The sequence below is a fragment of the Streptomyces sp. NPDC002619 genome, assembly GCF_042889305.1.
GTDB lineage: Bacteria > Actinomycetota > Actinomycetes > Streptomycetales > Streptomycetaceae > Streptomyces.
Window position 1 is genome coordinate 1 of sequence record NZ_JBIAQV010000052.1, and the last position, 46,023, is coordinate 46,023.

The 46,023-nt window shown below is 69.3% G+C and carries 37 protein-coding genes, 1 tRNA gene and 4 pseudogenes; 23 read left to right on the plus strand and 19 right to left on the minus strand.

Annotated elements, in window-relative coordinates; all coding sequences use genetic code 11:
• Positions 1-285: 285 nt before the first annotated feature.
• The 4 genes and pseudogenes from ACFYXB_RS39280 to ACFYXB_RS39295 all read left to right on the plus strand — a co-directional run.
• Positions 286-690: pseudogene (locus ACFYXB_RS39280) on the plus strand (tyrosine-type recombinase/integrase); the annotation flags it as partial.
• A 324-nt stretch (positions 691-1,014) separates the two neighbouring features.
• Positions 1,015-1,410 carry a hypothetical protein gene (locus ACFYXB_RS39285; protein ID WP_389589782.1) on the plus strand — a complete coding sequence of 132 codons (396 nt, stop codon included), beginning with the start codon at positions 1,015-1,017 and terminating at the stop codon, positions 1,408-1,410.
• Positions 1,411-1,821: 411 nt separating this feature from the next.
• A complete protein-coding gene (locus ACFYXB_RS39290) occupies positions 1,822-2,262 on the plus strand; it encodes a VOC family protein (protein WP_389589784.1) in 441 nt (146 codons plus the stop codon).
• A gap of 295 nt (positions 2,263-2,557) precedes the next feature.
• Positions 2,558-2,899 carry a tyrosine-type recombinase/integrase gene (locus ACFYXB_RS39295; RefSeq protein ID WP_389589785.1) on the plus strand — a complete coding sequence of 114 codons (342 nt, stop codon included), beginning with the start codon at positions 2,558-2,560 and terminating at the stop codon, positions 2,897-2,899.
• Between the two features lie 27 nt (positions 2,900-2,926).
• On the opposite strand, the gene ACFYXB_RS39300 is transcribed toward ACFYXB_RS39295, so the two are convergent.
• Positions 2,927-3,271 (minus strand): hypothetical protein, encoded by a 345-nt coding sequence (locus ACFYXB_RS39300; protein ID WP_389589787.1) that lies wholly within the window; start codon positions 3,269-3,271, stop codon positions 2,927-2,929.
• 185 nt (positions 3,272-3,456) lie between these two features.
• Here ACFYXB_RS39300 and ACFYXB_RS39305 point away from each other — a divergent pair, with 185 nt between their 5' ends.
• Positions 3,457-3,621, plus strand: coding sequence for a hypothetical protein (locus ACFYXB_RS39305; RefSeq protein WP_389589789.1), 165 nt, complete (start codon positions 3,457-3,459; stop codon positions 3,619-3,621).
• A 462-nt stretch (positions 3,622-4,083) separates the two neighbouring features.
• Here ACFYXB_RS39305 and ACFYXB_RS39310 read toward each other — a convergent pair whose 3' ends face one another.
• Positions 4,084-4,311: a hypothetical protein gene (locus tag ACFYXB_RS39310; RefSeq protein WP_389589790.1), complete on the minus strand. Its 228-nt coding sequence runs from the start codon at positions 4,309-4,311 to the stop codon at positions 4,084-4,086.
• Positions 4,312-4,678: 367 nt separating this feature from the next.
• Here ACFYXB_RS39310 and ACFYXB_RS39315 point away from each other — a divergent pair, with 367 nt between their 5' ends.
• Positions 4,679-5,887: a serine/threonine-protein kinase gene (locus ACFYXB_RS39315; protein ID WP_389589792.1), complete on the plus strand. Its 1,209-nt coding sequence runs from the start codon at positions 4,679-4,681 to the stop codon at positions 5,885-5,887.
• Between the two features lie 308 nt (positions 5,888-6,195).
• Here ACFYXB_RS39315 and ACFYXB_RS39320 read toward each other — a convergent pair whose 3' ends face one another.
• From ACFYXB_RS39320 to ACFYXB_RS39340, 5 genes are all read right to left on the minus strand, one after another.
• Positions 6,196-6,801 (minus strand): hypothetical protein, encoded by a 606-nt coding sequence (locus ACFYXB_RS39320; RefSeq protein ID WP_389589794.1) that lies wholly within the window; start codon positions 6,799-6,801, stop codon positions 6,196-6,198.
• 1,077 nt (positions 6,802-7,878) lie between these two features.
• Positions 7,879-8,817 (minus strand): hypothetical protein, encoded by a 939-nt coding sequence (locus ACFYXB_RS39325; protein ID WP_389589796.1) that lies wholly within the window; start codon positions 8,815-8,817, stop codon positions 7,879-7,881.
• Positions 8,817-9,365 carry an RNA polymerase sigma factor gene (locus ACFYXB_RS39330; RefSeq protein ID WP_389589797.1) on the minus strand — a complete coding sequence of 183 codons (549 nt, stop codon included), beginning with the start codon at positions 9,363-9,365 and terminating at the stop codon, positions 8,817-8,819. The genes ACFYXB_RS39325 and ACFYXB_RS39330 overlap by 1 nt, the downstream gene beginning before the upstream one ends.
• Before the next feature lie 439 nt (positions 9,366-9,804).
• Positions 9,805-10,683 (minus strand): carbon-nitrogen hydrolase family protein, encoded by an 879-nt coding sequence (locus ACFYXB_RS39335; protein ID WP_389589799.1) that lies wholly within the window; start codon positions 10,681-10,683, stop codon positions 9,805-9,807.
• 6 nt (positions 10,684-10,689) lie between these two features.
• Complete coding sequence (locus tag ACFYXB_RS39340) at positions 10,690-12,183, minus strand: APC family permease (RefSeq protein ID WP_389589800.1); 1,494 nt, start codon at positions 12,181-12,183, stop codon at positions 10,690-10,692.
• A 115-nt stretch (positions 12,184-12,298) separates the two neighbouring features.
• On the opposite strand from ACFYXB_RS39340, the gene ACFYXB_RS39345 reads away from it, so the two are divergent.
• The 7 genes from ACFYXB_RS39345 (at position 12,299) to ACFYXB_RS39375 (ending at position 16,847) form a co-directional block, all read left to right on the plus strand.
• Complete coding sequence (locus ACFYXB_RS39345) at positions 12,299-12,904, plus strand: TetR/AcrR family transcriptional regulator (protein ID WP_389589801.1); 606 nt, start codon at positions 12,299-12,301, stop codon at positions 12,902-12,904.
• A gap of 1,011 nt (positions 12,905-13,915) precedes the next feature.
• A complete protein-coding gene (locus tag ACFYXB_RS39350) occupies positions 13,916-14,308 on the plus strand; it encodes a hypothetical protein (protein ID WP_389589803.1) in 393 nt (130 codons plus the stop codon).
• 176 nt (positions 14,309-14,484) lie between these two features.
• On the plus strand, positions 14,485-15,039 hold the full coding sequence (locus ACFYXB_RS39355; protein ID WP_389589804.1) for a hypothetical protein: 555 nt from the start codon (positions 14,485-14,487) through the stop codon (positions 15,037-15,039).
• Positions 15,036-15,599 (plus strand): hypothetical protein, encoded by a 564-nt coding sequence (locus tag ACFYXB_RS39360; RefSeq protein WP_389589805.1) that lies wholly within the window; start codon positions 15,036-15,038, stop codon positions 15,597-15,599. Before ACFYXB_RS39355 ends, ACFYXB_RS39360 begins: the two co-directional genes overlap by 4 nt.
• Positions 15,600-15,835: 236 nt before the next feature.
• Positions 15,836-16,108, plus strand: a complete 273-nt coding sequence (locus ACFYXB_RS39365; protein ID WP_389589806.1) for a hypothetical protein — start codon at positions 15,836-15,838, stop codon at positions 16,106-16,108.
• A complete protein-coding gene (locus ACFYXB_RS39370; protein WP_389589807.1) occupies positions 16,069-16,509 on the plus strand; it encodes a hypothetical protein in 441 nt (146 codons plus the stop codon). Before ACFYXB_RS39365 ends, ACFYXB_RS39370 begins: the two co-directional genes overlap by 40 nt.
• 119 nt (positions 16,510-16,628) lie before the next feature.
• Complete coding sequence (locus ACFYXB_RS39375; protein WP_389589808.1) at positions 16,629-16,847, plus strand: hypothetical protein; 219 nt, start codon at positions 16,629-16,631, stop codon at positions 16,845-16,847.
• A 176-nt stretch (positions 16,848-17,023) separates the two neighbouring features.
• Here ACFYXB_RS39375 and ACFYXB_RS39380 read toward each other — a convergent pair whose 3' ends face one another.
• The 3 genes from ACFYXB_RS39380 to ACFYXB_RS39390 form a co-directional block, all read right to left on the minus strand.
• On the minus strand, positions 17,024-17,791 hold the full coding sequence (locus ACFYXB_RS39380) for a hypothetical protein (protein ID WP_389589809.1): 768 nt from the start codon (positions 17,789-17,791) through the stop codon (positions 17,024-17,026).
• 396 nt (positions 17,792-18,187) lie between these two features.
• Positions 18,188-18,916: a hypothetical protein gene (locus ACFYXB_RS39385; RefSeq protein WP_389589811.1), complete on the minus strand. Its 729-nt coding sequence runs from the start codon at positions 18,914-18,916 to the stop codon at positions 18,188-18,190.
• Positions 18,917-18,998: 82 nt separating this feature from the next.
• Positions 18,999-19,682 (minus strand): RDD family protein, encoded by a 684-nt coding sequence (locus ACFYXB_RS39390; protein ID WP_389589812.1) that lies wholly within the window; start codon positions 19,680-19,682, stop codon positions 18,999-19,001.
• Positions 19,683-20,761: 1,079 nt separating this feature from the next.
• Between ACFYXB_RS39390 and ACFYXB_RS39395 the strand changes: the two are divergent.
• Positions 20,762-20,860, plus strand: a pseudogene (locus ACFYXB_RS39395) (GntR family transcriptional regulator); the annotation flags it as partial.
• Between the two features lie 56 nt (positions 20,861-20,916).
• Here ACFYXB_RS39395 and ACFYXB_RS39400 read toward each other — a convergent pair.
• Positions 20,917-22,470: a sensor histidine kinase gene (locus tag ACFYXB_RS39400; RefSeq protein WP_389589832.1), complete on the minus strand. Its 1,554-nt coding sequence runs from the start codon at positions 22,468-22,470 to the stop codon at positions 20,917-20,919.
• A gap of 47 nt (positions 22,471-22,517) precedes the next feature.
• Positions 22,518-23,180: a response regulator transcription factor gene (locus ACFYXB_RS39405; protein WP_389589813.1), complete on the minus strand. Its 663-nt coding sequence runs from the start codon at positions 23,178-23,180 to the stop codon at positions 22,518-22,520.
• A 136-nt stretch (positions 23,181-23,316) separates the two neighbouring features.
• Here ACFYXB_RS39405 and ACFYXB_RS39410 point away from each other — a divergent pair, with 136 nt between their 5' ends.
• Positions 23,317-23,658, plus strand: a complete 342-nt coding sequence (locus ACFYXB_RS39410) for a hypothetical protein (RefSeq protein WP_389589814.1) — start codon at positions 23,317-23,319, stop codon at positions 23,656-23,658.
• Between the two features lie 698 nt (positions 23,659-24,356).
• On the plus strand, positions 24,357-26,981 hold the full coding sequence (locus ACFYXB_RS39415) for an ADP-ribosylglycohydrolase family protein (RefSeq protein ID WP_389589816.1): 2,625 nt from the start codon (positions 24,357-24,359) through the stop codon (positions 26,979-26,981).
• 90 nt (positions 26,982-27,071) lie between these two features.
• On the opposite strand, the pseudogene ACFYXB_RS39420 reads toward ACFYXB_RS39415, so the two are convergent.
• Positions 27,072-27,236, minus strand: a pseudogene (locus ACFYXB_RS39420) (SAM-dependent methyltransferase); the annotation flags it as partial.
• A 162-nt stretch (positions 27,237-27,398) separates the two neighbouring features.
• Here ACFYXB_RS39420 and ACFYXB_RS39425 point away from each other — a divergent pair.
• Positions 27,399-29,144, plus strand: coding sequence for a TerD family protein (locus ACFYXB_RS39425; protein ID WP_389589817.1), 1,746 nt, complete (start codon positions 27,399-27,401; stop codon positions 29,142-29,144).
• A gap of 590 nt (positions 29,145-29,734) precedes the next feature.
• Here ACFYXB_RS39425 and ACFYXB_RS39430 read toward each other — a convergent pair.
• Both ACFYXB_RS39430 and ACFYXB_RS39435 read right to left on the minus strand, forming a co-directional pair.
• Positions 29,735-29,992, minus strand: a pseudogene (locus tag ACFYXB_RS39430) (Hsp70 family protein); the annotation flags it as partial.
• Positions 29,983-30,543 (minus strand): hypothetical protein, encoded by a 561-nt coding sequence (locus ACFYXB_RS39435; protein ID WP_389589833.1) that lies wholly within the window; start codon positions 30,541-30,543, stop codon positions 29,983-29,985. The pseudogene ACFYXB_RS39430 and the gene ACFYXB_RS39435, both read right to left, overlap by 10 nt.
• A 495-nt stretch (positions 30,544-31,038) precedes the next feature.
• On the opposite strand from ACFYXB_RS39435, the gene ACFYXB_RS39440 reads away from it, so the two are divergent.
• Entirely contained in the window at positions 31,039-31,584 is a 546-nt protein-coding gene (locus ACFYXB_RS39440; protein WP_389589818.1) for a DinB family protein, read from the plus strand.
• Between the two features lie 295 nt (positions 31,585-31,879).
• Here the strand turns inward: ACFYXB_RS39440 and ACFYXB_RS39445 are convergent, their stop codons facing one another.
• Positions 31,880-32,149: a hypothetical protein gene (locus ACFYXB_RS39445; protein WP_389589820.1), complete on the minus strand. Its 270-nt coding sequence runs from the start codon at positions 32,147-32,149 to the stop codon at positions 31,880-31,882.
• Between the two features lie 1,046 nt (positions 32,150-33,195).
• On the opposite strand from ACFYXB_RS39445, the gene ACFYXB_RS39450 reads away from it, so the two are divergent.
• Together ACFYXB_RS39450 and ACFYXB_RS39455 are read left to right on the plus strand one after the other, a co-directional pair.
• Positions 33,196-38,760, plus strand: coding sequence for a GH92 family glycosyl hydrolase (locus ACFYXB_RS39450; protein ID WP_389589822.1), 5,565 nt, complete (start codon positions 33,196-33,198; stop codon positions 38,758-38,760).
• Between the two features lie 534 nt (positions 38,761-39,294).
• Complete coding sequence (locus ACFYXB_RS39455; RefSeq protein ID WP_389589824.1) at positions 39,295-40,110, plus strand: site-specific integrase; 816 nt, start codon at positions 39,295-39,297, stop codon at positions 40,108-40,110.
• 96 nt (positions 40,111-40,206) lie between these two features.
• Here ACFYXB_RS39455 and ACFYXB_RS39460 read toward each other — a convergent pair.
• A tRNA-Arg gene (locus ACFYXB_RS39460) sits at positions 40,207-40,279 on the minus strand.
• Between the two features lie 183 nt (positions 40,280-40,462).
• Positions 40,463-41,950 (minus strand): long-chain fatty acid--CoA ligase, encoded by a 1,488-nt coding sequence (locus ACFYXB_RS39465; RefSeq protein ID WP_389589825.1) that lies wholly within the window; start codon positions 41,948-41,950, stop codon positions 40,463-40,465.
• A 159-nt stretch (positions 41,951-42,109) separates the two neighbouring features.
• Here ACFYXB_RS39465 and ACFYXB_RS39470 point away from each other — a divergent pair, with 159 nt between their 5' ends.
• On the plus strand, positions 42,110-43,294 hold the full coding sequence (locus tag ACFYXB_RS39470) for a PucR family transcriptional regulator (RefSeq protein ID WP_389589826.1): 1,185 nt from the start codon (positions 42,110-42,112) through the stop codon (positions 43,292-43,294).
• A gap of 16 nt (positions 43,295-43,310) precedes the next feature.
• Here ACFYXB_RS39470 and ACFYXB_RS39475 read toward each other — a convergent pair whose 3' ends face one another.
• Complete coding sequence (locus ACFYXB_RS39475; protein WP_389589828.1) at positions 43,311-44,600, minus strand: M6 family metalloprotease domain-containing protein; 1,290 nt, start codon at positions 44,598-44,600, stop codon at positions 43,311-43,313.
• A 298-nt stretch (positions 44,601-44,898) separates the two neighbouring features.
• Between ACFYXB_RS39475 and ACFYXB_RS39480 the strand changes: the two genes are divergently transcribed.
• Positions 44,899-45,543 (plus strand): TetR/AcrR family transcriptional regulator, encoded by a 645-nt coding sequence (locus ACFYXB_RS39480; protein WP_351344889.1) that lies wholly within the window; start codon positions 44,899-44,901, stop codon positions 45,541-45,543.
• Between the two features lie 225 nt (positions 45,544-45,768).
• The coding region (locus ACFYXB_RS39485; RefSeq protein ID WP_389589830.1) for an MFS transporter at positions 45,769-46,023 on the plus strand (255 nt) is incomplete at its 3' end.

The following is a 46,023-nucleotide window of genomic DNA, read 5'->3' on the forward strand; positions in this document are numbered from 1 at the left end:
CTACAGGACTACGCAGGCGAGCACGGACTCGTTCAGAAGCACACCACGCGCGGGCATGGCCAGGCCGCCTGAGCCCCGGCGGGGGCCGCCCCCGACTCGATGCCTGTACGCCGCTCCGGGGAACACGAGCTGAGGACTCTCACCCGATGCGGCGGAACTGAGCGGAAGGGCAGGGCGACCGCAACTCGGCCAGGCGGCATGGTCGGACCGCCCGATGGTTCTCGACGGGGCGGGGCTCGCCGCGCGATGAGGAGGGCTCGCCCACCGTGCTGTCTGTGGACCTGCCGTCGTCGTGTCGTTCCGCTGCCCGCGCTCTGTATCGCCCCGCTTCGCTGGCACCGGATGCGGCAGTCGGCCGCACGCGCCAAGGCGGGGGAGCAGTGGCACGAGTCCGGCTACGTCTTCACCACCCGCACCGGGCGCCAGGTCGAGCCGCGGAACGTCTACCGGTCCTTCACCCGCATCGCCGACTCCGCCGGCATCCGAGTCGTCCGGCTGCACGACGCCCGGCACGGCACCGCCACCCTCCTCACAGCGGCCGGAGTCGCGCCCCGCGTCGTGATGGAGATCCTCGGGCACAGCCAGATCAGCATCACCATGGACGTCTATACGCACGTCGTGCAGGACACGCAGCGCGAGGCCATCAGCCACATGGGCCGGCTGCTCAAGAGGCGCCCCGGCAGTGAGTGACCGCCCTCGTTGATGGCAACAACTGATGTCAAAGGCCCCGGACCATGATCGGTCCGGGGCCTTTTCCCTTGTGCCCCCAGCAGGATTCGAACCTGCGACACCCGCTTTAGGAGTTCATTCTTGGCTGCATGCGCGCTGCCGCGTTGCTACTAGAGGGGCACAAGTCTGTCTCCCCGCCACCGTCAAGGTCCCCGTACGTACGGCTCTGTTGCCGTCATCTCCTGCCGTCAGGATCCGCTGCGCAGTCGCTTCTCGCACTCGCTCTTGTCCGGCTGATCGGTTAGGTTCTGGTCGGCTGTTCGACCTGGTCAGTGGAGGCGTCGGGTGCAGATCTCGGGTGTCGAGGTGTACGTGAATCACCCGGTGCTGCACTTGGGCGCGACGGATTGGGTTCCCATCTCCCTGGAGCTGGGCGACGCTGACGCAGCAGGCTGCGACACCCATGTTGCGGTCCGCGTCCGGGCACAGTCGGACCTCATCCGCGTGCGCCTTTTCAAGGACCTCGGCGACTCCGTCAGCGCCAACCCTGCGTTCACTACCGTGTTTGACGGCCAACTCCTCCTGGACAACGGACGCCTGGCTGTCGGCGACGTCGAAGGCCTCACCCGCTTCGTCTATCAGCTGGGGGACCGAGGAGCCTGGAACGTTCGCGTAGCGGTGGACAAGCCGGGTTGGGATGCCCGTGCCATCGATGTGACTGTTGGACGGCCCAGTACGTAGCTTCAGCAGCGTGACGGGGCGCTTGGAAGGCGCCTGGTGTGATCGTCGGCGCATCCCTCCTGACCTGGTGTTCCACGGACGCCGAGCGCGATAGATCGGCGCCTTCGACACGTATTCGACAGGGGGGCGCCAACGTCCACTGGCTACGGCCGCTCCTGCCGGGTATCTGGCTGAGCATGCCTGCTCTGATCTATACCTCGCACAGCGCAGCAACCACGGCGTGGGCCTTCGTGGGAGCCATTCTCATCGTGCTGGCGGTGGGTTGGGGTATATCCGGATGAATCTCACCTGAGGCGCGATCCAGATTTTTCGGAGTTCGGCGGTCTGCGGATGTCGAGAACGTGCCACCGGCTCCGTCCCAGGGACATCAGCGGCCACCACCGGCCGCACGAGGAAGAAGGAGAAACCAGCATGGCGATTCAGCGGATGGACAACGTCGGCATCGTCGTCGAGGACATGGATGCCGCCATCGCGTTCTTCGTGGAACTCGGTATGGAGCTGGAGGGCAGGGCGGAGGTCGAGGGCCTCTTCGCCGACCAGTGCACCGGACTCGACGGCGTCCGCTGTGACATCGCGATGGTCCGGACCCCAGACGGTCACAGCCGGCTCGAGCTGGCGAAGTACCGCAGCCCCGCGGTGATCAGCGCCGGGCCGCGCAACCGGCCGCACAACATTCTGGGCACGCACCGCGTCATGTTCGCCGTCGACGACATCGAGGACACCGTTGCCCGCCTGCGCCCTCACGGCGCCGAACTCGTCGGCGAGATCGCCCGGTTCGAGGACAGCTATCGGCTCTGCTACCTCCGCGGCCCGGAGGGCATCATCATCGGACTGGCCGAGCAACTGCGCTGAGAAGGAGGAACCGAACCATGCAGCCGAACGGAAGCCATGAGATGGACCTCGGAGAGAGGTGGCTCGCCACCTCTGAAGTCGTTTACTAACATGGCGGTAACTTCGCAATTCTGGCTGTATTGGGGCGTATTGATCGCGAGAGTATTGGCCCAAAATCGCCTACGACCCTCAGCTGTGATCGCGGTTGGCTCCGCGGCTTTGGGCGGGAGCTGCCATGGGGCGAGTGATCATGGCCCATTAAGCTGATGGCGAGTCGGGCAGTCTGTGGACCTTCCCGACCGAACTTCTCCCCGACATGACGCAGCACCTCGACGCTTACGCGGGCCCCGGTCGTGACGGTCACGTCTTCCTAGGTCCGCAGGGTGGTCGACTTCGGCGCAGCAACTTCCGGGATGACTGGATCAACGCGCGGAAGAAGGCGGGCATCACCGCAGACGTGCACTTCCACGATCTTCGCCATACAGGCAACACCCTCACCGCGTCCGGCGCGAGCCTGCGGGAGCTGATGACCAGGATGGGCCACAGCACACCCCGTGCCGCCCTGATCTATCAGCACATGGTCAACGGCCGTGACCGTGAGATCGCCGATCGGCTCGGCTCGATGATCCGCAAAGAGCGTGGTGATACGGACTCCTAGTAGGGCTCCGTCGACTCCGACTGCCCACTACCCCTCCCCGTCCTCCCACCAGTCCCAGTCCGGATCCGCGTCCAGGCGGGCCAGGAACTCCTCGCCGCTGCCGAAGAAGGACCAGTCGGTGTCCACCACGCATGGGAAGCGCTCGGCGATGGCGCGGGCGATCCGCTTGGCGAGGTCCATGTCCCGGTAGGGCAGGATCAGGCCGGTGTATGGGCCGAGGAGTTCGGCGATCCTCGCCAGTTCCTCCTGCGTGAACTCGCGGCCCAGCTCGCGGTCCTCGTCCAGCAGCAGCGAGACACCGCCCACGCCCTTGCCGACGGTCAGCGCGTCCGGATGGAGGCCTACCCCTCCGATCGCCGACAGCGGCTCCACCCACGTCCCCGCCGCCCACAAAGAGCAAGAGCTCGTCGGCTGCGCACGCTCACAGCGGACCCGAGGCGGCCAAGCCGAAACCGTCACGGTCGGCCAAGAAATGCTCGCCTACACGGGACGTCATCGTCTGGACGAAGGCCCGCGGTGTACCCGACAACGCGGTGGTCCTGGGAAATTACAACTTGGTGACCTGCGAGACCACGTTCCAGTTGCTGCAGCACACGTCGCCGACTGAAGCCGGGGACTGCGCTGAAGCGGCATGGGCGAGCGATAACCCGGGCTACAACGCCGATGCGATCCCGGCCGCTCGCCTGAAGAAGGTGCAGGTTGCGATCGGCCCTGCCTGTTGATGTTCAGTGCCGTCGCCGACGAGGACCAGCTGCGTCGGCGCGGTTCCGTCGGTGAGGATGTTCGGGACTGCCGGGCCCTCGGACAGGGCCCGGCTCTTCATCCGTAGTCGGAGGGGGACTTGCCGAGTCGCCAGTCGCTGGGCTTGTGGCTGCGCATCGATTCCTCGGCAGCTGCATCTGCGCGGGACTCTTGATCGGCGCGTTTCTCCTCGGCCTGCTGGCGGATACGCCGCTTACAGCCTGAAACACAGGAAAGCTCCGCCGCCCAAGGCAGCGTGGGCTGACTCGTGCGGGTTAGGACTGGCTGTTGAAGCAGAGCCCACACGGCTTCCACTTCGCGGGTACCGCCTTCGCCGAGTAGGTCAGGAGCTTGGCCCCCTGCCAGCCGCGACGGAAGTAGACACTCCGCCCGCCCGCGCGAGGCGGGCGGCGGGGGGGCGAGGGGCTCGGAGGACTCAGCGATCAGGCGAGCCGGTAGACGGCCTGGTCCGGGTCCGATCTCACGATCAAGCCGTCCTCGGCGAGTTCGCGCAGGTTGTGACGGGCCTCCTTGCCCGCGGCTTCATCGCTTGTCGGCTCGTACCCGGCAACGCGCAGAGCCAGCACGGCGCGCTGCGTGTCCCAGGTGCCGCCGAGAGCCTGAATCACCGCGGCGAGCGCCTGCTTGTGCGTCAGCGGTGTATCGGTCATCGCATCCTCCCCTTCGGAAACCGCCACAGCATGACACGGCAAGAGCCCACGCCCGCAAAAGCGTCGGGGCTTTGGGCCGGGATGAATCAGCGTGACAGGACTGGGCTGTGTGACACTGCCGCCTGCCGTTGCGCTGTAGGGAGTGGACCGAGGGGTCCCGTCTTGCTCGCTCCCCCCTTTGAGCGGGTGCGCACGCGCAGGGTCAGGCAGGTGCGTCCCCCCGTCGTCTGCCTGCCCGGTGCGAGCCTTTTCGGGGCGGTCTCCGGTCAGCCGGGAAACCCCGGTAACCTGAGCACGCCGCAACCCAAATGATCACCAATCATGAGAATTCGGGTCTCGCGGTGACCGGACGTTGTCGCGAGTCGGGGTGGGTGCACAGGTGCTGCTGGCGGACCGCTACCAGCTGGACGAACTGCTAGGACGCGGCGCGATGGGCGAGGTGTGGCGGGCCGCCGACCAGGTCCTCGGGCGCCCCGTTGCGGTCAAGCTCCTGCGGGCGGAAGAGACGACGGACACCGAGCGGTTCCGCCTGGAGGCGCAGACCGCGGCCCGCCTCAACCACCCCAACGTGGTGAGCGTGTACGACTTCGGCTCCCACCACGGCCGGCTCTACCTGGTCATGGAACTCGTCGAGGGCTGGAGCCTGGCCCAGGAGCGGTCCTTGCGCGGCGTCCTGGCCCCGCACGAGGCGGCCGCCATCTCAGCACAGGTAGCGGCGGGCCTGTCCGCGGCGCACCGCCAGGGAGTGATCCACCGGGACATCAAGCCCGCCAACGTGATGCTCACCACCGACCGCACCGCAAAGATCACCGACTTCGGGATCGCCCGCTTCGCCGACGACGCCGCCAGCACGCTGACCGCCACCGGCAAGATCCTCGGCACCGCCGACTACCTGGCCCCCGAGCGGGCCCTGGGGCGCCCCGCGCAGCCCGCCTCCGACGTCTACTCCCTCGGCTGCGTGCTGTACGAACTGCTCACCGGCAAGGCTCCGTTCCGCGGCGCGACCTCGCTGTCCGTCGTGCAGCAGCATGTCGACGCTACCCCGCTGCCGCCCGCCCAGCTGCGCCCCGAGATACCCCAGCCGCTCTCCGGATACCTGCTGCACCTGCTCGCCAAGGACCCCACGCATCGACCCACCGCTGAGCAGGCAGCCGACTGGCTCGCCGCGCAGGAGCAGACGCCGCCCCCGGCGGAGCCGAACAGCACCGCCCTCATGCCCGCTCCACCCGTCCCTCCGTCCGTACCACCACCGCCCGCTGCCGCCCCCGCCACGCACTCCCGCCCGCGTGAGCGCCGCAAGGTGTCCTCGAAAACCGCGCTGGGCGTCGCGGGTATCACCCTGTTCGCTGCGGCCGCCGCCGTCGGTGTATCGCTGAACTCTGGTGACGACAGCCCTTCGTCGCCGGTCTCGCCCACGCCGGTAAGTGCCACGTCCGCGCCCGTCAGCGACACGCCTGCCGGCACGCCGCCGAATGCCGTCCCGTCCACCACGGCGCCTCCAGCGGAAGACCATGGAGACGGCGAAAACCACGAGGGGAACGGCAAGCACGGCAAGGGGAAGGGTTCAGACAACTGAGCCGGTGCTCGACACGCCGGAGCCGCCCGCCTGATCCCCCGTGGCGAGCGGCTCGTGTCGAGTGTCCAGAGATCAGAGTCGGCGGCGGCGACGTTGGTGTCCTCGGCCACTAGACGACGCCGGCGAACCGGCGGCGGGATTCGAACCCGCGTCTCCCTCTTGACAGGAGAAGTAGCCGCAACCTGCGCACCTGGACGCGTCCACCGTAGGCAGTCCGCCTCAGGTGAGCATCTGAATTACGGCGCCGCCGGGCAACACGAGCGCGCACGGGCCGCGTTCGACCCCTACATGCGGGGGCTGGCACCGCGCTACGGTCTCGCTGAACGCCTTGGGGGCTCCATGCACATCAGACACGCGGCACTCATCCGCGCCAGGGCCTCGGCGATTTCCACGGTCTCCTCGTCGTCGGGGCCGTAGACCACGCACATGTCGTCGTGGAGCGGTTCGAGCATCCGCCGGGCCTCGACGAGTCGTCCCTCGGACAGTTCCAGGAATCCGATGGCGCGTCGCAGTTCTATCGCCTCGTCGCTGGCGTCGCTGTCCACGGCCCGCACCTGGCGGAGGACGGCATCGAACTCCTGTAGGGCGACCGTCACCTGGCCCAGTTCGGCGCGGCAGTGCGCGGCCTGGGCGCGACAGGAGCGCGCCTTTTCGCTGGTGGGTCCGGCGGTGCGGGAGAAGGCGCCGGCGAGCGCGTCGAACTCGGGCAGGGCCCGGCGGTAGTCGCCGCCGAGGAACCGGATCGCGGCCCTCTCCATGCGCAGGTCTAGCACCTCGCCGTTGTCGAAGCCGAGCGCCAGGGCGGCCGCCTCGACAACCTCGACGAGGCCCTCGGCGGCCTGGGCGAACCGTTCCTGTTTGGCCGGGACCTTGGTGGCGGGCTTGACTGAGGCCTCCTGCTCCGGCGCAACCACTTCGACCTCGGCAGGCGACCGCTACCCTGGCTTGGTCGGATGGGGGGCGTCGTGACAAGTGAAGTACCCGGCAATGGAAGGCGTCGACGACCCTGTCTTCGTCGCTCGCCCAACTGGTCTGCGGCGACGGGCCCGTTCCCTGTGCTGCGGCGAGAAGGCCGCGAACCGCCTCTAGGTCGCCAGTGCGATCCCTCCGGTGCAGTCGGCCCCGACTGTTGGCGTCCAGGTCGGCGGGCCGGATCACCAGCAGGCGCAGGCCGTGAGCGGGGATCTCCGCGTCGCGTCGCCCGTCGTACAGCGCCCGCTGCTCGCCTCGCTCCACTCCACTCACCGTCAGGCGCCCAGGCTTGTCGAAGAACGGCGTGGCCTGGTCGTGCTGCATCTCGCGGTACTCCACGACGAGCTTGTGCCCAGGCCAGTACCCGTCGACCGGCAGCCTGGTCCGCCGCCCCGCGGCTCCTGCATCGCCGAGCAGCCAATCGAACCGGTGCTGCCGAAGGCCCTGCTCGCCGAGGACCTCGTCACACAGATCGAGCACGTACGCCTCGTCGCTGTTCTCTCTCCCACCCATGCGCCGGGATGCTGCCACAGGCCACTGACAGAGGCCGCCGGACGACCAACTCGCCCCGCCGCGAGGGCAATCGGCCGCGTCCCACAGACATCTGACCGCCGGCGCTGCGTCGGTGTGGGGTGCGTTTCTCCTTGAGGGACAGGTTGCTGCTGTCGGCGACATCGCGGTGCAGCTCATCGACCTGCAACCACCCACGAGGCCAGCCGATTCAACCTTGTTGCGCAGACATTTGCGCAGGTCATCGCAGGAAGAAACGCACCTCTGATTTCCGCGGCCCCGGTCTGGATGCGTGCGTCCTTGGTCGGAGCACATGATCAGACCGAGGCTGCCCGTCTGTCCGGCGAATGCCCAGGTGAGCGTCCACGTTCGAGTCGCGTTTCGACCCGGTGGACAAACGACAAGTTCAGGCTGTGCCGGTGCGTTCGCAGAGCCGATCAAGTGCCCTGCCGTACGACCACCCCGCGCGGCCCCGAGATGAATGGGGCGTGGTCGCCCGTTCGGCGGGGTTAGCCGCCGGCTGGTGTCGTCGGGGCTGCGGTCTCCTTGAATCCGGCCGGGATCGGCGGCTTGAGCAGGGCCAGGTTGGCGTCGGTGGCCGGAAGGATGTCGTATACGGTCACCACACTGGAGTTGTATTCGTCGCCCAGGCGGCCGGCCTTGCCGTCGAAGCTGGACTTCAGCGGCAGGTAGGTCTTCGCGTCGACCCACAGGCGGGAGACGGTCTGAGGGGCCGGCGACCAGGTCAACTCGATGGCCGCGCGTCCCTCGAGGGAGACCTTGCCCTTGACGGTGAAGTGGCCGTCGGCGATCTGCTGGCGGATCTCGTCGGGTGTGGTAGGTGCCGGCCACGCGTCGTCGGCCGCGTTGATCTCGGTGTTCTTCTGCCTTGACCAGCTGCGGGTCTGGTATTCGATGTCGATGAGCTCACCCTTGACGAGGACCTTGGTCCGCCCTGCGGCGCTGCCGCCGGGGACGGTGTAGATGGTCTCGACGTCCTGGCTGGGTGAGCCGTTCACCCGCTCCAGCTGCCGGATGCGACGCAACTGGCCAGGCTTGGCCGTCCCGGGGTAGGTCCACCTCTCGAAGGTGATCTTGGGGCTGCCGGGCACCGTCCAGGTCACCACGGCGTGCGACATGCTGCCGGACACGTCCTCGAAGGCGGCGAGGACGGCGGTGCGCAAATCGGTCGGGGACGCCGGAGGCGCGGTATGCGGAGCGGGCTTGCCGGGTGCCCAGACGAGGCCGACGGCCACTGCCGCCGCGGCGGCGACCCCTGCCGGGGCGGCGATCATCCAACGCCGCCTGCGGCGCCGCGGAACCGTCTCCGTACCGAAGATCCTGGTCAGCATGGCCTGGGCCTCGGGCGAGGCAGCGGTGGGTTCCTCCTGCTGGACCGGCCGGGCGGCACTCAGCGCGCTCAGCAGGTCGTCGTCGAGGGGAGTCATCAGGAAACCTCCTTGAGGTCGGTATCGTCACCCTGCTTCTGTCGCGCCGGCCCCGCTTGTTGCACCCGGGGATCCAGACCAAGCCGTTCCGCCAGCCGGTTGCGCGCCCGGTGCAGTCGGCTCCGGGCGGCCACCGGCGTGCAGCCCATGACGGTCGCGACCTGGGCGGGGGTGAGCCCGTCCCAGGCGATCAGGCGCAGCACCTCCTGGTCGTCCTCGCTCAGTGATTCCAGGGCTGCGCGCAGGGCGTCATGAGGCAGGTCCGCGGGATCGCCCGAGGCCGGAGGCGAGGCCGGGAAGCGGGCCAGGATCTCGCTCCTGCGCCGGTCCTTGCGGGTCTGGTTGCGCCACAGATTGTGCGCGACCACATAGAGCCAGGGCAGCGGGTCGTCGACGGGCACATCGTCGATCCGGCGCCAGGCGATCTCCAGTGCTCCGGCGACGAGGTCCTCCCCGTCCACGCCGGCCAGCCCCCGGTTGCGGGCGTAGCGGCGCAGCGCCGGATAGGCGCTGTCAAACAGCGCGCGAAAACGCGTTTCGGCATCCACACCCTTCTCCTGTCGCGTGGGCACCGGGCGTTGCAGACTATGTCGCGTCTTTCCAGACCGGAGAGCGCAGACTCGTGCGGACGTCTTCAGGCGGCCCGGAAGGGCTCCAGCTCCTGGCGTTTAAGGTTCAGCCCGTTGTCATGCGCGTCGTGCCGAGGCCGGACGGCCGGACCACCCTGCGCCACGCACGCGTTGCCTGACCTGTAACCCTCACCTTGCACAGGGGGAACGATCTTCAGTGCCCCGCATCGGCACTGGCCAGGATTCCCACACGGTGATGAGAATCCGCGAAATTCCCCGCCCGTGCTCTCGTTCTCTACTTGATTGAGCTGGTCAACGGTGTGGGGAGAGTGGGGGTCGGGAAGCACGTGCGAGTACCCGGCGACGTGGCGGTCGCCGGGTAGTGACGGTGGGTAGTGTCGGCTTGGCTCGTCCGCGGCTACTGTGAGGTTTCGTCGTTCAGCCAGTGCGGTGTGTGGAATGTGCCGCCGTACATCGGTAGCTCGATCCTGGCGCCGTAGCGGGCGAGCTGGGCCCAGGGCCGGTTGATCCCGGCGGAGCCGAACGCGCGGACGCGGGTGACGGTGTCCAGGTCGAGGACGTCGATGAGGATCTCCTCGCCGGGGCCCGCCTGCTGCCGGAGGATGCCCTCAGGGTCGACGATGGCACTGGTGCCGACGCCGGCCGGGTCGGCGGCGTTGACGTTGACGACGTAAAGCTGGTTGGTCCAAGCGTTGGCGCGTGCGCAGACCAGCTCCATCTCTCGGTCCCGGGTGGTGGTCAAGGTCGGCTGGATCACCACTTCCGCTCCCAGCCAGGCGAGTTGGCGCATGGTCTCCGGGAAGGAGCCGTCGTAGCAGATGGCGAGGCCGACGCGCCCGGCGCCGGGGATGTCGAAGACGGTGAACTCGCTTCCGGGAGAGGCCTGTTCGTAGGGCTGCCAGGGGAAGACCTTGCGGTAGCGGGCGACGATGCCCTCCTCGGGGGATATGGCGAGGGCGGTGTTGTAGATCTTCCCGTCCTCGGCGCGTTCGAAGACCGAGCCGGGCACCAGCCACAGCCCGGTCTCCCGGGCCAGGGCGCACAAGCGGTCGGTGAGCGGCCCGGGTACCGGCACGGCGACCTCCTGCATCCAGCCGTCCCTGCTCTCCAGCAGCGGTGGCTCGGCGGCGAGCAGTAGCTCGGGTACGACGACGAGTTGGACGTGCGGGAAGAGGTCGCGCACGGCGAGGACCTGCTCCCGGAAGCGGTCATGGGTCGCCTCGGGGTCGTGGGCGACCGGTCGGGTCTGGACGGCGGCGATGGCGAGCGTGCGCACAGTGGTTCAGTCCTCCGTGACGATGAGGTCGGTGACGGTACGGCGTCCGTGGCGGAAGAAGTCCGGGAAGCGGAGCCGGATCACAGCGGTGACAAGAAGGCCGAGGACGATCGAGCCGACGCCGAGCAGGAACACGCCGCCGACGCCGCCGATCGAGGTGCTGCCGTAACCGGGCTGGATCATGTCCACGGTGCTGCGGGCGAAGGCGGCGAGCATCATGAGGCCGCCCGCGAACGGGAGCACGCCCTGGAACACCAAGGTTCGTGCGGAGGTGCGCAGTTCGCCGCGGAAGTGCCAGACGCAGGCGAAGGCGGTGGCGCCGTAGTAGGCGCAGACGAGCAGGCCGATGGAGAGCACGGCGTCGCTGAGGAAGGACGGCGCCGCGTAGCTCAGCCCAGCGAGCAGTGCGACCGACAGCACGCCGGTGAAAACGGTGGCGACGGTGGGGGTGTGGAAGCGCGGGTGCACCCGGGCGAAGGTCTTGGGCAGCGCACCGTGCACGGCCACCGAGACGTTGGGGCGCGCGGTGGACACGATGCAGGTGAGCAGGGCGGCGACGGCGGACAGGGTGACGGCGAGCTGCACCACCTTGGCCAGCGGCCCGCCGAGGGCCGCTGGCGCGAGGGTGGTCAGGACGTCCGAGGCGTTGTGCGGGTTGCCGAGCCCGAGGCCCCTGGCTCCGGTCCCGGCGAAGCTGAGCGCGGCGACCGCCGTGAAGAGGTACGTGCTGAGCAGGACGAGGGTGGAGATGACGGCGGCCCGCCCCGGGGCGCGGGTGCGGTCGCGGGACTCTTCGTTGACGGTCAGCGCGGCGTCCCACCCCCAGTAGATGAACAGGCAGAGCAGCACGGACTCGGCGAACGGCCCGCTGCCGTGGAAGCCGAAGGGGTTCAGCCAGGCGGGGCTGGGAGCGCTGGCGCCGTGCCGGGCGACGGCGGCGATGCCGAACCCGATCAGGGCCGCCAGTTGCAGGGCGACCATGGCGGTCTGCACGGCGGCGGAGAGCTGGACGCCCCGGTAGCCGACGGCGGTGACCAGCGCGATGAGCGCGGCACCGAGGCAGGTCACAGGCAGGGTCTGAGCGGCCAGGCCGCTCAGACCGAGGAGTGAGAGCAGGTTGATCGCGCCGACCTGGGCCAGGGCGGTCATCGCGATGACCGTGGCGACCTGCGGGATCCAGTTGCCGAAGATCCAGCCGAGCCAGGGGCCGAAGGATCTGGTGATCCAGACGAAGTTGGTGCCGCAGTCTGGCATCACCCGGTTGAGCTCGCGGAAGGCGTAGGCGGTGCAGAGGATCGGCACGAAGCCGATCAGCAGTGCGGCTGGTGCCAGGTGGCCGACGGAGAGGACCACCAGACCGAGGGTGACGGTGATGCTGTAGGCCGGGGCGACCGAGGCGAGGCCGAGGGAGACCATCGACAGCAGGCCGATCGAATCGGACGCCAGGCCCTTGCTCCGGGGGGAGGGTCTGGCCTCGACGTCGGTGGGGTTGATTGTCACGAGGGCTCCCGGGGGACGGGTCGACAGTTGTTAAACGCGGATTTAAGAACTACCCGTCTCGCCCGTCAATAGATGGGCCGATACGATTGAACGTGAGATGAAAGAAAGGGAGGTCATGGCGGCAGGGAAGAAGGGCAAGGAAGCCCGCCGGGTAGAGCTGAGCGCGGCCGTGCAGCGGGCGCTGCTGGTCCGCGGCCTGGAGGGGCTGCGCCTGCGCGACATCGCCGAGGAGGCCGGGGTGACACCCGCGGCCGTGCTCTACTACGGCGACCTCGACGCGCTCGTCCACGACACCTACCGGCAGGCCATCGAGCGCTACAGCCAGCAAAGGGAGCAGGCGGCCGAACGCTTCACCGACGCCCGCGACCGGCTCCGCGCCTGCATCGACCACGGCCCGGCCACCGGGCCGGACGACACGCTCACGCGGCTGCTCTTCGAGTACTGGCCGCGCTGCCTGCGCGACGCGAAAGCAGCCGCCCTCGACAGCTCACTGACCGAACGTCAGATCGCGGTCTACTACGGCGTGCTAATGCTGGGACAGGCCCAGGGGCACTTCGCCCTGGCGGACCCGCCCCGCCTCCTCGCGGCGAGCTTCGTCGCCATGGAGGACGGCTACCAGATGGAGATCCTGGCCGGCCGCCGCACCCGCACCGAAGTCGTCACCGCCCTGCGGGCCTACGCCCGCGCCGTCACCGGCCACGACCTGGCCAGCCACCCATAACAACGGCCAAGCACCATCGCCGCGATCGAGCCGCGGCCCGGCCCGCTGCCCGGCTCCGGGCCCCCACAGCCGACCGATCTCACCCAGCCCACCGGTGAACCAGCCCAGGCACGCCGCCGGCGGCAAGCCCTCGCATGCCCGACGTGCCTCCAGGCCAACGCCTCGGTGGGTGGGGAGATCGACCGAGCAGGTGTGTCTCCACCCTGAGCAAGGGGTGGGGATTTTCAACGAGCGCCATCAACGGGCGTGAGGCAAAGGGGTGGGAGCCGGACGGCTACGGGCCCTGACCCGGCGACGCTGCCGCAAGCTTGAAGAGCGGCCCCTGCCACCCAGCCCACCGAAGTGGCCTGGGCGCCCTGCCACGTGTTGGGCGCCCAGGCCGGCCCTTGCGAGCCGAGGCAGGCCGGTTACGGGGGGAAACGGGCCTGCCTCGGCCCTTGCGAGCAGCGCCAGGCCCGTCACGGGGGGAGCGGGCCTGCCCCTGCACGTCGGCGCCCGCGTACCTCCCCCAAGAGGGCGGGCCCGTTGACCCTCATGATCGGGTCACTCTCTCCAGCGTGTACTGAGGCGGCAATGTCACAGATGGTGGTGGACCGTTGCGAGGCCAACACCCTTGTAGAAACGCACACTTACCACAGTCGCAAGTCGGATGCGAAACCTCCACATGCCTCGGTCACCAGCGGGGCAGCGCCACGTCGCCCTCGCCAGTCCGCTCGAAGCCGTCGTGCTGTGATCGGCACGCGATATGCCCCGCCGGACCACGTGCGTGACGGGCGACGGCCCATGTGAGCACCGCGTTCCAGGGCAGGCCGGGGCAACAGGAGTTACCGCTGAGACAGAACTGGGTCCGACACAGTGATGCCGCCTCGCCCGGGGACCGGTAGTTCAACGCCTCCGGCGGCCATACAGCCGGGGCCGGTCCGCGCCTGGGCAGGCATCCCTCTCACACCATGGCATCCCACCCCCCACCCGTCTTCTGATGCCTCACCCTCCCGTTGGGGGTCTAGCGGTATGACTCGCACCACCGGACACTCACGGCTGGGCGCCATCGCGGCCACCACAGCCGTGGTCACCTGCGCCACCGCGACGCTCAGCCTCAGCATGACCGGAATAGCCCAAGCCACGCCGATCAGCGTCTCCGGATCGATGGAAGGCGCCCTTCAGATCCACCCCGGGGACTGGATAGCCGCCGGGTACCACTTCCGCGTGCAGGGCGCCAAGAGCGGCGGCAGCTACACCTTCCAGCAGGCCGAAGTGCGGCTCCCTGTCAGCTGCTCGGCAGGTAGCAAGACCATCGCCGGCAACATCACGGTGCCCCTCGCCGTCGGTCTATGGACCGTGCTGCTCTTGTTCCCCACCCATGACATGGCGGAGGTCGATGGGGCGGGTCCGCCCGGCTTTTGAGGGTCCGGTGTCCAATCTTGCTGGATCTGGGGCAGTCTCGGTCTTCGGGAGGCATCCGCTCGCACTTCCCGCTCAATCTCGGTGCCCCCGGGGCAGCTCCGGTGCGCAGTTGGAGGGGGAGCGTCGCGGTGATGGGCCGTCGTTCGGCTGTCGGTGGGGGCACCTAGGGTGCTGGTATGAAGAGTTGGATCGACAGTCGGCTCGGGGAGTCGTATCCGGGTCATGAGGTGAATCTTGTCTTCGTCCGCGGGCTGCCCGCCGACGCCGTCGCCGAAGGGCTCGGCGGGTTGCGGCGTCAGGTGCTGGAGACCGGGTCGGCCGACGGGTGGACCTGGGCGGTGCACGACACCTTCGCCCCGGAGACCAACGACTTTGACCCGGTGGACTATCGGCCGCTGTGCGAGGACGGGGCAGAGGCGGTGGCGTTCGTGGTGGAGCCGTGCAGCGCCAAGGCCCACTCGCCCGACTTCACCTACTACCGGGACGGCCGGTGCGTGCTGCACTTCAGCTTCGAGGATCTGGGCCAGCGGGTGGGGGACAACCCGGACCATCTGTCGGCCGAGCTGCTGGACGCCGGGCTGATAGGCCCGGACGCGTACTGCGAGATGGAGGACGAGGACGGACACGACTGCTTCGACCATCACTATGACGACGACGACCGCTTGGTACGGGCGATAGCGGCCGCCTTCGGCCTGCCGTCGCCGCCGCTGGCTGCGGAGGTGGTGGGGTGAGCTGGCTGCCTTCGGACACGTTCGCCACGTTCTGCCGGGGCATGGATACCGGCCTGCTGCAGCGGATCCTGACGGATTCGGGGCGACCGGCACGGGCCGTGGGTGAGGACGGCGGCTGGGGGTGGGTGCTGCAGGACGCCTATGCGGCGCCGTACGGGCAGGGCGCGGAGGAGTTGGCCAGGGACATCACGGGGTACCGCTTCGTGGACCTGGTGGGAGATAAGACGGAGACCGTGTTCCTGGCGTCCACGCCGGCGTGTGAGTGCCCACATGGCCAGAGCTACGCGGTCCCGCACTGCCCGCAACACCCGTTCCAGTTCGCCTACCACCGCGGTGGCTTCGAGCAGCTGTACCTCAACCTGGGCGCCCGCAGGGAGTCGCGGCGGGGCGGTGCGATGGCAGACCTTCTGCTCCGAGAGTTGCTGGAGGCGGGCCTGGTGGGCAGGGAAACGCCGCGCTATGAGACGGAGCCGGGCTTCAACGAGGACGGCGCGGTAACGGTGGGGGTTCTCGCGCGCCATTTCAGCCTTCCAACGCCGCCGTTGTGGGCGGCGGCGTAGGGAGCGTTCGGCCCGGCTACCGCCTCGGGTTGGGCGGGACGCAGTGTTAGGCGTCATTGAAAATGCCTACGAGTGTGACACTTTGGGCAGCTTTGCGCCGACAAGATCGGTAAGCGTGCCTGCCGACGAAGAGGTGCAGATTTGGGGCGGCACCTTACCGACGAGGGGCATGTGAAAGGCCCTCCCGGTATCTCTTGGCCGAGCGCCGGGAGGGCTGTGTAGCGCGCGGAGGTGCTGTGCTCACGGTAGAGGTCGACCCGGAGCGGGTCGAAGTTCGCCTGGTGCGGGGCGAGGCCCACCTGCTGTCCTACGAACAGCTCGAAGCCATCCGGATGCTGACCAACACGGCCATGGACCAGGACTCGCCGCTGTCCTGCTTGCTGGTCGGCCAGCCGACCCTGCGGCGAACCATGAAACTCGCCGTCCTGGCCGCCCTCGAACAGCGAACCGCCCTGCGTCAGGGGGCCTCGTGCGTCGCTTCTTCCTGCCCATTGCCGCCATCCTGCTGACTGCCGCCTGCGGAGGCAGCGCCGGGCACGCCACATCGGCGTCTGCGCACGCCACGTCCCCGCCGCCCACAAAGAGCAAGAGCTCGTCGGCTGCGCACGCTCACAGCGGACCCGAGGCGGCCAAGCCGAAACCGTCACGGTCGGCCAAGAAATGCTCGCCTACACGTGACGTCATCGTCTGGACGAAGGCCCGCGGTGTACCCGACAACGCGGTGGTCCTGGGAAATTACAACTTGGTGACCTGCGAGACCACGTTCCAGTTGCTGCAGCACACGTCGCCGACTGAAGCCGGGGACTGCGCCGAAGCGGCATGGGCGAGCGATAACCCGGGCTACAACGCCGATGCGATCCCGGCCGCGCGCCTGAAGAAGGTGCAGGTTGCGATCGGCCCTGCCTGTTGATGTTCAGTGCCGTCGCCGACGAGGACCAGCTGCGTCGGCGCGGTTCCGTCGGTGAGGGTGTTCGGGACTGCCGGGCCCTCGGACAGGGCCCGGCTCTTCATCCGTAGTCGGAGGGGGACTTGCCGAGTCGCCAGTCGCTGGCCCTCGAGCAGCAGGGCCAAGTGGTGTCCGCTTACGAGCAGCTCGCCGCGCAGGAACCCGGCGTCTATCGCCCCGCCCTGGTCTCCGCCCTCCACGACCTCGGCGGACTGCTCCGCGGCCTCGGCAGCGACGACACCGACGCTGTCCTGGCCCGAGCCGCCACCCTCCGTCTCACCCTCGGCGGCGAGGAGGACTGACTCCGGCCGCGCCCTCCATGGTCACGAACAGCGGCAGCTCCCGCAGCCCATCCAAGCCTGACGAGTAAGCCCGCCTCGTAGCGTGGCTGCATACCTCCTCGACCACGTGGCCCACGCTGGCCTGACGCAAGGGGTGCCCGGGCGCTTACCGGATACGCCGACGTCGGAAAATGGTGCTACCCCTCTTCGGCTTCTTCCGTTTCAGCTTCCTGGTCGTCTTCGTCGTCTTCGTCCGCTGAGGGATCGGTCGCGTAGAGCAGCTCCCATAGGCGGTCCATCCCCCAGTCGGTGATGCCGACTTTTACCGTGAAGCTGCCGGTGCTGCCTGTCCAGGTGGATGTGGGCGCGTATCCGTGGTCAGCCAGCTCAGCGGTCGCCGCTTCGATAACGCGCGCATCCTGTTCGGCTTGGGGGCTGGAGGGTGCTGCGGCGGGGAGGAGGCGGAACGACAGGGTCTCCATATAGGTGGAGCACCCGGGCAACCCCCCCTCATCGATCAACTCGATCTCGTATTCCCCGTCATCGGCCTGGCTGATGTAGGCATTGGCCGCTCCCTGGAAGTCGAAGGGGTCGGCAATGTGAAATTCCGGCCCGGGGTGGCTTTCGGTTGCCGGCGTCGCCTCGCCGCTGTTCTCGTCCGCGTGGCCGTCGGGCGGGCAGGCCGTTGCCGTCTCCACGGCTTCGATGGGGTGGGGATTGATGTAGAGGGACTCCAGTTGGGCCTTGCCGTAGCGGGGGCCGATGAGCCATCCCGGCGTGTGCCCGGCGGGGTTCGTGGGGCGAGCAAGCAGGCGGTGATCGGTGGCGCGGTACAACGCGATGTCGTATCCCTGCTGCAGCCATTCGTCGAGTACGCCGTCGGTGCCCAGGTCCCCTTCTGCGTTGGTCTCTGAGGTGGGGAACAGGGCGCGGACGGTGGCAAGGTCGATCTCGTTGTCTTCCATACGGCTTGTCCAGGAGAGGAGGGGCGCCTTCCCGGCGCCGACGAGCGAGGGGTGGTGTTCGGGTGTGGCAGTAGAAGAACCACCGCTGGCGGGTTGGGGCGTGGAAGGTGTCGGGCTGCTGAACACAGCGCAGCGGCCATGTCGGGGGCACGGGCCAATCCGGGATTCCGCAGGGAGCAAACCGGCCGCTGCCAGTCGCGGGGCCAGCCTGCGGTGCGCGCCCGGCGGTCGGGGTTCGGTGACGCAATGCGTGGGCGGCGCTCGGGGTCGTCAGGCCAGGAGCTTGCCGGTAATTGAGCGGCTGCAGTCGGTCCGCGGCCACGAGGGTGTGCCGGGAAGGAGCCCCGAAGGCCGGCATGACGAAGGTGCGTACGGTCGCTGGGCCGCCCGTCTGGCTCACTTCGGACGGTACACCGGTGAGGTGGCCGCATAGCGGTCCCGGGCATCGGTGTTGGCGGTGCGGAGGGCGGCCAATTGGGCGTCGAGCCGCCGCTCGAACTCGGAAAGCCGGTTGTTCGTATGGGCCTGAGCCCATTCGAGGTAGAAAGCCGCATTGGGGGAGTGCCCGTCGTGCAGGACGTCCACTGTGGTCGGTTGCGCGGCATGCGCGGTGTGCAGGACCACTCGTACGACCTGCGGGGCGATCTGCTGCGGCTGGAAGCCCAGCAACTCCCCCGCCGGAATCGACCAGCGCTGCATGCGTCCGAAATAGGCAATCGTGCCGAGGCTCAGCAGCATGGCACCGGCATCCACTGGGGAGAGTTGTTGCCGGTCGGCTTGCTGTCCGGCCTGGCCGGCGCCGAGCGTGACGGCGGCCGGGCCGAGGGGGACGGTTACCGCGCCGAAGAGGCCTCGGAGCGGGCCGGCGGTGGTCTTCATGGCCAGCAGGTTGGCGCCGCAGATGTGCAGCGGCGGGTCGTCCTGAGGCCAGCCGTAAAGCATGGAGCGGGCAATGGAGACGGGAGAGCCGTCCGGTGCGTACGGGTCGGCCAGCACGCGGGCGGTCGCCTCGGCAGCGGACTGCTCCCCGCGCAACTGGGCGAGCGATGTCTCCAGGGCCGCCTCCGGATGGCCGACCTGGTCGATGCGGCCGAAGTCGGGAAGCCAATGCGTGATGCCGCACACCGGGCAAGGCTGGCCTGGTGCGAGGATGCCCGCCTGGCCGCAGCGGGCACAGTACAGAGATCGAACGAACTGACTCATGGTGTCACCGGTCCGACACCACGACGCTGCCGAGCGCCATGTCGGCCCAGGTCTGTCGCTTGTTGTGCCACAGCGGCCACAGGTAGCCCAGAGGGATGACGATCACGACCGCGGGGAGGTAGTCGATGATGTGCAGGAGCTGGCGGCCGAAGGCCTGGCCGACCCCGAGGGGCTGCCCATCGCTCTCGCGAACGACACGGATGCCGACCACCCGCTTGCCGAGCCCCTGCCCAGTGCGTCCCTCACCGACGACCTGGTAGATCACATACCCGAAGAACCAGGCTATGCCGAGCAGCAGGAATAGCACCACTCCGGCGCCGAGCGTCTGCGCCGAGGCAATACCGATGGCGAACAGGATGAACGGCGGCACGATCGCAGCGAGGTAGTCGATGAGGAGTGCGCCCGCCCGCTGTCCCCAGTTCGCCAGCGGCGGGCCGAACCAGGCCGTTCCGGTGAGGAATCCACTGCCGGACGGTGGTTGCGGGGAGGTGGGGAAGCCGTACGCCGCGCCCCTGGGAGGAGGTACGTGCCACTGGCCGGAGGCCGGGCCGCCGTACGAGCCGACGCCGCCATACGCTCCGGGGCCCACGGGAGTGGCCGAGGGATCCCCCGCGTTGCCGGCACCGGCACCGAGGCCCTCACCGGGCTGGGTGCCGGCGTGAGGTGTGTAGGCCCAGGGCGCCGGCACGGGAGCGCCCGGCGGGGGGGCTGCCCTCCAAGGTGGCGGAGTCGCGTCGCCGCTGTCCTTGCTCAGACTCCACGGCCGGGGCGGAGGTATCGTCCCCACGGGCGGCGCCTGTGCCGGAGGAGCGACTGGAGCCCCGCAACCGGCGCAGAACCGGTCGGCGGCGTGGCGTGACGGCATTCCGCAAGCAGGGCAGGGCAATCCGGACTCCAGGGTCAATGGTTCGTGGCGCGCTGGGGGGTCCGCTGCCGTGTAGAAGATGTGAAGATCCTCTCCGCTGTGCGGGGAGCAGTCAACCCGTGTTCAGGAATTTCACCGACGGCGGGGAGACGGCGACGGCAGCCGACGCGAAACGTCGAAGGCCGGTGACGGCCCCGAGACGCGGTGGCTCCGAGAGTGGTGCCTGCTGGCGACGAATGCCGCCACCTCCCACCACATCCCGGGGAACCCCAATCGCCATGAATGACCGCGAAGTTGCGAAGGTCGGGGAAGCCGAGTTGGGATCACCTGCCACGGTCAGACTCGTCGGCGCCTCTGCGAGCCAAGCGTGCCTACGGATCCGGTGACGAGGCTGCCAGCCGTCCCACTGTCCCACTAGGCACGCTGACCTGTGAAAAGAGATGGGACAGGGCTCAGCGGATGGTGTCCCACTGTCCCACTTCGCGCGCGATGGTGAGGTGCCGGCGACCGTAACTGTCCCCCGGTCTCAACAGTGACTGGGTAGGGGTGACGGCCCCGTGCCGGAGCACGGACCGTCCGCCTCTGATCATGTTGCAGCCCACTCTGACGCAGCGCGCTCCCACGTTTGATGACGGGCACACCCCCGCCCGGTCACGCACTATTTGCGATACAAAGGCACTCTGCCGACGGATCTGATCATGGAACATGCAGGTCACAGCACATGTGACCAGCGAATCGGCTACGCGCTCCGGAGCCGTGCGCTACTCGGCAGGGCGCATGGCACTCAAGACCGGGGATGCGACATGGTGTCACGGTGTAGGAACCCCGATCTTCTCAAACCTGGAGTGCACCTGTCGCTGTATCAGCCATCGACCGTAGCCACTACCTGCGGATTCGGGTCAGACGTGGCCCAGGCACTGGACATCGAGCCTGGCTCGGATGTGATCAGGCGACGTCGTGTGTATCGCGACCGGCACGGCATCGTCGCGCACTCGACGTCGTAGATCCCTGCTCGGTACGGGAAGTTGATCCCGCAGCTGGCGAAGAGTGGGGCGGATCACGGCCGCGCCGGGGGAAGGCACAGTTCGAAGAGCGCCCCGCCGGACCGGGAGACGCCGGCCGTGAGAGTGCCGCCATGGCGCTGCGCCACGTCGCGGGCGATGGCAAGGCCCAGCCCGGCACCGCCGTCGTCGCGGCTGCGCGCGTCGTCCAGGCGCACGAACCGCTCGAAGATCCGCTCGCGTTCGGACTCCGGCACGCCGTCGCCGTCGTCGCCGACCGTGAGCACGACCCGGCCGCCCTGCCGCCGTACGGAAACGGTCACTTCGCCGCGGGCGTGCCGCTGGGCGTTGTCGAGGAGGTTGCCCACCACCCGGGCCAACTGACCGGGTGAGCCGTTGACTTCGCAAAGCGGCTCGGCGTCGGCCGTCACCGGGATACGGTCGCCGGCGCGCCGGCGGACCTCCTCGTGCACGAGTTCGCCCAGGTCGACCCGCCGCCACGCGGGCCGCTCCCCCGCGTCCAGCCGGGCGAGCAGCAGCAGGTCGCCCGCGAGCTGCTGCAGCCGCTCCGTGTCCTCGACCGCGCCGGAGAGGTCGAGCAGTTGGGGATACGCCGAGCCCACCTCCAGCTGGGTTCGCAACGAGGCGATGGGGTTGCGTAGTTCGTGCGAGGCGTCGGCGACGAAGCGGCGCTGCCTCTCTACGGCCGCCTCGAGGGCCGTGAGGGTTCTGTTGGTGGTGCGGGCCAGCCTCGCCACCTCGTCGCGCGTGGCCGGCTCCGGCACGCGCCGGGAGAGGTCCTCGGAGGCGGTGATGGCTGCCATTTCGCGCCGGATGCCTTCCACGGGGGCGAGGGCACGCCGGGTGACCAGCCATGTGGCGCCGGCGACCACCAGCAGGAGCGCCGGGAGTCCGGCCAGCATCGCCACGGCCGTCGTCGCGACGGCGCCCTTCTCGGCGGCCAGGGACGCGCCCGCGTGGATCACGACTGTCCGGCCGCTGCGGTCGGTGGCCTTGACGGTCGCGAAACGGTAGTCGGCGGTGCGGCCGCCCAGGGTGGCGCGCCCCGCGCCGTGCCGGACAGTGTTGGCGATCGTGCCGGCGGCCGGATCGTCGTTCGGGGTGGGAGACGCCGAGTGGGAGCCGCCGCTCGTGTCGTCGGAACCGCGTCCCCGGCCCCGGCCGTGCCGGTCGCCGCCGCTGTCGTCGTCCCCGGCCGTGGGAGACGGGGAGGGGGACGGCGACGGGGAGGGGGAGGGGGACGGGGAGGGGGAGGGGGAGGGGGACGGGCTTGGGGGCGCGGCGGCGGGCGGGCGCGGCACACTCACGGCTGCCACGCCCGTGCCGCTGATCTTCTCCAAGTCCTTGCTGGCCGCGAGCAGTCGGCCGTCCTCGGTGGTCACCTGCACGGGCGCGTCCTCGGGCAGCCGGAGCCGCGTGTACAGAGTGGTATCCGGCTTCCTCGTCGCGATGGTCAGGGCGACCCTGCGGGCGGTGTCGTCGGCCTGCGTCTGCGCCTGCCCGGTGAGGTTCGTGCGGAGCGAGACCAGCACCGCGATCCCGGCGGCCACCAGCGCGATCGCCACCACCGCCGTCGCGCCGAGCGACATCCTGGACTGGACGGACGCGAAAGGACGGTGCGGGAGTCCGGGGAGTCTCACGCGGCGACCAGCCGGTACCCGGCACCGCGCACCGTCTGGATGGCCGCCGCGCCGAGCTTCCGGCGCAGCGCGCTGATGTAGACCTCGACGATGTTGGGGTCACCGTCGTAGGCGAAGTCCCAGACGTGCTCCAGGATCTCGGGCTTGCCGACCACCTGCCCGGCCCGCACGACGAGTTGTTCCAGCACGGCGAACTCCTTGGCGGTGAGCGTTACTTCGATGTCCTCGCGGAAGATGCGGCGGGTGGAGGTGTCGACGACCAGCGCGCCGATGCGCTGGATGGGGGAGGCGCCGGCGGCCCCGCGGCGGCGCAGGAGCGCCTTGACGCGGGCGAGCAGCACCACGTATGAGAACGGCTTCGTCAGGTAGTCGTCGGCGCCGGTGTCGAGGCCTTCGGCCTCGTCGTATTCGCCGTCCTTGGCCGTGAGCATGAGGATCGGCACGTCGTTCCCTGCGGCGCGGAGGGCGGAGCACACGCGGTAGCCGTTCATGCCGGGCAGCATGATGTCGAGCACGACGAGGTCGTACACCCCCTCGCCGGCCCGGTGCAGCCCTTCGAGCCCGTCGTGGACGACGTCCACGGCGAACCCTTCGGCCGTCAGTCCCCTCGCCAGCGAGACCGCGAGCCGCTTCTCGTCTTCCACGATGAGCACGCGCATGTGCCCAGCCTCCCAAATGGAACCTGAAGGGATCTTCAGCTCGCTTCAGCCTGCCTTCAGCCTGCGCACGCCAGATTGTCGTCACGGCACCAACGTGACACAGGCCGGGCACAGTACCGGCCGGGAAGGCAAGGTCATGAAGCGCAACATCACCATCGCCGCCGTCGCGGCGGCGATACTGGCCGCCGGCGGCTACTCGGCGTTCGCCACCAGCGGGGACGGCCGCGGCGGGGCCGACGACAGGAGCGGCACGGCGGCGTCGGCGGCGCCGAGTGCGACGGGGCGTCACACCGGCCACGACATGGGTGACGACCACGGCGGCAACCGCCGCTCACCGCAGTCCGCGACGCCGGCCGCCGGCGGCAACCGCACCAGCAGCGACGACCGACCGGGCGACGACCACGGCGGCAACCGCACCAGCAGCGACGACCGACCGGGCGACGACCACGGCGGCAACCGCACCAGCAGCGACGACTGACCGGGCGACGACCACGGCGGGCGCCGCGGTCACGGAAGCGACGACGGTGACCTGCCGGACATCCCGCCGTGGCTTGCTCAGTTGACCACATGATCGAGTAGGAGGGCCGGGCCGCCCACCCCACCAGGTGGGCGGCCCGACCCATACCGCCAGGACACCCATGGACACCGAACCCAACGCCGAACCCAACACCGAACCCGAGCTCACCAACTGCCCCGACTGCGGCGCGGCTTGGGCTCGGCGTCGGCGGCCTTGGCGGCGGCCGGCTTGGCCGCGGCGGGCTTGGCGGCGGTGCACTTGCGGGCCGGGCGCGGCTTGGGCTTGTCGGCGGCCGCGGAGTCGACCTTGGGGCGGCGGATCCGCTTGGCGGCGAGCTCGTCGGCCGGGGCCTGCGGTGCGGGCGCGGGCTCGGTCTGGTCGTCGTTGCCAACGTCGGCTGCGGCTGCGGCCTGGATGGTCGCCTCGGTGTCGGGCTCCCAGGGGCGTTGTCGGCGATTGCCTCGGCAAGTACTTCGTATTGTCTTATTGACGATAAATGGGGTGCCGTGCCAAGCTGACTCAACATCAAACTGTCGCTGAGACAGCCCTTTCGGCCTCTCGTCGCGACTGCTCCACCCAGGCTGCTTGCGCCTGGGATCGCTGCCCGCACGCCACCGCTCGGCCCGCCTGCGCGCGCCGCCGCACCTTATGGAGACTCCATGGCCCAAGCCCGTACCCCGCAGTTTGCCTTGGACGCGCGGGGCACGGACCGGGCCGCCGGCGTGCTGCTCGGCGCGGCCGTGGGCGACGCGTTGGGCGTGCCCTACGAGTTCCAGACGCGGCTGCGCGAGGACCAGCAGCCGCGGATGATCGGCGGCGGCCTGGGACCGTACGAGCCCGGCGAGTACTCCGACGACACCCAGATGCAGGTGTGCATCGCCCAGGTCGCGGCCACCGGGGCGGACCTGCGCACCCCGGAGGCCCTTGACGCGATCGCCGCCAACTTCCAGGGCTGGCTGAGCGGCGGCTCCAGTGACGTCGGCTCGCAGACCCGCACCGTCCTGGGCACCGCCGGCCGGGCCGGCGGAGTGCCGGGCGCGGCGCTGCTGGATGCCGCCCGCAGCTTCACCGCCGGCACCGATCGCGCCGCCGGGAACGGCTCGCTGATGCGCACCGGGATCGTCGCCCTGACCCACCTGAGCGACGTCGCGGCGATGGCCGAGGCCGCCATCGCCGTCAGTGCGCTCACCCACCCGGATCCGGACTGCGCCGACGCCTGCGTGCTGTGGTGCTCCGGCATCCGCACCGCGGTGCTTGAGGGCACGTTCGACGGCGTGCGCGCCGGTTTGGACCTGATACCCGCGGAGCGCCGGGCGATGTGGGCCGAGCGGCTCGATGAGGCGGAGGACAAGGCGCCGCACCACTTCGGCAACAACGGCTGGGTCGTTCACGCGCTCCAGGCCGCCTGGTCGGCGATCACCCGCACCGCCGTGCCCGAGTTGAGCCCTGCCGAGGGCAGCTTCCCCGCCCAGCATCTGCGCCTCGCCTTGGAGGCGGCGGTGCGGGCCGGGACGGATACCGACACCGTCGCGGCGATCGCGGGCGCCCTGCTCGGCGCACGGTGGGGCTGCTCCGGCATCCCGCTGGCCTGGCAGCAGGCCGTCCACGGCTGGCCCGGCCTCAGCGGGGCCGACCTGGTCCGCCTCGCGGTGCTCACCGCCCGCGGCGGGATCGATGACGCCCAGGGCTGGCCCTCGGCGCCGCGCATGGCCGTCGGCAACCACCGCAGCTTCGCCATACCCCACCCGCACGACCCCGGGGTGATTCTGGGCAACCTGGCCCTGACCCAGGCCGGAGAGCCGGTCCCCGTCGACGCCGTGGTCTCGCTGTGCCGGGTCGGTACGGACCCGATCCTGCCCGGTGCCGACGTCGAGCACGTCCGGGTCTGGCTGGTGGACAGCCAAGGAGAAAACGCCAACCTCCACTACGTACTGGACCAGGCCGCCCGCCAGGTGCAACGGCTGCGTCAGGAGGACAAGCGGGTCCTGCTCCACTGTTTTGCCGGGCAGAGCCGCACCCCGGCCGTCGCCGCGATCTACAGCCACCTGGCCACCGGCGCCGACCCCAAGACCGCACTGAAGGACCTGCGCCGGGCGCTGACCGGCGGCTGGCATCTCGAGGCGCACCCCGAGATGCACGACGCGGTGTATGAACTGGAGCAGCTGCTGGAGGAGCCGGGGCCGGGCCGTGACCCGAAGCAGGAGCAGGAGCAGGAGCAGCGTAGGGAGTTCCTGAAGGAGAAGGGGGCGGCGTCCCGGGCGCGCGGGATGCTGCTCGGCCTGGCGCTGGGCGACACGCTGGGCGCCGCCCGGGGCAAGCTGCCGGCCGACGGCCCGCTGCAGGCCCGGGTCAGCACCCAGTTGGCCTGCTTCACCGCCGAGGGAACGATCCGCGCGTTCGTGCGCGGCGACCACAAGGGCATCTGCCATCCCCCATCGGTGGTGTGGCACGCCTACTGCCGGTGGGCCGCCCTGCAGGGGATCGAGGCGCGGCGCTGGGCATGGGAAAACAACACGCCGGACGGCTGGCTCGCCCAGGTGCCCGTGCTGGCCGAACGGCGTGGTTCCGCACCGGCAACCGTGGCCGCCCTGTCCAAGATCGAGCAGGGCACCATGGACAGGCCGACGACGACCAGCCGCGGCTGCCACGCGCTCACCCGCACCCTCCCACTCGCCGTAGCCGTCGCCGGGAGAGACCCGGGGTACTGGGTCCGACAGGCCCGCGAGATCGCCGCGCTCACCCACGGCGACAGAGCCGCGCAGTCCGCAGCAGCCCACGCGACCGTGCTCCTGAGCCACTGCCTGACTGGCGAACGGGTCCAGGACACCCTGCAGGCGGGGCTGTCCGCCCTGCCCTCCCTCGACGAGGACCTCACTGACACCGAGCACAGCCAACTCACGGCAGCACTCCGTCAGGGCCAGGACCATCCCGCGGACGCCCGACGGCTCGCACGGCTCGCGCCGGACGCCACCGCGCCGTCGGCACTCCTCGGCGGCCTGTATGTCGCCGCTTCCTTCCCCGACCGCGCCGACCTCGGTGCCGCACTGCGCTTCGCCGCCGAGGCGCCCGACGGCGACTCGGTCGCCTGCGTGACCGGTGCGCTGCTCGGAGCGGTGCACGGCGCCGAGGCGCTGCCCATCGACCTGGTGAGCCGCCACGAACTGGCCTGGGTCCTCGACACCCTGGCCCGCGACCTCGTCGCCCAGCTCACCGACCGGCCGGGCGGCACCGAGTACACCAGCGGCTGGGACCGGCACTGGTGGAACCGCTACCCCGGCTGGTGACCCGCCGGCTCCTGTCTCGAGGACGTCGACCGCGTCACCGGCTCCCCGCTCGTCGATCTCGGTGACCGGCGTGGCGAAAGTGTGCGCGCCGGTGTTGTCCGCCTCCAAGGCGGTGAGGCCCGGGACGGGGTGGTCGGTGAGAAAGCGCACGTTGCGGTCGACGGCGAGTACGTCCGCGACGTTGGCTCGACTCAGCAGGAGGCGGGCCATGGTGCAGGTGCCGGCGCCGATGTCCAGGCAGTGCCAGTGCGGATGTCCATGTGTCGGCATCTCGGCAGGGGTGACAGACTCCTCCTCTCGGAAGCAAGGGGAGGGGCCATGGGGTTCGGCTTTCGCGTTGGTGTGCCGGGACTGAGCGTGCGGGTCTCGACCCGGGGGGTGCGGACTTCCGTAGGGCCCCGGGCGGCACGCATCAGCATGGGCAGCGGAGGCACCCGGATCTCGTCCGGGCTGGGCCCGTTCTACGCCTCCAGCTCGCTGAGCGGAGGGCGCCGCCGCACCAGCACGAGTCGCGCCACGCGTTCCCGGGCCGTCGCCCCCTCAGCGGCACAGCTGGACCGTGCTCGCCGGCAAGCCGAGCGGGCTCAGCAGGAGGCGGAGCGCGATGCCGCGATCGCCCAGTTGCAGGAGCTGCGACGGCAGACGACCAGCGTCCACCTGCAGTCCTTCCCTCCGTTCCAGCCACCGGTGGTTCCGGAACCGCCTCAGCTCGGCATGCCCTGGGCCCTGGCGGAAGCCCAGGCTCACCACCTCGTGGGGCTGGGTGTATTCGCCCGCGCCGACCGGTCGGCAGCGAAGAGAAGGGCGGAGGAAGACGCGCCGAACTACCTGGCCGCCGAACAGGCTCGCCTGCACGCTGTCCATGGCCAATTGACCGGTGAGGCCAATCAGTGGTGGCAGTCCCTCATCGCGAACGACGAGGAGACCGTCTGTGAGGTGGTCAACTACGCCTTCGCCGACAACCCCGCCGCGGGGTGCGCAGTAGGAGTCGACGGCTCTGTCCTGTCCGTCGTGATGCGACACCAGGACATCGACTCGCTGCCCGACCAGACGCCCGGAGTCACTTCCAGTGGTCGCCCCACCCTCAAAACGCTCAGCAAGCGGGACCGCACCCTGTGGTGGCTCACCTCCATGGGGTCGAACATCATCGCCACGCTCAAGGAAGGCTTTGCCACCGCGCCGGGGATCACCGCCATTGATCTGGCCGTGCTCACGCGACTGCCGGACACCCAACGACTCGGCTTCGTGGCCTACGGCCGCTGGACGCGCCAGGCCATCGAAGCCGGCCCGTGGCGGGAGACGGGAGACGCGCTGAGGTTCCTCGATATCGGCCAGGACGTCGCCTGCTCGGTGACCACAACGGCTTCCGGCAACCTGTCCAGCACCATCAAGCCCCTGGACACCAGCCGGCTGCCTGGACTGCAGAGTCTTCTCGACCACGCCCAGGACGACGCCGGGTCCGGCGATACGACCCTGGCCGACCTGGACGGAGACCTTCGCGCCCACGTTCCTGCCGCACACCACGCGCAGCAAGATCCCTACCGGATCCGCCCCTTCGCCGAGTGGAAGAGCCAGTCCGCTCCAGCGCAACCGCCCGCCCCCACGGCGCCGGGTCCCAGCCCTGCGACTGCGCTCGTCCCAGGACAGACCCTGACGCTGCCGGAAGAAGCCTGGCAAGGGCTGCTCATCGCCTTCACCTTCGCCGGCGCCGACGCGGATCTCACCCTCTTCCTGACCGACAGCGAGAGCCGGGTGACCGGCGACGAGGACTTCGTCTTCTACAACCAGCCCTCCGCCGCCCAGGGCGCGGCTCGCCTCCTCGGCAAGCAGGTCGAGGGCCAGCACACCGTCGAACGCGCAGCCGTCCACCTCGCAGCCCTGTCCGCTCACATCCAGCGCGTCACGATCGCGATCAACATGGATGTCGATACCGGCCTCACCTGCGGCTCTCTCACCCATGCCTCGCTCTCCTTCGACTGCGCCAGCGGTGCTGCCTGGACATTCCAGCCGCCCTCCGACCCCGACATCCGCGCCATGGTCATCGCGGAGCTGTACCGGCACACCACCAGCGGCCAGCCCACATGGAAGCTACGCGCGGTCGGCCAAGGTTGGGCCGACGGCCTCGACGGACTCGCCCGAGCCCACGGCGTGCACGTGGAATGACTACCCCCGGCCCCAAGGGGGACGGTGCTGCCGCTTCATCACCGACGGCATGAGGGGGGCACCTTTCGCCGCACGGTCCGTCGGCCCATGGGATGACGGACACTTCGCTGCGTTCAGGCCCGCCTGTGCGACGGTACTTCTTTCGTGCTCACGCCGTCCCGTATGCCGCGGGCCGGATGCCGTGCCGGCCAGGGGGGTCGTCACGGTTACCCAGGGGGTACCGCATCATGCCGGGCAGCAGAAAGCCCGCCACCGAAACGACGGAGGCAGGGCCTCGGCGTTGTCGGTCTCGCTCGGGCTGCTGCCGAGGCGTCGCTCCAGGGCTTCCAAGCCGACGTGCGCCACGACGTACGGGACTATCGCGGGCGTCTTGCCCCAGTTCCCGGTGACCTTGCCGTTCGGGCCGGGGGACGCTGCGGTGGGTTTCAGGACTCGGGGGGCTCGGACGGTACCTGGCCGCCGGGTATGAGGTTGTGGAGGGACTGCCAGCGGGGTGAGCGGACGAGGGCGGCGGCTTGAGCGGCGGAGGAACGGTTCACGATGGTCCGCCACGTCCGGCCGGCGAATGTGGCCACTGAGTCGGCGACGCGGAGTTCCTTGGCTACGACATGCATGATCCCGTTGGCGTCGATGTCGATGCCAACTTCGACCAGCGGTGTGCCCTTGGGGTGTGGTGGCAGATCGGTAAGTTGGAGGATGGCGAGGGATTTGTTCTCCGAGGCCTGTTCACGCTCGCCTTCGAGGATGTGTAGGACCACGGTCGTCTGGTTTCTCGCCCCGGTTACGAAGATCTCGCTGCGCTTCGTCGGGATGGTGGTGTTCCGCTCGATGACCTTCGTCATGACTCCGGGCAGCGCGCGGTGAGCTTCACGCCGAGGACGATGCCGTAGATCAGGTGGGCGCAGACGGGGGCTGTCGCCTTGTCCGGCCGGCCTTGATGTCGGCGGCGGACCCCCCAAGATCGCCTGCAGAGTCGCTCAGTGCCGGGTCGGCCGGCGTGGCGGAGGGGCTGATCTGCGGGATCAGTCCGTACAGGATGCTGGGGCGGATCTCCGGCGTGCCGACGTAGCCGCAGGCGTGCGGGCAGGGCACCCACTTCCAGGGCTGGGCGTGCGGGGCGCGCAGGGACTCGCGGGAGCGGGTCGGGGTCGTCGGCGGTGCAGCGGCGTTCGACGCGGCCGCGTAGTCCGCAGCCGGTGCACAGGCCGAAGGCGTCGCGGTAGGGGCCGCAGCGTTCCTCCTCCAGGGCGGCGATCTCGCGCGGGAGGACGGGGTGCGGGTAGGGGCGTCCGCTGCCGGCGGCGGGTCCGCCGGTGTCGGGGTCGAACTCGTAGGCGCGCTCGCCGGGGCGGACGGGCAGGGACCACCAGGGCTGTCCGGGGGTGGTGGTGAAGACCACGAGCCGATCAAGGAATGAGAAAGGGCCAGGTCATAGACACTGACCCGGTTTTTTCTCGTGGAGCCGCTTTCGGGATTCGAGCCCGAGGCCTACGCATTACGAGCTCGCGAGAGCGTTGCCGTGCACTTCCCTGACCGTCAGGAATTCTCTGGGGGAGCGACTGTGGCGTGAGGCTAGCCGATGGGGCTTCATGCAGCTCAGCGCCGGTTTCATTGACGCTAGCAGGCGCAACAGGTGTGGTGGTATCGCCAGTTCAGGTGAAGCCCCGGCGGCGGTCGGGCCGCCGAGGCTCCGCCCAGTCAGCCGCAGCAGGCGGTCGCTCCACCGACATCGCAGGGGCGGTGTCGGTGGCGGTTACGGGCTTCGGCGTCACCAGCCTGCTCGCACCCGGTGACACCTACGAGGCGGCGGCATGTGACCGGGTCGGCCGACCCGTCGATCCTGATCATCCCGACCGACCCGAAACCACCGAGCCCTGGAGTTGACATGGCTGACATGATCGTGCCCGACCCCGTCACGCGGAACATTCTCGCGATCTTCGAACGCGCGCGATCCCGGCTGTTCGAGCGCCTTGAGGACCTGACCGACGCCGAGTACCACTGGGAGCCGGTCAGCGACTGCATCAGCATCCGCCCCGGCGACGACGGTGTCTTCCGCGTCGCCACGCTATTTCCGGAATCGAGTCCGGAGGCGCCGGACCCCATCACGACGATCGCCTGGCGCATCTGGCACATCGGCAGCCTCTGCCTGCGCGGCTATGTGATCCACTTCTTCGAGGACGTCCCCGAGTTCGGCGACCGCCACGAGTGGCCGGGCACCGCGAAAGAGGGCGTGCAGGCGCTCGCCGAGGACTGGGAGCACTTCATCTCCCGTATCGCAGCCCTCGGCGACAAGCGCCTGTTGGCGCCGATGGGCCTGGGCCCCGGCGGTTGGGCCGATGAGACCTATCTGAAGCTCGCGCTGCACGCTCTGGTCGAGGTCGCGCATCACGGCGGCGAGATCGGCCTGCTGCGCGACCTGTACCTACGCGAAGGCGTCTGATTTCGGAGGCGGGCGACCTTGTCCGGCGGCCGTGTGCCGCCAGACAACGGCCGGGGTCAGCAGCTATCTCCTTCCTCCCGGTCAGGCCACCGTCCCGGGAACGTGGCGAAACGGTGCTCCCTCCGTCTCCGGACGAACGGAGCAGCCGTCCCGGTGAAGGTGGAAGCCGGCTTCTTCTGCCCCACATCCATCACGACAGGAGTGTCACCGCCGAGTACCGCGCGACCGACACCACTGACCCGGGCACGCGCATCCGATTGCTGCTGGACGAACTGCTGCCGCCCATCGACCTGAGCTACCCGTCCGCGGCTCCCTTCTGGTTCAGGGCCCGGGTCAGCTCGCGGTTGGCAACGCGGGCAGCCTCCAGCTCCGCGTCCCTCTCCTCCAGCCGCGCCGACAGCTCGGTGTTCGCCTGCTCCAGGCGGGAGACCCGGCGCTGAAGTTCCTCCTGGTCGGCGGGGGCACCGAGCCCCGATTCCCGCCATGCCTGCTCGCCCATGAGCTCGGAGAGCCGTCGTTCCAGGCGCCGGGCATGCTCGGCCAGCTCTACCACTGCCTTCAGCACCGCACGCTGTTCGACGAACTCACCGCATTCCCCCCGAACTCGTCGCCCGAACTTGACGCGTTGGCATCGTGAGGTGTCTGGCGCGTCCTCGGCAAGGTCCGCACGGATCCGAGGTGGGCGACCGCGCTGGTGCGGGCCCTGCTGGTGCTGACGAACCGGGAAGTCGCCCGCTGACGGATGACCTTGTCGGTGGACTACCGCCCCAGACTTGCCCGAGCCTCCCGACGCCTACGCACACCAGGCCATCTGACGTGCAGTTTTCATGATGCACAGGGCCCATTGGCTGCCTCTGGCCGCAGGACGGGGCAGTCGTCCTCATGCCCTTCCCCGACATGAGGCCGGCCGCTCCACCCAACACAGCCGACCGGAACTGACCCCGCCGTACACCGCAGTTGCCGAGGTAGAAACGGACCGGGACGCGAGCCGGTAGCTGAGGTGCGGGTGCCCGAGGAACGTCTGCCGTGACGCTGCGCCGATTGACGACGAGGGTGAACTCGGTGGCAGGAGACTTCGGTTCACCCTGAGCGATCGCCCGTTCCCGGCGGCATAGCTGCACCGCCTCCCTCACCGGGGCTGCCCGCGATACGGCTGCGGTGCGTCCGGACACGGTGCTGCTTCGAGGAGGTTGCGCGATCAGTCTTGACAACGTTGTCCGAGAGGATCAGGCTAATCGCGATCTTTGGCTGGGTGTGCCCTTCCACGAGTTCGCCATCCCTTTCATGGAGCTTCCGCATGGTTCAAGGTCTACGTACCAACTCACAGAAGTGGTCACGGCGGTTGCCGCACGCTTACGGCAACTCACCTGGCTCCGCGCCGCGCTGACTCGCCGTCGGAGCCGAACCGCTTCTTGAGTGCCGATCCAGGGTCGGCATGCGGCAAGCCCCCGAGTGCCCATGAGGCGTACGCGCGATCCATCGCGGTCGATCGACCGCGGCAACCAGATTCTCCACCCCGCCCTTCGACGCTCTCGACCCCTATCGATGAAAGGCCCCGTTGTGTCTCGGTCCCCCTTTGCTCGCCTACTGTCCCTCCGAAGATGGGTCAGCGTGGCTATAGCCCTGTCGCTGCCGGTGGGCGTGCTCGTCGTCGCACCCGCGGCGAGCGCCGCGGCGCCGCCCGGCAACTTCAGCTCCTCGTTCGAGTCGGCCGACCCGCAACCCGCGACTAGCACAGTCGAGCTCGACGCGAACGGCAAGCCGGTCCAGACGAACCTGAGCGGATCGAGCCCCTCCGGACTGCCCGGGAGCCTGCTTGACCAGGTCAGCGCGGTGACCGCGAGCGCCGAGAACCCGCCGGGCGAAGCCGCCACGAACCTCAAGGACGCCAATCCGTCCACCAAGTGGCTGGCGTTCGACAAGACCGGCTGGGTGGCCTACCGGCTGGCCAAGCCCGCGACGGTGGTGAAGTACTCGCTGACCTCTGCGAACGACGCGCCGGGCCGCGACCCAAAGGACTTCACCGTCCAGGGGTCTAACGACGGCAGCGCGTGGACCGACCTGGACACACGCACGGGGGTGAGCTTCAGCGGACGGTTCGCCACCAACACCTACAGCTTCACCAACACGACCGCCTACAGCTACTACCGGCTGAACGTCACCGCGAACTCCGGTGACTCGATCGTCCAGCTCGCCGACTGGAACATCAGCGACGGCTCGAACGTCATGCCGCCGGCCACCCCGATGGTCAGCGTCGTCGGCGCCGGTCCGGTCAGTGGCTACAACATGAAGTCAGGGGCCGGATTCACCGGAGTGGCTTCGCTGCGGTACTCGGGCGGCGCCCAAGCCGACGGTCGCTCGTACGCGACCAACAAGCTGTTCGACGTCAACATCCCGGTCGGGCCGAAGACCCGGCTGTCGTACAAGATCTTCCCCGAGTTCACGGGCAAGGACGCTCAGTACCCGTCCACCTACGCGGCTGTCGACCTGCACTTCACCGACGGCAGCTACCTGAGTGGGCTTTCGCCCGTCGACCAGCACGGCTACGCGCTGACGGCCGCCGGTCAGGGCGCGTCGAAGGTGCTCTACGCCGACCAGTGGAACGCGGTCCAGTCCGACATCGGGGCGGTCGCGAACGGCAAGACGATCGACCGCGTCCTGCTCGCCTACGACGATCCCAAGGCAACCGCCTCGACTCGTTTCCAGGGCTGGCTCGACGACATCTCTGTGGCGGGCACACCGACGCCGATCGACGGCTCCAGCCCGACCAAGTACGTCGACACGCGGCGCGGGTCCAACGCCTCGGGCTCGTTCTCGCGCGGCAACAACCTGCCGATTTCGGCGATGCCGAACGGCTTCAACTTCTTCACGCCGGTCACCAACGCCACGTCCAACTCCTGGGAGTACGACTACCAGCAGGGCAACAACGCGGCCAATCTGCCCATGCTGCAGGGACTTGCGCTCTCGCACGAGCCCAGCCCGTGGATGGGTGACCGCAACCAGATGTCGGTCATGCCGGTGTCGGTCGGCGGATCGCTCACCGGAGCGCCCAGCACACGCGCACTCGCCTTCACCCACAACGACGAGATCGCGCGGCCGGACCTCTACCAGGTCACTCTGCAGAACGGCCTGATCGCGCAGATGTCGCCCACCGACCACGGTGGGATCATGCAGTTCACCTTCCCGTCCGGAAAGGCCACCGGAAGCCTCGTCTTCTACAACGGCACGTTCTCCATCGGTACGGACGGCACCTTCAGCGGCTGGGTCGACAACGGCAGCGGTCTGTCAGCCGGTCGCAGCCGGATGTTCGTGTACGGCACCTTCGACCGCGCGCCGACGGCGTCCTCCGCCACGTCCGCCACGTTCGACACCTCCGCGAGCTCGCAAGTGACGATGCGTATCGCGACGTCGTTCATCTCGGTCGACCAGGCTCACCGGAATCTCGACCTGGAGGTCACCGGTAAGAGCTTCGACCAGATCCACGCCGCCGCCACCGTGGCGTGGAACGACCGGCTCGGCCGGATCGAGGTGAAGGGCGCGACCGAGACGCAGAAGGTCACGCTGTACTCGAACCTCTACCGACTGAACCTGTACCCGAACTCGCAGTCGGAGAACACCGGTACCGCCGCCGCGCCGCACTGGCAGTACGCGAGTCCGGTGTCGGCGCCGACCGGCACGTCGACCGCCACGCAGACCGGCGCGAAGGTCGTCGACGGGCAGATCTACGTCAACAACGGGTTCTGGGACACCTACCGCACCGTGTGGCCCGCGTACTCGCTGCTGTACCCGGACATCGCGGCCAAGATCGCCGACGGGTTCGTCCAGCAGTACCGCGACGGCGGCTGGATAGCCCGCTGGTCGTCACCTGGTTACGCCGACCTGATGACCGGCACGAGCTCGAACGTCGCGCTGGCCGAGGCCTACCTCAACGGCGTCAAGGTGCCCGACCCGCTCGCCGCGTATGACGCGGCTGTCAAGGACGCGACCGTTGCGTCCGGGCGCAGCGAGGTCGGCCGCAAGGGCATCGAGAAGTCGCTGTTCCTCGGCTACACGCCGACCTCCACCGGCGAGTCGGTGTCGTGGGCGCTGGAAGGTTTCATCAACGACTACGGCATCGGGAACATGGGCGCGGCCCTGGCCAAGGACCCGGCCACACCGAAGTCGGAGCGCAAGCGGCTTAAGGAGGAGTCGCAGTACTTCCTGGAGCGTGCCCGCAACTACGTCAACCTCTTCGACACGAACACGAAGTTCTTCGAGGGACGTGAGGCCAACGGCAAGTTCCTCGCCGGCGACCCCAGGGACTGGGGCGGCGTCTACACGGAGACCGACGGGTGGAACTTCGCGTTCACCGCGCAGCAGGACGGCCAGGGCCTGGCCAACCTGTACGGCGGGCAGAAGGCACTGGAGCAGAAGCTGGACCAGTTCTTCGCCACCCCGGAGAACGCCGACAGGCCCGGCGGGTACGGCGGCACGATCCACGAGATGCTCGAGGCGAGTGCGGTGCGCATGGGCCAGCTCGGCATGAGCAACCAGCCGTCGCACCACATACCGTACATGTACGACTACGCCGGTGCGCCGTCCAAGACGCAGGCGATCGTGCGGGAGATCCTGCAGCGCCTCTACGTCGGCGACGAGATCGGCCAGGGCTACCCGGGTGACGAGGACAACGGCGAGATGTCGTCGTGGTACATCCTCAGCTCGCTGGGTATCTACCCGCTTCAGGCGGGCTCCTCCAACTGGGCCATCGGTTCACCGCAGTTCGCCCAGATGACCGTCCACCGCGAGAGCGGCGACATCGTCGTCAACGCGCCGGGCAACAGCACGAAGAACGTCTACGTGCAGAGTGTGAAGGTCAACGGGAAGACGCAGCAGGGCGTGTCCATCGACTCGTCCGTGCTCGACCATGGCGGCACGATCGACTTCCAGATGGGCCCGAACCCGTCGTCCTGGGGCACCGGCAAGAACGACGCGCCTTCGTCGCTGACCAAGGGCAACGAGGTGCCCAAGCCGTTGCAGGACACCACGGGCCCCGGCCTCGGCACCGCGACCGCGAGCGACGGGCAGGACGCGTCGAAGCTGTTCGACGACTCGTCGACCACGCAGATGACCTTCACCGACGGCACGCCGCAGGTGAACTGGGTTTTCCGCAGCGGTAAGCAGATGCCGACGTACTACACCCTCACCTCGGGGGCGAGTGCGGGCGACCCGACGGATTGGAAGCTGCAGGGCTCCAACGACGGGATCACCTGGACCACCGTCGACTCCCGCAAGGGCGAGGTCTTCGCGTCGCGCGGCCAGACCCGGCCGTTCAAGATCGGCAATTTGGGGAAGTTCGCACGGTTCCGCCTGGTCGTGAACAAGACCCTCGGCGCCGCGCAGACGAACCTCGCCGAGGTCGAGTTGCTCGCAGGCGGCGATGTCCAACTCGGTGGCGGCGCCATCGCCGTCTCCGCGGCGAGCAGCGTGCACGCGACGTCCGGCGTCGCGGCGTCGGTGCCGCTGGCGACTGTCACCGGAGGCACTGCGAGCGGCTACCAGGCCACGATCAACTGGGGTGACGGCTCACCGGCCACGGCAGGCACCCTGGACCTGAGCTCCCGGGGCGTGTACAGCGTCAGCGGCTCGCACACCTACGACAAGCCGGGTTACTACCAGGCCAGTGTCACGGTGGGCGACGGCGCCGGCCAGGGCTCGGGAACGGTGGGCGTCGACGTCGGCTACGCGCCGAGTTCCAGCCTCACCGCGGCATTCGACACCGTGTGCATCGGAGACGAGGGCGTCCTCGCGGCGAACTGCGACAGCAAGTCGTGGGCGTACTCGCGTGCCGCTCTTGAGGCGGCGGGCGTGACCCAGGGCCAGGAGCACGAGGTACCTGGAACGGCGCTGCGCTTCACGCTGCCGACGGTTCCGGCGGGACAGCCGGACAACGCGACCGGCAACGGCAGCACGATCGCGCTCAACCTGCCGGATGACGCGAAGAGCATCTCGTTCATCGGCGCCGGAACGCAGGGCAACCAGAGCACCACCGGCACGGCGACGTTCAGTGACGGCAGCACCGCCGTCATCCCGATCCAGATGAGCGACTGGACGCTGGGCGGCAACGCCAACGGCACGCCGTCCTACGGCAACATCGTCGTCGCCAAGGCCGCGTACCGACTGCTCGGCACGAGCCGGGACGGCGCCCAGCCGTTCCTGTTCGCCACCTCGCCGTACCAGATCCCGTCGGGCAAGACGCTGGTCTCGGTGACCCTGCCGACGCAGTCCGGCGACCCGGGCTCGGCGGGCCGGATCCACGTGTTCGCCATCGCCCATGACGGCACGCCGGACGCCAAGCTGGCGACCACCGCCCCCAAGGACCAGACGGCCACCCCGGGGAAGGTCCTCTCGGCGGACCTCGGTTCGGTGACCGGTGGCGTCCCGGGCTCGACGGGCTACCAGGCCCGCGTCCAGTGGGGTGACGGCACGGTTCCGGATGACGCCACGGTCGACTCGTCCGGTGCGATAAGCGGACAACACACGTACGTGCAGGAGGGCACGTACACAGTGCACGTCACCACATGGGACACGCTCTCGAGCAGTACCGAGACGTTCACCGTGACCGTGGGCAAGGCGAGTTTGCAGCCGTCGATCTCGGCGTCGGCATCCGGCACCGTCTCTGCCGGTGACTCGATCACCATCAACGGCAGCGGGTTCGCCGCCGGCGAGCAGGTGACCGTCAAGCTCGGCACCAGCCCGGCGCGCACCTTGACGGTCGCGGCCACGGCGGCGGGAGCGGTACACGCATCGATTGCCGCGTCCGATGACGCGCAGCCAGGCCGGTACGCCATCACCGCCGCCGGTAAGTCCTCGCGGACACCGGCGACGGCAACCGTCCAGGTGACCGAGGAGCCGGCAGTGCCGGCATACCGACCGCAGGTGCTGCTGTCGAACACCTCGGGACCGCGCGGTACGGCGATCACCGTCAATGGTTCCGGGTTCGCGCCGAACGAAGCGGTCACGATCAGATTCGGTAACGGCCTCGCCTCCATCACCGTGCACGCGAACGGTGATGGCGTCATCTCTGGCGCGACCATCAGCGTTCCGGGGACAGCGAAGCCGGGTTCGACCAGCATCACGCTGGCCGGCGCTGATTCGGTGACTCATGTCCGGCTGCCCTTCACGGTCAGCCGGCACTGAGCCGAGGTAGTTCAAAACGCGCCGGTGGGCGGGGCCGTGGTCACGGCCCCGCCCACCGGCGGTTTCCCGACTGGTACGACCCGGCCGGCACATGCCCATGGAGCGCGTCATGGCGGGGGCTCACGCTCGGCGCTGGCGCCAGTGGCACCGCCCAGCAGGACGGCGGCCGCAACGCCCAGCGCGGCGGCAAGACGGGAAACCCGCATTCCGTGCTCCTTTCACGGCAGGCGCCTGATGCGCCTGCCTGGTCGGACACATCAGTGTTTACAGCCGAAATGCACTGTTGAGTGAGAATTCTCCCCAAAGACACCGCATGTGATGAAGTATGTTGGGTCGGGAACCGGCGCCCGGCGTGCCGGCGTCACGCGCGCACGCGAACCGGAGGCACGCCCACTGATCGAGCCCTTCCTCAACCACCCCGACACGGACGTGCGAGAGGAAGCCGAACGCGCGGCAGCCGAGATCACCGCATCCACCACAGAAGGCCGCAACCACAACTCTTGATGCGATGAAGGGGCGAAGTCCCCGCCCTCCGTGGGTGTCCTGGGTAGGTACGTCCGCCCCAAACCGGTCCTATGGACACGGGCCCGGATCGAGGCGTGGCGCCAGACCGGCGAGAAGCCCGGCAAGGTCATGGTGTGGACGCCGGAGCAGACGGGGGAGTTCCTGGACGCTGTCGCCGGGCACCGCCTGTACCCGATGTTCCACCTGATGGTCTTCCGGGGGCTGCGCCGCGGTGAGGCGGTCGGCCTTCCGTGGGCGGAGACCGACCTGAGGCTGGGCACCGTCCACATCAGTGAGCAGCTGGTGGCCTCTTCGTACGACGTGTGGGAGGACACCCCCAAGAGCGAAAGCGGCGCGCGGACGATCAAGTTGGACTCCGAGACCCGCAAGCTGCTGGAACTGTGGCAGGCGCGGCAGGCCAAGGAGCGTGCCGACTGGGAGGAGGCCGCCAAGGTCTGGAAGAACACGGGCCTGGTGTTCACCTGGGAGGACGGCGGCGCCTACCACCCGGAGTACCTGTCGCAGGTGTTCATGCGGCTGATGAAGAAGCTCGACCTGCCGCCGGTGCGGCTGCACGACCTGCGGCACTGCGCGGCGACGCTGTCTCTGGCCGCCGGCCTGCACATGAAGGCCATCCAGGTGCTGCTCGGGCACGCCTCCTTCTCGCTGACCGCCGACACCTACACCTCGGTGCTGCCGCAGTTCGAGGAAGCCCAGGCCGAGGCGCCGCTTGCTCTCGTTCCGCGCAAGTCGCCGGCGCATCGAGACCTCGCCCAGGAGCCGGAAGAGAAGGCCGACGTTCCCCCAGAGGATGCTGCCGACGTTCCCCAGGAGGACGCTGCATAACGGCGCGTTCCCCTTTCGTTCCCCTTGAAGCCGAACAGGCCCCCCGAAGATCACTTCGGGGGGCCTGTTCGATGCTCCGACGCAGGTCAGAGCCTGTGCCCCCGGGCAGATTCGAACTGCCGACACCCGCTTTAGGAGAGCGGTGCTCTATCCCCTGAGCTACGAAGGCGGGGCCTTGCGGAAAACGTGGAGGAATACTCTGAGTGAGCATTCGCCCGCGCTCCGGCAAGGGTCTGGACCGCCGTACAGCGCGGTCCCTGACAGGGTAGCGGATCAGCGGTGGGGGGTGGGGTGGCGAATCGTGGGAGGGGACGGCCAGGTGCCAGGGCGTGGAGACGCGCCCTGGGAGCCCTCAGGACTGCGGCGCCGTGATCTCGCGCTTCAGGATCTTGCCGCTCGGGCCCATTGGCAATGCGTCCGTCAGCCACACGCGGCGCGGGTACTTGTACGCGGCCACCCGGTCGCGGACGAACTCCTGGAGCTGGGCGGCGGTTTCCTCGGCGCCGGGGCGTAGGACGATCGCCGCCGCCACCTCCTCGCCCAGGCGCTCGTCGGGGACGCCGATGACGGCGGCCAGGGCTACCGCGGGGTGCTCGTGCAGGACCTCCTCTATTTCGCGCGGGTAGACGTTGTAGCCGCCGCGGATGATGAGGTCCTTCTTGCGGTCGACGATGTAGAGGTAGCCGTCCTCGTCCCGCCGGGCCAGGTCGCCGGTGCGCAGCCAGCCGTCGGGGACTGCGGCGGCCGTTTCCTCCGGGCGGTTCCAGTACTCCTTCATCACGTTCGGTCCGCGCACCGCCAGTTCGCCGACCTCACCGGGTGCAACGTCGCGACCGGTGTCGTCGAGCAGCCGTACCTCGACGTCGCGGATGGGCGTGCCGATGGAGCCGGGCTTGCGCGGGCGGTCGAGGTGGTTGAAGGTGACGACCGGGCTGGTCTCGGACATGCCGTAGCCCTCCAGCACGGCGCAGCCGAAGCGGCGCTCGAACCCGCGCAGCAGTTCCACCGGCAGCGACGCGCCGCCGGAGATGCACATGCGCAGGGTGGAGACGTCGGCCTCGGCCGGATGGTGGAGCAGGGCCGCGTACATCGTGGGCACGCCCTCGAACACCGTCGCCCGGTCGCGGGCGATCGCGTCGAGCACCGCCGCCGGGTCGAAACGCGGGATGAGCGTGAGCGACGCACCGCGGAGGACCGCGGTGTTCATCGTGCAGGTCTGGCCGAAGATGTGGAACAGCGGCAGACAGCCGACGATCACGTCCTCGGGCGCCAGATGCTGCACCTCGGCGACGTTGACCTCGGTGTTGTGACGCAGTCCGGCGTGGGTGAGTGCGGCGCCCTTGGGGCGGCCCGTGGTGCCGGAGGTGTAGAGGAGGACGGCGATGTCGCCGCCGGCCACGGCGGCGGTGTCGTGGAGCGGCTCCAGTTGCGCCAACTCGGCTGCGAAAGCCGTGGGTTCCACCACTATGTGCCGTACGCCCGCGGCGGCCGCGCCCTGTGCTCCCTCGCCGGGCGCCGCGTGCCACTCGAAGAGCAGCGCGGCTCCGGAGTCCCTCAGGTGGTACTCGGTCTCCCGGGACTTCAGAAGCGGGTTCAGCGGGACCACGATGCCGCCGGCGCGCAGGATGCCGTAGTAGAGAGCGACGAACTCGGGCACGTTCGGCAGCATCAGGGCGACCCGGTCGCCGGTGCGCAGGCCCTCGGTGGCCAGCAGTGTGGCGACCTGGGCGCTCAGCCGGTCCAACTCGGCGTAGGTGGTCGTCGCCCTACCCAGCCGCAGCGCCGGCCGTTCGGGTTGCCGGCGTGCCGTCTCCACCAGGAATTCCGCCAGGTTCGCCACGATGCCTCCTTGCATCCATGTGCGCGGCGTTTACGAGGTTGCGCCCTCGCCGCTGACGGCATGGTCGCCGCCGCGAGGGGAGGGGTCCATGGCCGCGCGGACAGCTCGTGCGGCCCGGGATTGTGCCTGAGGACAATCGGGTCGCCGTACGCTGCGCTTATGAGTCTCTCGGACCCCGGTACGGCCCTGCGTGCGCGGCTCGCGGAGCTGGGTGAGCACATGGCGCTGCGCATCCGCGCGGAGGTCGCGTCGTACACGGACGAGACGCTGATCCCCTTCGAGTCGCTGCGGGAGTCGTGCACGGCCAACGCCGACCTGCTGCTCGGGCACTTCGCGTTCGGTACGGATCCCGACGTGCGGCCCGCGCAGGAGACGGGCCGGCTGCGCGCCGAGCAGGGTGTGCCGCTGGCGGACACCCTGCACGCCTACCGGGTCGGGTTCGAGTACTTCTGGTCGCAGATGATCGACGAGGCCCAGCGGCATCCGGGGGTCACGGACGCGCAGCTCGTGGCGGGCTCGTCGGAGGTCTGGGCCCTGTTCGGCCGGTACGCGGAGGCCGTCGCCGCCTCCTACCGCGAGGCCAGCGCGGAACTGGCGCTCCGGCGTGAAGCGCGCCGTTCGGCCCTGGTCGAGGCGCTGTTCACGGGCGCCCTCGCGGACCGTACGACGCAGTGGGAGGCGGCCGGGCAGCTCGGCCTGCCCGAGCGGGGACCGTACGCGGTGGTGGCCGCGTCCGTACCGGACCCCGGGCAGGAGCCGCTGCCCGGGATCGAGCGGACGCTGCGGGAGGCCCATGTGCCGTCGGCCTGGCGGCTGTTGCCCGACGCGCAGATCGGGCTGGTCTCGCTCGCGCATCACGACGCGGAGACCGTGATTTTGCGCGCACTGCGCCGGCGTGGGCCGGGTGGAGCACGCGGGGCACGGGTGGGGGTCAGTCCCCGTTTCGACTCGCTGCGCGACACACCGCAGGCCCTGCGCTTCGCCCGGCTGGCGCTGGACGGGTTGCCGGGCGACGGGCCTGGGGTGGCCCGCTTCGACGACAGTCCCCTCGCCATGCTGGTCGCGGCCGCCCCGGCGGAAGCGGCACGGCTGGTGGAGGTCGTCCTGGGCCCGGTGCTGGAACTGCCCGAGGCGGAGCGCGCGCGTCTGCTGCAGACCCTCGGACACTGGTTCACCGCGGGCGGCGCCGCCGCCGAGGCCGCGGAACGGCTCTTCGTCCACCCGAACACCGTGCGCTACCGACTGCGGCGCATCGAGGAGTTGACGGGGCGGTCGCTCTCCGATCCCACCGCGCTCGCCGACCTCGGCACCGCCCTGCATGCGCTGCGGCTGCTGCCGCGGTAAGCCCCGCCCCACCCCCCTACTTCCGCGTCACCCGCACCGTGTAGTGCCCGCCCAGATCCGCCCCCGACACCTCCACGGTGATCCCGTGCTTCGGGTCCTTGAACGTCTCGCCGGGCGCGAACGGAGCGTCGGAGAGTTCCACCTGGACGTTCGGGCTGAGGGTGCAGCCGCCGCTGTGGCGGTGGGAGTCGTACACCGTGATCGGGCCGCGCCCGGTGTCGACGTTCGCGTCGACCTTGTAGACGAGGATGCCCGGATGGCACACGGTCTCGTCGTTGCCGCCCTTGGTGCGCAGCTCCAGGGCGTAGCCGGTCCGTCCGTCGATCGGGACGAAGACGAGCTTGCGGCCGCCGGGCCGGTTCAGCGGGGTCAGCTTGTACTCGGTGCTGCCGCGGGCCGCCGCGCAGCTCACCTGGGAGGTGTCCAGCCAGCCCAGCTTCCACTTGTGCCAGCCGAGCAGGTCGTTGTTGGCGCCCCAGTCCTCGCTCATGATGTCCCAGTGGCCGACCGCACCCCCGCCGTCCTGGGTGTAGAGGTCGGGCAGGCCGAAGACATGGCCGTTCTCGTGCGGCAGGACGCGGTAGCCGGTGCGGGAGTAGGAGCCCGAGCCGTCGTCCTGGCGGGAGTAGATGAAGGACGCGTTGGCGACGGGGACGCCGTCGGCGACGGGGGCGTCCGCGTTGCTGGCGAAGGTCACGGACAGGACCGTGTCCAGGGCGGAGGGGCCCGCGTTCGGGGTGATCAGGACGTTCAGGAGGTTGTACGAGCCGAAGTCCACCTCGGGATCGGCGGCGGCCACGATGTCCTGGACCAACTGGCGGTAGCCGGGGTCGAAGGGGGCGCCGCGCTCTATGCCGTACTCCTTGAACGACTTCGGCATCCGCAGCCAGTGTTTGATCGGCGCCTCGGGGCGGTAGTCGAGCCGGCCGTAGGAGGCGGCGCGGAACCAGTCCTGGGTCTTCGGGAAGAACTCGTGGTAGCGGTCGAGCGCGCTGCCCTCGCCGGGCGCGTCGGAGAAGTCGACCATCAGGGTCAGGGCGTGGACGGTGCCGGTGGAACGGGAGTAGCCGCCGGGGGTGGGGATGCCTTCGGTCATCTGGATCTCGCGACGGCCGTTGATCAGGCAGGGGCCGAGCGCGGTGGCACGGGCCAGCGCGGCGACCGGGTCGGCGCCGGTGGTGGTGGAACCCGGGGCGAAGACCCCGGTCCCGGCCGACGTGGTCAGCGCCAGGATGAGGGCGGTCACACATGCGAGGGACGCCGCGCGGCGCGCGCGTATGCGACGGTTGCTGGGCTGCGGCTGCATGCATGGACCTTTCGCTCCACGGCAGCCGCCGGCTTCCGGCTGCACCCTTGCGATCACCCTGTGTCGACAGGGCGGAGGGCGCGCGCTGGAGGAGCCGATCGTGGGTTTCGTACCCCCACAAGGGTGTGAGACAGGTCACATGGATTCTTCCTGGGGGTAGGAAATAACCGGGGATCGTTTCCCCGTTTGGACCTGTGTCCGAGCGAAACGGGGACCTTCTCCCCGGATCGCCACCGGCAGACGAAGCAAAGCCACAGCAGACGAAGCAGAGCAATCCGGCCCGACCGAGGAGGACGTCGTGACCACCGCGACCCCCGTGCAGCGCAAGACGACCCGGCCCCGCGCCGACGCCCTGCGCAACCGGGAGCGGATCGTCACCGCCGCCCGGGAGATGTTCGTCGAGTACGGCCCGGACGTGCCGCTCGACGAGATCGCCCGCCGGGCCGGCGTGGGCAACGCGACGCTGTACCGGAACTTCCCGGACCGCGACGCGCTGGTCCGCGAGGTCGTGTGCTCGGTCATCGACCGTACGGTGCGGGCGGCGAAGCAGGCCCTCGCGGACGGCGGCGACGAGTTCGAGGCGCTGGAGCGCTTCGTGCACGTCTCCGCCGACGAGCGGATCAGCGCCCTGTGTCCGATGATCTCCAGCACGTTCGACAAGTTCCACCCGGACCTGGAGGCCGCGCGCGAGCGGGTCGAGCGGCTCATCGAGGAGCTGATGGACCGCGCGAAGTCGGCCGGACTGCTGCGCACCGACATCGGCGTCGGCGACCTGATGGTCGCCGTGGCCCAGCTCAGCAGACCTCCGGCGGGCACGGGCTGCTTCAGCGCCGATCGCTTCGTCCACCGTCATCTGCAGCTGTTCCTGGACGGGCTGCGGGCCCCGGCCCGAGCCGTCCTGCCGGGCACGGCCGTGACCATGGAGGACCTGCGCCGAGCCTGAACCGACCCGACGCCCGACCCGACCCACCGGACCGACCTCGCGTGACCTGACCGATTGGTTCCGCGCCGAACTCCGGTCCTCACTACGACACCAAACTTCCGGCCGTCGACGTGGACGCGCCGCCACCTCCAGTCACCGTTCCCTATCTCTCGACGTCCTTTTCGACGCCCTTTTCGGGCACGAAGTCCCGAATTTCCGTCACGAAGTCCCGGAGTGGATACCTCCATGTCTGAAACAGCCTCGAAGGCCCGCGGCGCCCTCGACGCCAATCGCTGGAAAGCGCTTGTGTTCATCGCGCTCGCCCAGCTGATGGTCGTCCTGGACGCCACCATCGTGAACATCGCCCTGCCCTCCGCCCAGCAGGATCTGGGCATATCCGACGGCAACCGGCAGTGGGTCGTCACGGCCTACGCCCTCGCCTTCGGCGGTCTGCTCCTGTTCGGCGGCCGGATCGCGGACCTGTGGGGCCGCAAGCGCGCC

Excerpts from the sequence above, each read along its gene's own strand:
- ACFYXB_RS39475 (WP_389589828.1), bottom strand. The coding sequence starts at position 44,600 with ATGCAGCCGCAGCCCAGCAACCGTCGCATACGCGCGCGCCGCGCGGCG.
- ACFYXB_RS39405 (WP_389589813.1), bottom strand. The coding sequence starts at position 23,180 with ATGCGCGTGCTCATCGTGGAAGACGAGAAGCGGCTCGCGGTCTCGCTG.
- ACFYXB_RS39350 (WP_389589803.1), top strand. The coding sequence starts at position 13,916 with ATGACTCGCACCACCGGACACTCACGGCTGGGCGCCATCGCGGCCACC.
- ACFYXB_RS39295 (WP_389589785.1), top strand. The coding sequence starts at position 2,558 with ATGACGCAGCACCTCGACGCTTACGCGGGCCCCGGTCGTGACGGTCAC.
- ACFYXB_RS39380 (WP_389589809.1), bottom strand. The coding sequence starts at position 17,791 with ATGGAAGACAACGAGATCGACCTTGCCACCGTCCGCGCCCTGTTCCCC.
- ACFYXB_RS39290 (WP_389589784.1), top strand. The coding sequence starts at position 1,822 with ATGGCGATTCAGCGGATGGACAACGTCGGCATCGTCGTCGAGGACATG.
- ACFYXB_RS39400 (WP_389589832.1), bottom strand. The coding sequence starts at position 22,470 with ATGTCGCTCGGCGCGACGGCGGTGGTGGCGATCGCGCTGGTGGCCGCC.
- ACFYXB_RS39345 (WP_389589801.1), top strand. The coding sequence starts at position 12,299 with ATGGCGGCAGGGAAGAAGGGCAAGGAAGCCCGCCGGGTAGAGCTGAGC.
- ACFYXB_RS39310 (WP_389589790.1), bottom strand. The coding sequence starts at position 4,311 with ATGACCGATACACCGCTGACGCACAAGCAGGCGCTCGCCGCGGTGATT.
- ACFYXB_RS39440 (WP_389589818.1), top strand. The coding sequence starts at position 31,039 with ATGATCGTGCCCGACCCCGTCACGCGGAACATTCTCGCGATCTTCGAA.
- ACFYXB_RS39355 (WP_389589804.1), top strand. The coding sequence starts at position 14,485 with ATGAAGAGTTGGATCGACAGTCGGCTCGGGGAGTCGTATCCGGGTCAT.
- ACFYXB_RS39325 (WP_389589796.1), bottom strand. The coding sequence starts at position 8,817 with ATGACTCCCCTCGACGACGACCTGCTGAGCGCGCTGAGTGCCGCCCGG.
- ACFYXB_RS39410 (WP_389589814.1), top strand. The coding sequence starts at position 23,317 with ATGAAGCGCAACATCACCATCGCCGCCGTCGCGGCGGCGATACTGGCC.
- ACFYXB_RS39425 (WP_389589817.1), top strand. The coding sequence starts at position 27,399 with ATGGGCAGCGGAGGCACCCGGATCTCGTCCGGGCTGGGCCCGTTCTAC.
- ACFYXB_RS39470 (WP_389589826.1), top strand. The coding sequence starts at position 42,110 with ATGAGTCTCTCGGACCCCGGTACGGCCCTGCGTGCGCGGCTCGCGGAG.
- ACFYXB_RS39415 (WP_389589816.1), top strand. The coding sequence starts at position 24,357 with ATGGCCCAAGCCCGTACCCCGCAGTTTGCCTTGGACGCGCGGGGCACG.